General features: G+C 60.6%; 52 protein-coding genes (2 of these 52 only partly in view). 34 read left to right on the top strand and 18 right to left on the bottom strand.

The window, feature by feature from the left end; all coding sequences use genetic code 11:
• On the top strand, positions 1 to 161 hold the 3' end of the coding sequence (locus ASG55_RS16405) for a purine-cytosine permease family protein (protein ID WP_056788276.1). 1,306 nt of this gene lie to the left of the window's left edge; 161 of the gene's 1,467 nt are visible here — the last part of the coding sequence; its start codon lies off the left edge, out of view; the stop codon is at positions 159 to 161.
• Positions 154 to 1,083 carry a PfkB family carbohydrate kinase gene (locus ASG55_RS16410; protein WP_056788279.1) on the top strand — a complete coding sequence of 310 codons (930 nt, stop codon included), beginning with the start codon at positions 154 to 156 and terminating at the stop codon, positions 1,081 to 1,083. The genes ASG55_RS16405 and ASG55_RS16410 overlap by 8 nt, the downstream gene beginning before the upstream one ends.
• Before the next feature lie 145 nt (positions 1,084 to 1,228).
• Here ASG55_RS16410 and ASG55_RS16415 read toward each other — a convergent pair whose 3' ends face one another.
• The 3 genes from ASG55_RS16415 to ASG55_RS16425 all read right to left on the bottom strand — a co-directional run bounded on the left by ASG55_RS16415 (position 1,229) and on the right by ASG55_RS16425 (position 2,357).
• Positions 1,229 to 1,609 carry a Rho termination factor N-terminal domain-containing protein gene (locus ASG55_RS16415; RefSeq protein WP_041479422.1) on the bottom strand — a complete coding sequence of 127 codons (381 nt, stop codon included), beginning with the start codon at positions 1,607 to 1,609 and terminating at the stop codon, positions 1,229 to 1,231.
• A gap of 104 nt (positions 1,610 to 1,713) precedes the next feature.
• Positions 1,714 to 1,968, bottom strand: coding sequence for a hypothetical protein (locus ASG55_RS16420; RefSeq protein ID WP_041479421.1), 255 nt, complete (start codon positions 1,966 to 1,968; stop codon positions 1,714 to 1,716).
• Positions 1,969 to 2,012: 44 nt separating this feature from the next.
• Positions 2,013 to 2,357, bottom strand: a complete 345-nt coding sequence (locus ASG55_RS16425; RefSeq protein ID WP_056788280.1) for a hypothetical protein — start codon at positions 2,355 to 2,357, stop codon at positions 2,013 to 2,015.
• Positions 2,358 to 2,743: 386 nt separating this feature from the next.
• Here ASG55_RS16425 and ASG55_RS16430 point away from each other — a divergent pair, with 386 nt between their 5' ends.
• The 6 genes from ASG55_RS16430 to ASG55_RS16455 all read left to right on the top strand — a co-directional run bounded on the left by ASG55_RS16430 (position 2,744) and on the right by ASG55_RS16455 (position 8,598).
• Positions 2,744 to 3,226: a GNAT family N-acetyltransferase gene (locus tag ASG55_RS16430; protein ID WP_056788283.1), complete on the top strand. Its 483-nt coding sequence runs from the start codon at positions 2,744 to 2,746 to the stop codon at positions 3,224 to 3,226.
• A gap of 178 nt (positions 3,227 to 3,404) precedes the next feature.
• Positions 3,405 to 4,394, top strand: coding sequence for a 2-dehydro-3-deoxygalactonokinase (locus ASG55_RS16435; RefSeq protein ID WP_056788285.1), 990 nt, complete (start codon positions 3,405 to 3,407; stop codon positions 4,392 to 4,394).
• Between the two features lie 19 nt (positions 4,395 to 4,413).
• Positions 4,414 to 5,034 carry a 2-dehydro-3-deoxy-6-phosphogalactonate aldolase gene (locus ASG55_RS16440; protein WP_056788288.1) on the top strand — a complete coding sequence of 207 codons (621 nt, stop codon included), beginning with the start codon at positions 4,414 to 4,416 and terminating at the stop codon, positions 5,032 to 5,034.
• A 61-nt stretch (positions 5,035 to 5,095) separates the two neighbouring features.
• Positions 5,096 to 6,244: a galactonate dehydratase gene (gene dgoD, locus ASG55_RS16445; RefSeq protein ID WP_016770960.1), complete on the top strand. Its 1,149-nt coding sequence runs from the start codon at positions 5,096 to 5,098 to the stop codon at positions 6,242 to 6,244.
• Positions 6,245 to 6,421: 177 nt separating this feature from the next.
• Positions 6,422 to 7,732: an MFS transporter gene (locus tag ASG55_RS16450; protein WP_056788291.1), complete on the top strand. Its 1,311-nt coding sequence runs from the start codon at positions 6,422 to 6,424 to the stop codon at positions 7,730 to 7,732.
• Positions 7,733 to 7,794: 62 nt separating this feature from the next.
• Positions 7,795 to 8,598, top strand: a complete 804-nt coding sequence (locus ASG55_RS16455) for an IclR family transcriptional regulator (RefSeq protein ID WP_016770958.1) — start codon at positions 7,795 to 7,797, stop codon at positions 8,596 to 8,598.
• A gap of 9 nt (positions 8,599 to 8,607) precedes the next feature.
• Here the strand turns inward: ASG55_RS16455 and ASG55_RS16460 are convergent, their stop codons facing one another.
• On the bottom strand, positions 8,608 to 9,660 hold the full coding sequence (locus ASG55_RS16460) for an NAD(P)-dependent alcohol dehydrogenase (protein ID WP_016770957.1): 1,053 nt from the start codon (positions 9,658 to 9,660) through the stop codon (positions 8,608 to 8,610).
• Positions 9,661 to 9,850: 190 nt separating this feature from the next.
• On the opposite strand from ASG55_RS16460, the gene ASG55_RS16465 reads away from it, so the two are divergent.
• On the top strand, positions 9,851 to 10,741 hold the full coding sequence (locus ASG55_RS16465) for an AraC family transcriptional regulator (RefSeq protein WP_016770956.1): 891 nt from the start codon (positions 9,851 to 9,853) through the stop codon (positions 10,739 to 10,741).
• A gap of 183 nt (positions 10,742 to 10,924) precedes the next feature.
• Here ASG55_RS16465 and ASG55_RS16470 read toward each other — a convergent pair whose 3' ends face one another.
• Complete coding sequence (locus ASG55_RS16470; protein ID WP_056788294.1) at positions 10,925 to 12,589, bottom strand: electron transfer flavoprotein-ubiquinone oxidoreductase; 1,665 nt, start codon at positions 12,587 to 12,589, stop codon at positions 10,925 to 10,927.
• Between the two features lie 550 nt (positions 12,590 to 13,139).
• Between ASG55_RS16470 and ASG55_RS16475 the strand changes: the two genes are divergently transcribed.
• From ASG55_RS16475 to ASG55_RS16520, 10 genes are all read left to right on the top strand, one after another.
• Positions 13,140 to 13,889, top strand: a complete 750-nt coding sequence (locus ASG55_RS16475) for an electron transfer flavoprotein subunit beta/FixA family protein (protein ID WP_007908338.1) — start codon at positions 13,140 to 13,142, stop codon at positions 13,887 to 13,889.
• Positions 13,890 to 14,819 carry an electron transfer flavoprotein subunit alpha/FixB family protein gene (locus ASG55_RS16480; RefSeq protein ID WP_056788298.1) on the top strand — a complete coding sequence of 310 codons (930 nt, stop codon included), beginning with the start codon at positions 13,890 to 13,892 and terminating at the stop codon, positions 14,817 to 14,819. It abuts the gene before it with no gap.
• Between the two features lie 82 nt (positions 14,820 to 14,901).
• On the top strand, positions 14,902 to 15,723 hold the full coding sequence (locus ASG55_RS16485; RefSeq protein ID WP_056788301.1) for a substrate-binding periplasmic protein: 822 nt from the start codon (positions 14,902 to 14,904) through the stop codon (positions 15,721 to 15,723).
• A gap of 9 nt (positions 15,724 to 15,732) precedes the next feature.
• Positions 15,733 to 16,095, top strand: a complete 363-nt coding sequence (locus ASG55_RS16490) for a DUF4398 domain-containing protein (RefSeq protein ID WP_038860459.1) — start codon at positions 15,733 to 15,735, stop codon at positions 16,093 to 16,095.
• Positions 16,092 to 16,904: an OmpA family protein gene (locus ASG55_RS16495; protein ID WP_056788304.1), complete on the top strand. Its 813-nt coding sequence runs from the start codon at positions 16,092 to 16,094 to the stop codon at positions 16,902 to 16,904. Before ASG55_RS16490 ends, ASG55_RS16495 begins: the two co-directional genes overlap by 4 nt.
• A gap of 201 nt (positions 16,905 to 17,105) precedes the next feature.
• Positions 17,106 to 18,545 (top strand): aminotransferase-like domain-containing protein, encoded by a 1,440-nt coding sequence (locus ASG55_RS16500; protein ID WP_041478242.1) that lies wholly within the window; start codon positions 17,106 to 17,108, stop codon positions 18,543 to 18,545.
• A 78-nt stretch (positions 18,546 to 18,623) separates the two neighbouring features.
• Positions 18,624 to 19,097 (top strand): hypothetical protein, encoded by a 474-nt coding sequence (locus tag ASG55_RS16505; RefSeq protein ID WP_056788307.1) that lies wholly within the window; start codon positions 18,624 to 18,626, stop codon positions 19,095 to 19,097.
• A gap of 163 nt (positions 19,098 to 19,260) precedes the next feature.
• Positions 19,261 to 19,515 carry a YkgJ family cysteine cluster protein gene (locus tag ASG55_RS16510; RefSeq protein WP_016770949.1) on the top strand — a complete coding sequence of 85 codons (255 nt, stop codon included), beginning with the start codon at positions 19,261 to 19,263 and terminating at the stop codon, positions 19,513 to 19,515.
• 40 nt (positions 19,516 to 19,555) lie between these two features.
• Positions 19,556 to 20,161, top strand: coding sequence for an START domain-containing protein (locus tag ASG55_RS16515; RefSeq protein ID WP_056788309.1), 606 nt, complete (start codon positions 19,556 to 19,558; stop codon positions 20,159 to 20,161).
• Between the two features lie 314 nt (positions 20,162 to 20,475).
• Positions 20,476 to 22,569, top strand: a complete 2,094-nt coding sequence (locus ASG55_RS16520; RefSeq protein ID WP_056788312.1) for an LTA synthase family protein — start codon at positions 20,476 to 20,478, stop codon at positions 22,567 to 22,569.
• A gap of 72 nt (positions 22,570 to 22,641) precedes the next feature.
• Here the strand turns inward: ASG55_RS16520 and ASG55_RS26415 are convergent, their stop codons facing one another.
• Positions 22,642 to 22,794: a DUF3309 family protein gene (locus ASG55_RS26415; RefSeq protein ID WP_003183939.1), complete on the bottom strand. Its 153-nt coding sequence runs from the start codon at positions 22,792 to 22,794 to the stop codon at positions 22,642 to 22,644.
• A gap of 330 nt (positions 22,795 to 23,124) precedes the next feature.
• Here ASG55_RS26415 and ASG55_RS16525 point away from each other — a divergent pair, with 330 nt between their 5' ends.
• The 3 genes from ASG55_RS16525 to csrA all read left to right on the top strand — a co-directional run bounded on the left by ASG55_RS16525 (position 23,125) and on the right by csrA (position 24,655).
• On the top strand, positions 23,125 to 23,940 hold the full coding sequence (locus ASG55_RS16525; RefSeq protein WP_016770947.1) for an SDR family oxidoreductase: 816 nt from the start codon (positions 23,125 to 23,127) through the stop codon (positions 23,938 to 23,940).
• Positions 23,941 to 24,003: 63 nt separating this feature from the next.
• A complete protein-coding gene (locus ASG55_RS16530) occupies positions 24,004 to 24,336 on the top strand; it encodes a YnfA family protein (protein WP_016770946.1) in 333 nt (110 codons plus the stop codon).
• A gap of 133 nt (positions 24,337 to 24,469) precedes the next feature.
• On the top strand, positions 24,470 to 24,655 hold the full coding sequence (csrA, locus tag ASG55_RS16535; RefSeq protein ID WP_024013891.1) for a carbon storage regulator CsrA: 186 nt from the start codon (positions 24,470 to 24,472) through the stop codon (positions 24,653 to 24,655).
• Positions 24,656 to 24,660: 5 nt separating this feature from the next.
• On the opposite strand, the gene ASG55_RS16540 is transcribed toward csrA, so the two are convergent.
• The 4 genes from ASG55_RS16540 to ASG55_RS16555 all read right to left on the bottom strand — a co-directional run bounded on the left by ASG55_RS16540 (position 24,661) and on the right by ASG55_RS16555 (position 29,939).
• Positions 24,661 to 24,888, bottom strand: coding sequence for a YheU family protein (locus tag ASG55_RS16540; protein WP_003172962.1), 228 nt, complete (start codon positions 24,886 to 24,888; stop codon positions 24,661 to 24,663).
• Positions 24,889 to 25,057: 169 nt separating this feature from the next.
• Positions 25,058 to 26,248, bottom strand: a complete 1,191-nt coding sequence (locus tag ASG55_RS16545; protein ID WP_024013890.1) for an osmoprotectant NAGGN system M42 family peptidase — start codon at positions 26,246 to 26,248, stop codon at positions 25,058 to 25,060.
• Between the two features lie 166 nt (positions 26,249 to 26,414).
• Positions 26,415 to 28,163 carry an N-acetylglutaminylglutamine synthetase gene (gene ngg / locus ASG55_RS16550; RefSeq protein ID WP_041478249.1) on the bottom strand — a complete coding sequence of 583 codons (1,749 nt, stop codon included), beginning with the start codon at positions 28,161 to 28,163 and terminating at the stop codon, positions 26,415 to 26,417.
• A gap of 3 nt (positions 28,164 to 28,166) precedes the next feature.
• A complete protein-coding gene (locus tag ASG55_RS16555; RefSeq protein ID WP_056788315.1) occupies positions 28,167 to 29,939 on the bottom strand; it encodes an N-acetylglutaminylglutamine amidotransferase in 1,773 nt (590 codons plus the stop codon).
• Positions 29,940 to 30,303: 364 nt separating this feature from the next.
• Between ASG55_RS16555 and ASG55_RS16560 the strand changes: the two genes are divergently transcribed.
• On the top strand, positions 30,304 to 35,130 hold the full coding sequence (locus ASG55_RS16560; RefSeq protein ID WP_056788318.1) for an NEL-type E3 ubiquitin ligase domain-containing protein: 4,827 nt from the start codon (positions 30,304 to 30,306) through the stop codon (positions 35,128 to 35,130).
• 3 nt (positions 35,131 to 35,133) lie between these two features.
• Here the strand turns inward: ASG55_RS16560 and mnmC are convergent, their stop codons facing one another.
• On the bottom strand, positions 35,134 to 37,113 hold the full coding sequence (gene mnmC, locus ASG55_RS16565) for a bifunctional tRNA (5-methylaminomethyl-2-thiouridine)(34)-methyltransferase MnmD/FAD-dependent 5-carboxymethylaminomethyl-2-thiouridine(34) oxidoreductase MnmC (protein ID WP_056788319.1): 1,980 nt from the start codon (positions 37,111 to 37,113) through the stop codon (positions 35,134 to 35,136).
• 313 nt (positions 37,114 to 37,426) lie between these two features.
• Between mnmC and pap the strand changes: the two genes are divergently transcribed.
• Entirely contained in the window at positions 37,427 to 38,941 is a 1,515-nt protein-coding gene (gene pap / locus ASG55_RS16570) for a polyphosphate:AMP phosphotransferase (protein WP_041478254.1), read from the top strand.
• Positions 38,942 to 39,044: 103 nt separating this feature from the next.
• Positions 39,045 to 40,229, top strand: a complete 1,185-nt coding sequence (locus ASG55_RS16575; protein ID WP_016770940.1) for a thiolase family protein — start codon at positions 39,045 to 39,047, stop codon at positions 40,227 to 40,229.
• Between the two features lie 103 nt (positions 40,230 to 40,332).
• On the opposite strand, the gene ASG55_RS16580 is transcribed toward ASG55_RS16575, so the two are convergent.
• Complete coding sequence (locus ASG55_RS16580) at positions 40,333 to 40,524, bottom strand: DUF6316 family protein (protein WP_056788322.1); 192 nt, start codon at positions 40,522 to 40,524, stop codon at positions 40,333 to 40,335.
• 208 nt (positions 40,525 to 40,732) lie between these two features.
• Here ASG55_RS16580 and ASG55_RS16585 point away from each other — a divergent pair, with 208 nt between their 5' ends.
• Positions 40,733 to 41,692, top strand: a complete 960-nt coding sequence (locus tag ASG55_RS16585) for a DMT family transporter (protein WP_056788325.1) — start codon at positions 40,733 to 40,735, stop codon at positions 41,690 to 41,692.
• Positions 41,693 to 41,800: 108 nt separating this feature from the next.
• On the opposite strand, the gene ASG55_RS16590 is transcribed toward ASG55_RS16585, so the two are convergent.
• Positions 41,801 to 43,195 carry a class II fumarate hydratase gene (locus tag ASG55_RS16590; RefSeq protein WP_056788329.1) on the bottom strand — a complete coding sequence of 465 codons (1,395 nt, stop codon included), beginning with the start codon at positions 43,193 to 43,195 and terminating at the stop codon, positions 41,801 to 41,803.
• Positions 43,196 to 43,386: 191 nt separating this feature from the next.
• On the opposite strand from ASG55_RS16590, the gene ASG55_RS16595 reads away from it, so the two are divergent.
• The 7 genes from ASG55_RS16595 to ASG55_RS16625 all read left to right on the top strand — a co-directional run bounded on the left by ASG55_RS16595 (position 43,387) and on the right by ASG55_RS16625 (position 51,194).
• Positions 43,387 to 43,902, top strand: a complete 516-nt coding sequence (locus ASG55_RS16595; protein ID WP_016770936.1) for a DUF2059 domain-containing protein — start codon at positions 43,387 to 43,389, stop codon at positions 43,900 to 43,902.
• 12 nt (positions 43,903 to 43,914) lie between these two features.
• Positions 43,915 to 44,214 carry a BolA family protein gene (locus tag ASG55_RS16600; protein ID WP_016770935.1) on the top strand — a complete coding sequence of 100 codons (300 nt, stop codon included), beginning with the start codon at positions 43,915 to 43,917 and terminating at the stop codon, positions 44,212 to 44,214.
• Between the two features lie 152 nt (positions 44,215 to 44,366).
• A complete protein-coding gene (gene trhO / locus ASG55_RS16605; RefSeq protein ID WP_041478261.1) occupies positions 44,367 to 45,308 on the top strand; it encodes an oxygen-dependent tRNA uridine(34) hydroxylase TrhO in 942 nt (313 codons plus the stop codon).
• Positions 45,309 to 45,343: 35 nt separating this feature from the next.
• On the top strand, positions 45,344 to 45,946 hold the full coding sequence (locus ASG55_RS16610; protein ID WP_177180902.1) for a DsbA family protein: 603 nt from the start codon (positions 45,344 to 45,346) through the stop codon (positions 45,944 to 45,946).
• Positions 45,939 to 47,756, top strand: coding sequence for an ABC transporter ATP-binding protein (locus ASG55_RS16615; protein WP_056788332.1), 1,818 nt, complete (start codon positions 45,939 to 45,941; stop codon positions 47,754 to 47,756). Before ASG55_RS16610 ends, ASG55_RS16615 begins: the two co-directional genes overlap by 8 nt.
• Before the next feature lie 137 nt (positions 47,757 to 47,893).
• Entirely contained in the window at positions 47,894 to 50,353 is a 2,460-nt protein-coding gene (locus ASG55_RS16620) for an EAL domain-containing protein (RefSeq protein WP_056788335.1), read from the top strand.
• 79 nt (positions 50,354 to 50,432) lie between these two features.
• The gene (locus ASG55_RS16625) at positions 50,433 to 51,194 is read left to right on the top strand and encodes a TenA family transcriptional regulator (RefSeq protein WP_406226932.1); all 762 of its coding nucleotides are present in this window, start codon (positions 50,433 to 50,435) and stop codon (positions 51,192 to 51,194) included.
• Positions 51,195 to 51,296: 102 nt separating this feature from the next.
• Here ASG55_RS16625 and ASG55_RS16630 read toward each other — a convergent pair whose 3' ends face one another.
• Positions 51,297 to 52,223, bottom strand: a complete 927-nt coding sequence (locus ASG55_RS16630; protein ID WP_041478268.1) for a GGDEF domain-containing protein — start codon at positions 52,221 to 52,223, stop codon at positions 51,297 to 51,299.
• Between the two features lie 157 nt (positions 52,224 to 52,380).
• Between ASG55_RS16630 and ASG55_RS26855 the strand changes: the two genes are divergently transcribed.
• Complete coding sequence (locus tag ASG55_RS26855; RefSeq protein WP_156388199.1) at positions 52,381 to 52,599, top strand: hypothetical protein; 219 nt, start codon at positions 52,381 to 52,383, stop codon at positions 52,597 to 52,599.
• Here the strand turns inward: ASG55_RS26855 and ASG55_RS16635 are convergent.
• The 4 genes from ASG55_RS16635 to ASG55_RS16650 all read right to left on the bottom strand — a co-directional run.
• Entirely contained in the window at positions 52,586 to 53,326 is a 741-nt protein-coding gene (locus ASG55_RS16635) for a YciK family oxidoreductase (protein WP_024013876.1), read from the bottom strand. The genes ASG55_RS26855 and ASG55_RS16635 overlap by 14 nt on opposite strands.
• A gap of 182 nt (positions 53,327 to 53,508) precedes the next feature.
• Complete coding sequence (gene mupP / locus ASG55_RS16640) at positions 53,509 to 54,180, bottom strand: N-acetylmuramic acid 6-phosphate phosphatase MupP (RefSeq protein ID WP_056788340.1); 672 nt, start codon at positions 54,178 to 54,180, stop codon at positions 53,509 to 53,511.
• Between the two features lie 4 nt (positions 54,181 to 54,184).
• The gene (gene ubiG / locus ASG55_RS16645) at positions 54,185 to 54,883 is read right to left on the bottom strand and encodes a bifunctional 2-polyprenyl-6-hydroxyphenol methylase/3-demethylubiquinol 3-O-methyltransferase UbiG (RefSeq protein WP_007908399.1); all 699 of its coding nucleotides are present in this window, start codon (positions 54,881 to 54,883) and stop codon (positions 54,185 to 54,187) included.
• Between the two features lie 56 nt (positions 54,884 to 54,939).
• Positions 54,940 to 56,208 carry the 3' portion of a TRZ/ATZ family hydrolase gene (locus ASG55_RS16650; RefSeq protein WP_041478271.1) on the bottom strand. 66 nt of this gene lie beyond the right edge of the window, so only the last 1,269 of its 1,335 coding nucleotides appear in the window; the start codon falls outside the window, past its right edge; it ends in the stop codon at positions 54,940 to 54,942.

Below are 56,208 nucleotides of genomic sequence, written 5' to 3' on the forward strand. Positions count from 1 at the left end.
CGGCAGAAAACGTCTGGTTCAAGGGCTTTCTGTCCGACTCCTGGCTGGGCCACAACGGCCTCGGCTGGATCGTGACCTTCGTCGTCGCCGGTGGCATTTACCTGATACTTGGCGGTGCGAAAGATCGCCGCGCCGCGCAAACCGAGAATGCTCATGCCTAAGATGTTGCACACCGGCCAGGTCATCATCGACCTGGTCATGGCCGTGGATAAACTGCCGCAGATTGGCGGTGATGTGCTGGCGCAGTCGGCCGGTTTCGAAGCGGGCGGCGGTTTCAACGTGATGGCCGCTGCGGTGCGTAACGGTCTGCCGGTGGTTTACCTCGGTCGCCATGGCACGGGGCGTTTCGGTGACCTGGCGCGCCAAGCGATGCAGGCGGAAGGTATCTGCATCGGCATCCGCGAACCGGCCGAGCGCGACACCGGTCTGTGTGTGGCGCTGACCGATGCGTCGGCTGAACGCAGTTTCATTTCCTATATCGGCGCTGAAGGTGAGGTGACCGAAGACGATTTGAACAGTGTGGCTGCCGAGCCCGGCGATTACGTTTATCTCAGCGGTTACAGTCTGCTGCACGAGGGCAAGGCGCAGGCGTTGCTCGACTGGACGCTGGCGCTGCCGGCGTCGGTCAATGTGGTGTTCGACCCGGGGCCGTTGGTGGAGTCACCTGACGCGCCGATGATGCAGGCGTTGCTACCGCGCATCAATGTGTGGACCAGCAACAGTGTTGAGGCGCTGCGATTTACTGTGGCTGATGAAATTGGCGCGGCAATGGATCGGCTCGCGAAGCTCCTGCCGGAAAATGTGCTGATGGTGGTGCGCGACGGGCCGCAGGGTTGCTGGATTCAACAGCGTGGCGAGCGTCGACAAGTGCCGGGGTTTGCTGTCAATGCAGTGGACAGCAATGGCGCCGGTGATGCGCATGCCGGGGTGTTTGTGGCCGGATTGGCGCAGGGGTTGGAGGTTCCGGAAGCGGCGCGGCGGGCCAATGCAGCGGCGGCGCTGGCGGTGACTCGCTGGGGGCCGGCGACTTCACCGGGGGCGGGTGAGGTGGATGCGTTTATCTATCAGTACTGCGGCGATTGAGCCGAAGCCTTCGCGAGCAGGCTCGCTCCCACATTGGATCTACGTCGTACACAAATCTTCTGTAGGAGCTGCCGAAGGCTGCGATCTTTTGATCTTGAAAAGCAAAAGATCGCAGCCTTCGGCAGCTCCTACAGTGGGCGTCGTTCTAGCTCGCCTTGCGCAACGCCTCGATCAGCTCCTGCTTGCGCATCGAAGAGCGTCCCGGAATATTCTTCGCCCGGGCTTCCTTCATCAGGCTATCGACGGTCTGCGCATTCTTCGAAGTCTCGCTATTGCGCGAATGGCCCTTGCGGCTAGCCACCGCACGGCGCGATGACTCTTTGCGCTCTTCCGACTTGGCACTTGCAGGCTTCTTGCGCCCTGAGCCGCCGGACTTTTCGCCACCGCCGGATTGCTTGTTCACCGTCGCCCAGGCACGCGCCTCAGCTTCATCTTTCGACACGCCCTTTTTCTCGTAGCTGTCTTCGATGTGCTCGGCTTTGCGCTTCTGTTCGCTGGTGTATTTGTCTTTGCTTCCACGAGGCATGGGATTTCTCCTTGCGTCAGGATGTGCCGCGTTACGCCGAAGGCTGCGAATCACTCGAGACGAATCACCCGTTCGAAGTCGAAGATCCGCAGCCCCAACCAGCGTCAGCTATCGAGTTTCTTCGCCGCTTCAACGCCGGCTGAACTGAGCTTGATCGGCAGGTTCAGCGAGTGCTCACCGGCTTCGCTGCAGGTCACATGACCATGGTGAATCAGCCCGCGATCCTGCAGGGCGGCGAGGGCGCTGGCCACGACTTTCTCGCCCCGGTAATTGTCCAGCACCTCCTTGCCCAAGCCGTTGGGATGCGCGTGCAGCAGGCGGGTGAGAACTTCTTTTTCCAGGTCTTTGTCGACGTTCATGGTTACCTCTTCATGGGAGTGAATAGGGCGCTCGCGTCGGCGAACTACTGACCGGCACCTTCGGAACCGGAGCCACCGGTGGTGGTTTTCGAGCCGACACCGGGGCCGGCATTGTCAGGCGCAGTGGCAGGAGAGTCGGGCGTGTTCATGCCGCCCTGACGGCCTGGATCGCTGCCTTGAGTGCGCGGGTCGGTGCCGGTGGCGGGTGGCTGATTGATCAGCGGCACGCCGGAACCATCGGTGTTCATTCCGGGGGCACTGTTGATAGCAGGCGCGCGTGGCGGGGTCGGATCGGTAGGGCGAGTGCCCGCTGCCGTGGACGAGGCGGCGAACACCGCAGGGCAGAGCAGGGCGCTGAAGACTAAAGCGGTCAACCTTGACGGGATCATAGGGCTTCTCCAGTGATTGGAATCCTTACACTGGGTTGGTCAGCCCTGATGACGGATTGGTGCCTGATGATCGACGAACGGTCTTCTCCGGGGTCGCGTGTCTGCTGTTCAGACGATGCCGATCTTTAGTGTTTCCATCGGCGCAAAACAGTTAACGGTCATAAGCATCCTTTCAGAACGTGCGCTATCAACTGTGGGAGCGAGCCTGCTCGCGAAGGCATTCTGTCAGTTGACTCGAGGCTGACTGGAAGGACGCATTCGCGAGCAGGCTCGCTCCCACAGGGGCAACGGCGTTCGCCCGATCGGGCAGGTCAGTATGTTTGCCATGTGACGAGCGCCGCTGCGCGCCTTAGTATGGCGCTTTAATTTGCACACAAGGCCCGTCCATGACGATCGAAATCCGCCCGGCGACCCCCAGCGATGCGCCGCAAATCCTCGCCTTCATCACCGAACTGGCAGATTTCGAAAAGGCCCGTCACGAAGTCATCGCCAGCGTCGCCGACATCGAACGCAGCCTGTTCGGCGAAGGCGCCACCGCCCATGGCCTGATCTGCCTGCGCGACGGCTTGCCGATCGGCTTCGCGGTGTTCTTCTTCAGTTATTCAACCTGGCTGGGCAGCAACTGCCTGTACCTCGAAGACCTTTACATCACCCCCGAACAACGCGGTGGCGGCGCCGGCAAAACCCTGCTGCGCCACCTGGCGAAAATCGCCTGCGCCAACGACTGCGGCCGCTTCGAATGGAGCGTGCTGGAATGGAACACCCCAGCCATCGAATTCTATAAATCTCTCGGCGCACAACCGCAGGAGGAATGGGTGCGGTATCGCATGGATGGCAAGGTGTTGCGAGAGTTTGCTGAAGGAAATTGACGCCTGAAAGATCGCAGCCGTCGGCAGCTCCTGTTCACCTCTGTAGGAGTTGCCGAAGGCTGTGATCTTTTTTTGTTTATATCCCAAAATATGGGATTGATATTTATATATTGAGATTTTGGCCCGCCCGGGTTTATAGTCCGTCGCACTCACTGCCAAAAACAAAACAGGTGAAGCGATGCAGGCGCAATTGATCGCGCTCGATTGGGGGACGACCTCATTACGTGCTTACAAACTCGCGGCGGACGGTGTGGTGCTGGAGCAGCGTGCGCTGTCGTCCGGGATCATGCAGTTGCCCAAGACCCCGCGAATCATCCACGGCCGTGAATGCGCCGATGGTTTTGAACTGGCCTTCGACGAGGCCTGTGGTGACTGGCTCGATGCGCAGCCGGATCTGCCGGTGATCGCTTGCGGCATGGTCGGCAGTGCGCAGGGCTGGCGCGAAGCGGCTTACTGCGAGACGCCGGCGGACGTCGCCCATCTCGGAAATTCCCTACAAACCGTTGTCAGTCTGCGCGGTACGCCGGTGCATATCGTCCCGGGCGTGATCCAGCGTTCGCGTCTGCCGAATGTAATGCGCGGCGAAGAAACCCAAGTCCTCGGCGTGCTGCAAAGTCTGCCGGCCGAGGCAGGTAACGACCTGCTGATCGGCCTGCCCGGCAGCCATTCGAAGTGGGTGGAGGTGGTCGATGGCCGCATCACCCATTTCGACACGTTCATGACCGGCGAAGTGTTTGCCGTGCTCAGCGAGCACAGCATTCTCGGCCGTACCCAACAACCGAGCGCGACCTTCGATGCGCAGGCGTTCGATCGCGGCGTGCAAATCGCGCTGTCGACAGATGCCGAGTTAGGTGTGCTGTCGACCTTGTTCAGCGCCCGTACCCTCGGCCTGACCGGTGAACTGAGCCCGAGCGCTCAGGCGGATTATCTGTCCGGTCTGATGATCGGCCATGAGCTGGCCGCGCTCGCCAATGTGCAGCGGCGCCGGCGCAATCAAGCGAATCTTCCAGCGATCGTGCTCATCGGCAATGCGCTTCTGTGCGCACGCTATCAACGCGCGCTCGATGCCTGCGGCTTTGCTCGGGTAACGCTGGCCGAGCAGGCGACCGAGCGTGGCCTGTGGCAACTGGCGCGTGCCGCCGGACTGATCGATTCCTCATCCCGTTAACCCTGACTGGAGGCCTGACATGCTCAAGCAAGCACTGGCACAAAACGGTCTGATCGCGATTCTGCGTGGCCTGCAACCGCAGGAAGCGGCGGCTGTCGGAGAAGTCCTGTATTCCGCCGGATTTCGCGTCATCGAAGTACCGCTCAATTCCCCATCGCCGTACGAAAGCATCCGCATCCTGCGTGATGCGCTGCCCGCCGATTGCCTGATCGGTGCCGGCACGGTGCTCAGCCCCGAGCAGGTCGAGCAGGTCAAAGCGGCTGGCGGCCAAGTGATCGTCATGCCGCACAGCGATGCCAAGGTATTGCGCGCGGCGAAAGCGGCGGGGCTGTTCCTGTCGCCGGGTGTGGCCACGCCGACCGAAGCCTTCGCCGCACTGGCTGAGGGCGCGGACATTCTCAAGCTGTTTCCGGCCGAACAAATGAACCCGGCGGTCGTCAAGGCCTGGCTGGCGGTGTTGCCAGCCGGCACGGTGCTGGCGCCGGTCGGCGGCATTACGCCGGACAACATGCAGGCCTTTATCGACGCCGGTGTGAAAGGTTTCGGCCTCGGTTCCGGTCTGTTCAAACCGGGCATGACGCCCGAGCAGGTGGCGGTCAATGCCAAGGCCTACGTGGCTGCCTGGAAAGCCCTGAGTTAAGACTTTTTGGCGCTGTGTGCGCTGCATCTAATAAAAGCTGCATTTACAAAAGAGAGCAGAGATGAAAATCACCAAACTCACGACCTTCATCGTTCCGCCGCGCTGGTGCTTCCTCAAGGTCGAAACCGACGAGGGCGTGACCGGTTGGGGCGAGCCCGTGGTCGAAGGGCGCGCGCACACGGTTGCCGCGGCGGTGGAAGAATTGTCCGACTACCTGATCGGCAAAGACCCACGCAATATCGAAGACATCTGGACCGTGCTCTATCGCGGTGGCTTCTACCGTGGCGGCGCGATTCACATGAGCGCGCTGGCCGGTATCGATCAGGCGTTGTGGGACATCAAGGGCAAGGCCCTCGGCGTGTCGGTCAGCGATCTGCTCGGTGGCCAGGTGCGCGACAAGATTCGCGTGTATTCGTGGATCGGCGGCGACCGTCCGGCGGACACCGCGCGTGCGGCGAAAGAAGCAGTGAGCCGTGGTTTCACTGCGGTAAAAATGAACGGCACCGAAGAACTGCAGTTCCTCGACACTTTCGAGAAAGTCGACCTCGCCTTGGCCAACGTTGCCGCCGTGCGTGATGCGGTCGGGCCGAACGTCGGTATCGGCGTCGATTTCCACGGCCGCGTGCACAAGCCGATGGCCAAGGTGCTGATGAAGGAGCTCGACCCGTACAAGCTGATGTTCATCGAAGAGCCGGTGCTCAGCGAAAACTACGAAGCGCTGAAAGAACTGGCGCCGCTGACCAGCACGCCGATTGCCCTCGGCGAACGGTTGTTCTCGCGCTGGGACTTTAAACGGGTGTTGAGCGAAGGCTACGTCGACATTATCCAGCCGGATGCCTCCCACGCTGGCGGCATCACCGAAACCCGCAAGATCGCCAACATGGCCGAAGCCTACGACGTCGCGCTGGCGCTGCATTGCCCGCTGGGACCGATCGCGCTGGCTGCCTGTTTGCAACTCGACGCGGCTTGTTACAACGCGTTTATCCAAGAGCAGAGCCTGGGCATCCATTACAACGAGAGCAACGACTTGCTCGACTATGTGAAGGATCCGCGCGTGTTCGACTACGACCAAGGTTTCGTGAAGATTCCGAACGGCCCGGGGCTGGGCATCGAGATCAACGAGGAATACGTGATCGAACGCGCCGCCGTCGGCCACCGCTGGCGCAACCCGATCTGGCGCCATGCCGATGGCAGCTTTGCCGAGTGGTGATCTCCTGATTCAGCACTGATCCCTGTGGGAGCGAGCCTGCTCGCGAATGCAATGTCACATCCGCCATCCATGTGACTGACCCGACGCTTTCGCGAGCAGGCTCGCTCCCACAGTTTGATCTCCAGGGAGAGGAGATCTGCGTCATGACCTCAACAAACATAAAAAGAGGCTCTCCTCATGCAAACGCATACCCTCTCCGGGCAGGCGTCTTTAGTCACGCCTAGCCGCAAGCGATTTTTCATCATGGTGTTGCTGTTCATCACCGTGGTCATCAACTACCTGGACCGCAGCAACCTGTCGATTGCCGCGCCGGCGCTGACCAGTGAGCTGGGCATCGATCCGGTTCACGTCGGTCTGATCTTCTCCGCGTTCGGCTGGACCTACGCTGCCATGCAGATCCCCGGCGGCTGGCTGGTCGATCGCGTGCCGCCGCGCATCCTTTACAGTGTCGCGCTGCTGCTGTGGTCGCTGGCCACGGTGATGCTCGGTTTCGTCAGCAGCTTCATCGCCCTGTTCGTGCTGCGCATGGCCGTCGGTGCGCTGGAGGCGCCGGCCTATCCGATCAACAGCCGCGTGGTCACCACCTGGTTCCCTGAGCGCGAGCGCGCCACGGCGATCGGTTTCTACACTTCCGGACAGTTTGTCGGTCTGGCTTTCCTGACCCCGGTGCTGGCGTGGCTGCAACATGAATTCGGCTGGCACATGGTGTTCGTCGCCACCGGCGCGGTGGGCATTCTCTGGGCGCTGATCTGGTACGCGGTGTATCGCGAGCCGCGCGATTTCAAAGGCACTAACCAGGCGGAAATCGACCTGATCCGCGAAGGCGGCGGGCTGGTCGATATTCAGGCCGAAGCGGCCAAGGTCAAAGCCAAATTCAGCTGGACCGATCTGGGCATCGTCCTCAGCAAACGCAAGTTGTGGGGTATCTACCTCGGCCAGTTCTGTCTGAACTCGACGCTGTGGTTCTTCCTCACCTGGTTCCCGACCTATCTGGTGAAATACCGCGGCATGGACTTCATCAAGTCCGGCCTGCTTGCATCGCTGCCATTTCTTGCCGCTTTCGTCGGTGTGTTGTGCTCGGGATTCTTTTCCGACTTCCTGATCCGGCGCGGCTACACCGTGGGCTTCGCACGCAAGTTGCCGATCATTGGCGGGCTGCTGATTTCGACCTCGATCATCGGCGCCAATTTTGTCGAGTCGACGCCGCTGGTGATTGCCTTCCTCGCCCTGGCATTTTTCGGCAACGGGCTGGCGTCGATCACCTGGTCGCTGGTGTCGACGCTGGCGCCGGCGCGTTTGCTCGGTCTGACCGGTGGCGTGTTCAACTTCATCGGCAACCTGTCGGCGATTGCTACGCCGATTGTGATCGGCTTCCTTGCCAGTGGCGATTCGTTCGCTCCGGCGATCACCTACATCGCCGTGCTCGCGCTGGTCGGTGCCTTGTCCTACGTGCTGCTGGTGGGCAAGGTCGAGCGTATCGAGTTGTAGTGCTCAGCGTCGGGCGACCATAATGCCGCCCGTTCCTTCGCTCAACGGTAAAAAGGCTGGATATGCAGGAAGACGCCCCGGAAAAAACCAAGGACGCCGCGCCCACCGGCACCCAGACGCTGCTGCGCGGCCTCGGTGTGGTGCAGGCGGTGGCCAGTGGCGCGCGTGATCTCAAGGAGATTGCCCGGCTGATCGGTACCACGCGCAGCACTACCCATCGTCTGGCCAGCTGTCTGGTCGACGAGCGTTATCTGCGCGTGGTGCCGCAAATCGGTTATCTGCTCGGGCCGAAACTGATCGAACTGGGCTTCCAGGCCCGCGAAGAGTTGCCACTGGTGACCCTGGCCGGGCCGTATCTGGACGAGCTCTCGGCGCTGACCGGCGACACGGTGCATTTGGGGATCAGGGAAGGCGACGAAGTGCTGTACCTGCTGAAGAATCCAGGGCGCAACGGCCCGGAAATGCGCTCACGGGTTGGCCATCGCATGCCGCTGGTACGCACCGGGATCGGCAAGGCCTTGATGCTCGATGATTCGCCGCAGGATTGGCGGCGGCTGTACGACATCAGCCTGCCGGCGGGTGGCAAAAGTCAGTTCTGGCCGCAGCATCCGCAGCAATCGTGGGAGCAGCTGGAGCAGCGCATGGGCGAATACGTTGCCGGTGGCTACGCGTTCGATCTGGAAGACAACGAACCGTCGATCCGCTGTGTGGCGGCGCCAATTCGTGATGCGAGCAAGGGCATCGTCGCGGCGATCAGTATCGCCAGCACCGTGCCGTACATGCCGCTGGAAAAAATGGCCGAGTTGATCCCCCTGCTCAAAGGGGTCACAACCCGGCTGTCGGCGGAGCTTGGTTTGAAGGTATAGCCCTAAGGTTTAGGCCTTCAGCGTCGCCATGTCGATGACGAAGCGGTACTTGACGTCACCGGCAATCATCCGCGCGTAGGCTTCGTTGATCTGGCGGATGTCGAGCATTTCGATGTCGCAGGTGATGTTGTGTTCGGCGCAGAAATCCAGCACTTCCTGGGTTTCGGCGATACCGCCGATCAGGGAGCCGGCCAGTACGCGACGGCTCATCACCAGTTTGCCGGCGTGCACGGGCGGGTTCACTGGCTCGATCAGGCCGACCAGAATGTGCACGCCGTCGAAACGCAGGGTGTCGAGGTACGGGTTCAAATCGTGTTGCACCGGAATGGTATCGAGCAGGAAGTCGAAGTAGCCGGCCGCGGCCTTCATCTGCTCGGCATCGGTGGAGACGATGACGTGATCGGCGCCCTGACGGCGACCTTCTTCAGCCTTGCTCGCCGAACGGGTGAACAGCGTGACTTCCGCGCCCATGGCCTTGGCGAACTTGATGCCCATGTGGCCGAGGCCACCCATGCCAAGAATGCCGACCTTGTCACCGGCCTTGACGCCGTAGTGCTTGAGCGGCGAGTAAGTGGTGATGCCGGCGCAGAGAATCGGTGCGGCGCTGGCCAGTGCGAGTTTCTCGGGGATGCGCACAACGAAGTGTTCGCTGACCACGATGCTGTCGGAGTAACCGCCCATGGTGTTGCTGCCATCAACCCGATCCGGGGTGGCGTAGGTCATGGTCGGGCCTTCGAGGCAATATTGCTCGAGGTTCGCCTGGCAGGCTTCGCAGCTGCGGCAGGAGTCGACCATGCAGCCGACGCCAACCAGATCGCCTACCTTGTGACGGGTGACATTCGCACCGACTGCGGTGACTTTTCCGACGATCTCATGGCCAGGCATCAGCGGATAAACGGCGATGCCCCATTCGTTGCGTGCCTGATGGATGTCGGAATGGCAGACGCCGCAGTAGAGAATTTCGATCGCCACGTCGTCGGCGCGCGGGCTGCGGCGTTCGAATTTCATCGGGGCGAGGGGGGTGGTGGCCGATTGGGCGGCATAGCCGATGGCGGTGTACATGAAGGACCTCGCAAAAACAGTGACAAGTGAGGCGGTGAATTCTGGCCGTCAGACGCGGGTGCGGCCATGACGATTTCTCCGGGTCTCATGCCTAATCCTCCGGCATGCGGGTTTCGGCGATCGCATTGGTCAGCGGATCTGCGATGATGTTTTCATCCCCTTTTCCGTGAATTTTACGAAGACCTATTCGATGCAGTTGACCCGTCATCTTGATGCCAATGCCCGGCTGGTTTCGCTGATCGAACCGCTGGCGCTGCGCGATGGCTACAGCCAGACCGGCCTGCCCGGTGTGCAGATCCTGCGCGCCAGTTGCGACGTCGCCCGTGGCCCGCACATTTACGAGCCGAGCCTGATGATCATCGCCCAGGGCAGTAAACTGGCGTTCCTCGGCCCACGAACCATGGAATACGGCGCCGGGCATTACCTGATCCAGGCGCTGCCGGTGCCGTTCGAATGTGAAACCTTTGCCTTGCCCGATGCGCCATTGCTCGGTGTGTCGGTGGCGATTGATCGCGTCCTGCTCGGCGAATTGGTGCTGGCCATGGGGCTGGCGCCGGGTCGGCATATTCCGGCGCAGACGCCGGAGTCGATGACCTCGGTGGTGCTCGACGATGGCATGCGCGGTTGTGTCGAACGGCTGCTCAGCTGTCTGCACGATCCGCTGGAATGCCAGATTCTCGGCCCGGCGCGGGTCCGCGAGTTGTTGTTCGTTGCGTTGCGCGGGCCGCAGGCGGATGTATTGCGTGCGTTGGTCGAGCAACAAGGGCAATTCGCCCGGGTGGCGGCGTCGATCAGCCATCTGCATGCGCATTACACCGAGCCGCTCAATGTCGAGACACTGGCCGGTTGCGCGAACATGAGCGTGTCGACGTTTCATGAGCATTTCAAGCGCAGCACACTATTGTCGCCGGTGCAGTATCTCAAGCGTTTGCGCTTGTTGAAGGCGCAGACGCTGCTGGTGGCGGAGGGGCTGGGTGTCGCGCAGGTGGCGCATCGGGTGGGGTATCAGAGCACGTCGCAGTTCAGCCGCGAGTACAAGCGTTACTTCGAACGCAGTCCGGGGGATGAGCGCGCTGCCTGATCCGCCGATATTCCCTGTGGGAGCGAGCCTGCTCGCGAAGGCGCTGGATCAGTCGACATCATCTTCATATGACACACCGCTTTCGCAAGCAGGCTCGCTCCCACAGTTGTTTTGTGGTGTCAGGGGAATTTTGGGCAACAAAAAGGCCCCCATTTCGGGAGCCTTGTTGTTCAGCGTTTCGTCTTACATGTTCGGGTAAGTCGGGCCGCCGGCACCTTCCGGCGCCACCCAGGTGATGTTCTGCGCAGGGTCCTTGATGTCACAGGTCTTGCAGTGCACGCAGTTCTGGGCGTTGATCTGGAAGCGCTTCTCGCCATCTTCCTTGGTGATCACTTCGTATACGCCGGCCGGGCAGTAACGCTGCGCCGGTTCGTCGTACAACGGCAGGTTTTTGCTGATCGGGATGCTCGGATCGGTCAGCTTCAAGTGGCACGGCTGCTCTTCTTCGTGGTTGGTACCAGAGATGAACACCGAGCTGAGTTTGTCGAAACTCAGTTTGCCGTCGGGTTTCGGATAGTCGATCTTCTTGCAGTCGGCCGCGAGCTTGAGGCAGGCGTAATCCGGCTTGGTGTCGCGCAGGGTGAACGGCAGTTTGCCGCCGAAGATGTTCTGGTCCAGCCAGTTGAAACCACCGCCGATGATCGCGCCGTACTTGTGGATCGCCGGGCCGAAGTTACGGCTGGCGAACAGTTCTTCATGCAGCCAGCTGTTCTTGAATGCGTCGACGTAAGTGGTCAGTTCGACGGTGCAATCCTGCTCGGCAAACAGCGCATCGGCTACCGATTCCGCCGCGAGCATGCCGGACTTCATCGCGGTGTGGCTGCCTTTGATCTTGGCGAAGTTCAGGGTGCCGAGGTCGCAACCGATCAGCGCGCCGCCCTTGAAGACCATTTTCGGCAGCGAGTTCAGGCCACCCTTGGCGATGGCGCGGGCGCCATAGCTGACGCGCTTGCCGCCTTCCAGATATTGCTTGAGCACCGGGTGATGCTTGAGGCGCTGGAACTCATCGAACGGCGACAGGTAAGTGTTGCTGTAGGACAGGTCGACGATCAGACCGACCACCACCTGATTGTTTTCCAGGTGATAGAGGAACGAGCCGCCGGTGTTCTCGGTGCCCATGATGTCCAGCGGCCAACCGGCGGTGTGCACCACGAGGCCCGGCTGATGCTTGGCCGGGTCGATTTCCCAGATCTCTTTCAGACCAATGCCGTAATGCTGCACGTCGGCATCGCTGTCGAGGTTGTAGCGCTTGATCAGTTGCTTGCCGATGTGGCCACGGCAGCCTTCGGCGAACAGCGTGTATTTGCCACGCAGTTCCATGCCAGGGGTGTACAGGCCTTCTTTCGGGCTGCCTTCACGGTCGACGCCCAGATCACCGGTGATGATCCCGCGCACTACGCCGTTTTCATCGATCAGCGCTTCCTGAGCGGCGAAGCCCGGATAGATTTCCACACCCAGGTTCTCGGCCTGCTGAGCCAGCCAGCGGCACAGGTTGCCCAGGGAGATGATGTAGTTGCCTTCGTTGTGCATGGTCTTGGGCACAAAGAAGTCGGGAATCTTCTGCGCGCTGTCGGCGTTTTTCAGTACGAAAATGTCATCGCGCGTGACTGGCGTGTTCAGCGGTGCGCCGAGTTCTTTCCAGTCCGGGAACAGTTCGTTCAGGGCGCGGGGTTCGAACACCGCACCGGAGAGGATGTGTGCGCCGACTTCGGAGCCTTTTTCGACCACGCAGACGCTGATTTCCTTACCGGCGTCAGCGGCCTTCTGCTTCAAGCGGCAGGCGGCGGACAGACCAGCGGGGCCGGCACCGACGATGACGACGTCGAATTCCATGTATTCGCGTTCCACAGGCTATCTCCTACTCAAGGCTCAACAGTTTTTTTTCTAATATGGAGGTTTGATCTCGCATCCGTATTGCCTTTACGTTAACGTCAAAGGGAATATTGGCGAATCCACCTTTCTCTCTAGGCGGCGCATTATATCTACACCACTCCTAGCGTCCAATACAAACGTTTGTTTGAATCGCCTCCAGCCCTGATAAATCAAAGAAGCGCGGCTTATGACAGGGCATTTTGGCGTATTGACCAGAATGGGCGTTCCGGTCAAGATACGGGCGGTTTTGCGCTCGCCGTAGGCAGACTGGCGGTTTCAAGAGCACCTCTAAAGACAGGGCACAGGCAGTAGACGGTGATGCGCAGCGCAAGTCCGGCGCGCAGTTTACACAGCGTGAGAATGAATGACCCGACAGTCACCCCTGACGAACGGTCACCGCTCTTCGCGAAGTGAATCACCTCACATTCAAGCCGGCGTTTTTAGAGGTGCCCTTGTCGCCCGATGAGCATCATCCGCCAGGTTCGCCTAGGCGACTTTCTTTTCACCGGAGAGTAACGAGGAATCCATGAAGGTTCTTGTAGCTGTCAAACGCGTTGTGGATTACAACGTCAAGGTCCGCGTCAAGGCGGACAATTCCGGCGTCGACCTCGCCAACGTCAAGATGTCGATGAACCCGTTCTGCGAAATCGCCGTGGAAGAAGCCGTACGCCTGAAAGAGAAGGGCGTTGCGACTGAAATCGTCGTCGTCTCGATCGGCCCGACCACCGCTCAGGAGCAGCTGCGTACCGCACTGGCTCTGGGTGCCGACCGCGCCATCCTCGTCGAATCCGCTGAAGACCTGACCTCGCTGGCCGTGGCCAAGCTGCTCAAGGCCGTTGTCGACAAGGAGCAGCCTCAGCTGGTGATCCTTGGCAAACAGGCGATCGACAGCGACAACAACCAGACCGGCCAGATGCTCGCGGCACTGAGCGGCTACGGTCAGGGCACCTTCGCTTCGAAAGTCGAAGTCTCCGGCGACAGCGTTGCCGTGACTCGCGAAATCGACGGCGGCGCGCAGACCGTTTCGCTGAAACTGCCGGCCATCGTCACCACCGACCTGCGTTTGAACGAGCCGCGCTATGCGTCCCTGCCAAACATCATGAAAGCCAAGAAGAAGCCTCTCGAAGTGCTGACTCCGGACGCTTTGGGCGTTTCCACCGCCTCCACCAACAAGACCCTGAAAGTCGAAGCGCCGGCTGCACGCAGCGCGGGCATCAAGGTCAAGTCGGTGGCTGAACTGGTTGAAAAACTCAAGAACGAAGCGAAGGTAATCTAAATGACTATCTTGGTTATTGCTGAACACGACAACAAAGTGCTGGCCCCGGCCACACTGAACACCGTGGCTGCTGCGGCCAAAATCGGCGGCGACATCCACGTTCTGGTAGCAGGTCAGGGCGCAGGCCCGGTGGCCGAAGCCGCAGCGAAAATCGCTGGCGTGAGCAAAGTCCTGAATGCTGACAACGCCGCTTACGCGCATCAGCTGCCGGAAAACGTTGCTCCGCTGGTTGCAGAGTTGGGCAAGAATTACAGCCACATTCTGGCTGCCGCCACTTCCAACGGCAAAAACATCCTGCCGCGCGTTGCCGCTGCGCTGGACGTTGACCAGATCTCCGAGATCATTTCGGTAGAAAGCGCTGACACTTTCAAGCGTCCGATCTACGCCGGTAACGCCATCGCCACCGTGCAATCGACCGCCGCGATCAAAGTGATCACCGTGCGTGCCACCGGTTTCGATCCGGTTGCTGCTGAAGGTGGTTCGGCTGCCGTTGAAGCTGTTGGCGCTGCGCACGACGCCGGTACCTCGAGCTTCGTCAGCGAAGAGCTGGCCAAGTCCGATCGTCCTGAGCTGACCGCTGCCAAGATCGTCGTCTCTGGCGGCCGCGGCATGCAGAACGGTGACAACTTCAAACACCTGTACGCCCTGGCCGACAAGCTTGGCGCTGCTGTTGGCGCTTCGCGCGCTGCGGTCGACGCAGGTTTCGTACCGAACGACATGCAGGTCGGTCAGACCGGCAAGATCGTTGCGCCACAGCTGTACATTGCCGTCGGTATCTCCGGCGCGATCCAGCATCTGGCCGGTATGAAAGACTCCAAGGTGATCGTTGCGATCAACAAGGACGAAGAAGCGCCGATCTTCCAGGTGGCCGATTACGGCCTCGTGGCGGATCTGTTCGAAGCAGTACCTGAGCTGGAGAAGCTGGTCTAATCCTGCGGCTTCACTTATAAAGAGCCCGGCCTGTTGGTCGGGCTTTTTTTTTGTCTCGAATTTCAAGCGGGAGCGTTTAGCCATGGATCTGCGCTGCGGATGGTTGTTGGGATGGGTGCTGTTGCCAGGTCTGGCCACGGCCGCTGGCAAGTGCGAGCGCCTGGTTGTCACCGGCAGCCCGGATGCGCCGCCCTATCTGTGGCAGGACCCGCAAAATCCCAAACGCCTGATCGGCGCTAGCGCCGATTTGCTGCAGCAAGTGGCCAAGGATCTGGGCATCAAAGTTGACCTGCTCTACGCCGGCAAACGCTCGCAGGCCCTCGATGAAGTGCGCAGCGGGCGCATGGACATGCTGGCCGACGCGCCGTTGACCGTGAATGAGCTGGAAAACCTCGACTACATCCATCCGCCACTGCTGGAAAACGACTATCTGGTGTGGACGCGCAAAGGCTCGACGCTGACCTACGGCGAGGCCAGCGACCTGAAAGGCCATGCCGGGGCGGTGTCGGAAAAGTCGCGGATGACCCAGGCATTCGGCACTTTCGCCGAACAGAATCTGACCCTGACCCGCACAGCAAACCTTACCGAGGCATTACAGAAACTGCTGTTGGGCGAGGTGGAATATGTCCTCGCCGGACGTTACTCAGGCCTGGCCGCCGCGCAGACATTGGGCATGACCAGCGATCTGTTGGCGTTCGAACAACCCATCGACCGGCCGGGTCTGTTCCTCGCGGTTTCGCATAACTCGGCCTGCAACGATCCGTGGTTGCGCGGACAGCTCGCCAAAAAGATGACAGAATTGCCCGCGTCCGGACTGACGGAAGCCGCGCTGCAACGCAACATCGAGCGCTGGAAGGCGCAACAGCAACAGCCGCCACAACCTGTCAGTGCCCCAAAACAGTAGGGATTCTTAGTGAGTATTCGACCTCTTTTCGCGGCTGTGGCCGTTCTGGCCCTGGCCGGGTGCGCATCCGATCCGGCACCCAGTGAACAAATGCGTTTGACCGAACAAGCCATCGTGCAGGCCAAGGCAGTCGGCGCCACCGCTGACGAAGTGCCGGAAATGCAACTGGCCGAAACCAAGTACAACCGCGCCAAAGGCAGCATGGCCGACGAGTCCTATCGCAATGCGCGCATGCGTGCCGAGCAGGCCGAACTGGATGCACGTCTGGCCGAAGCCAAGGTGCTGACGAAAAAAAGTGAAGAGCAACTCAATGTGCTCAATACCCGCATTGTCCGCCTGCGCAAGCAGCTGCAACTGGGGGAAGCGCAATGAGCCTCAAGTCCAACGCTTTGGGCATTCTGCTCCTCGCCGGTTGCGCCAGCCTGTACGGCTGCGCTGGCCAGCACAGCGAGGCGGCGCTGCAACAGGCCGGCGCTGATTTCCAGAAGGTCAAGGAAGATTCCAACGTCCTGCGCATTGCGCCGAAAGACGTGATCCGCGCCGGCGAATCCCTGGCCCGTGCCGATCGGCTGTCGACCTATTGGGGCAGCGGTGCCGACGTGGTGCATTACGCCTACTTGAGCCAGCGCTACAGCGAAATCGCCCGCGAGCACACCAACCAGGCGCTCAACGAGGAACGCGCAGCCAAGCTCGAGCTTGAGCGTCAGCGTCTGCAACTGGCTCTGCGCGAGTCGAAGCTGCTCAGTGTGCAGCAGCAGGGCAAGTGGCTGGAGGAACAGATCGAGGCGCTGGCCACCACACAGACCGACCGGGGGCTGGTCATGACCCTCGGCGACGTGTTGTTCGACACCGGCCAGGCGGAACTGAAAAACTCGGCCAACCGTGTCGTGCTGAAGATCGTGCAGTTTCTGCAACTCAACCCCAAGCGCGTGGTGCGCATCGAGGGCTACACCGACAGCACCGGTGGCAAACAGGAAAACCTCAAACTGTCCCGCGATCGTGCGCAGTCGGTAGCTGACGTGCTGGTCGATCTGGGCATCGATGAAAAACGCATTCAGGTCGAAGGTTATGGCGACCAGTTCCCGGTTGACGCCAACGCCTCCGAGCGCGGCAGGGCGCAGAACCGCCGGGTGGAAATCGTGTTCTCCGACGAAAAAGGCCAGCTCGGCGCCGCCCGCTGAGGGCTGCGTCTCTGGAAAGCCCGGACTGTCATGCAGTGCCGGGCTTTTTTATGTCTGTCGATTGCTGCGCAAAACCGTACAGATGGGGCAGACACCCCACTGTACGGTCGAGTAATCTGGCAACTGTCCCAGTACACTTCTAAACTGTTCCGGTATTGTTTCAGACAAGAATAAAACGCCCGTGAAATCGAGTGCTGCGTCATGACCAATCTCTTGCTCTACCAACGTATTGCTCAGCAACTGGCCGAAGACATCCGCCGTGGTGTCTATCAACCGGGGGAGCGCGTGCCTTCGGTGCGCAAGATGAGTTCGCAGCTCAACGTCAGCCATGCGACGGTGTTGCAGGCTTACGCCAACCTTGAAGATCAGGGCCTGATCCGCGCTCGGCCGCAGTCGGGTTACTACGTGCACCAGACCCCAGCGCTGACCGCGCCGACGCCGGATATTGCCCGGGTCGAACGGCCGGGGCTGGTGACGCGCAGCAGCATCATTCAGCAGGTATTGGTCGAATCCCGCCGCGAAGGCGTGTTTCCGCTGGGCGCTGCGGTGCCGAGCGTCGATTATCTGCCGGTGCGCGCGCTGCATCAGCAACTGGCCAAAGTCACCCGGTTTCACAGCCCACGGGCGTTCAGCTACATGTTCAGCCCCGGCTTCGAACCGCTGCGTCGGCAAGTGGCGATCCGCATGCGTGACGCCGGCGTGGTGGTCGATCCGTCGGAAGTGGTGATTACCCACGGCTGTGTCGACGCCTTGCAGATGTCATTGCGTGTGCTGACCCGGCCGGGGGATCTGATCGCTGCCGAATCACCGACCTATTACGGCCTGCTGCAACTGGCCGATCTGCTTGGCCTGAAGGTCATCGAAATCCCCAGCGACCCCGCCACCGGCATGAGCCTGGAAGCCTTGCAACTGGCCGCCAACCAATGGTCGATCAAGGCGCTGGTGCTCACCACGCGCCTGAGCAATCCCCTCGGCGGGACCATGCCGGAAGAGCGGCAGAAACAGTTGTTGCGTCTGGCCTCGGATTTCGACATTCAGATTGTCGAAGACGATATCTACGGCGAACTGATGTTCGAGCAGGGCCGTACCAAGGCGCTGAAGGCTTACGACAGGCTGGATCGGGTGATCTACTGCTCGAGCTTCTCCAAAACCTTGTCGCCAGGTGTGCGTATCGGCTGGATGATCGCCGGCAAATACCAACAGGAAATCCAGCGCCTGCAAACCTTCAGCACCCATTCGGCGTGCAGCGTCACGCAGATGGCGATTGCCGCCTATCTGGAAAACGGCGGTTATGACCGGCATTTACGCTACATCCGCCAGGAATACCGGAAAAACCTCAGCGCGTTCCAGCTGGCGGTTCAACAGCATTTCCCTGAAGGCACGCAGATGTCCCGGCCAACGGGCGGTTTCATCCTTTGGGTGAGCTTGCCGGGGCGGGTCAACACCCAGGAATTGCATGTCCGCGCACTGCAACAAGGCATCAGCATCGCGCCGGGTCTGATCTTCAGCAACACCGAGCAGTTCAACCACTGTATCCGGCTCAATTGCGGTATTCCGTGGAATCGCGAGGCGGAGCGCGCGCTGATGACGCTGGGTCTGTTGGCCACCCAACTGTGTCAGGAAATGGCTGGCGGATTCTGAACGAGGAGGGCGCTGAGGCTTGTCATGTGACGCACAACAAGCGAGCATGTGGCCCTCTGCCGTTAGTTCGTTGGGTCCATGAAAGCGATTGTTCCTGCCGCGTGGGTATTGCTGGGTTTGTTGATGATCGGTCAGGCACCGGGTGTCCTGGCGGCCGCAGCCCAGGAAAAACCGGCAGCGACCAGTACCACGAAGAAAGCCGTCAAAACCATGGTTCCGGCAAAAAAAGCCCAGGCCAAAAAAAACGCCACGGTGAAGAAGCGTCGCCCGGTTGCCTCGAAGTCGAAATCCGCCAGCGAGGTGGCCAAGACCAAATTGCCGCCGGCAAAACTCGATCTCAGCCTGCCCAAGGATATGGTTGAAGACCTGAAGCCACAGGGCACCGTAGAACTGCCCAAACGCGAGGCGATCCTGCCGCAGATGTTTGGCGAAAAAGATAACGGCTTCCAGCTCAACGGCCGCTTGCTCAGCAATGAAATGGAGTTGCAATTGCGCAACGAAGCGCGACGCGATGTGGAAGGTGCGGCGCTGGATTTCGAATTCAAGCAATAGATGCTGCCCTCTGCGACGCGCAGAGCAGACGCTTCGTCGGAGACTGCCCGGTCACTTTTACTTATCGTTGAAAAGCCGCTTGCAGCAATTTGAAACAGCTGTTTTAGCGGTTACTCTGTTCCCCGTCTCTTTACACATCGCCCGTCGCGAGGATCTGTTCGTCATGAAATGCCGTGAAGGCTGTGGCGCTTGCTGCATTGCCCCCTCCATCAGTTCGCCGATCCCCGGCATGCCCGATGGCAAGCCCGCCGGCGAACGTTGCGTGCAACTGTCGGTCGATAACCTGTGCAGCATTTTCGGCCGTCCGGAACGTCCGGCTGTGTGCTCGGGCTTCGCTGCGGATGTCGAGGTGTGCGGCAGCAGTTCAGAAGAAGCGATCAGATTGATCGGCTGGTGGGAGCAGATGACGGCGGCGTGATGTGTTCACCAACGGAACTTCAACAATAAGGAATAACACTATGGGTTCGCTGCACCGTATCGCTGTGTTGTGTGGTCTGACTGCCGTACTTGCCACTTCGGTCGCCCACGCGGAAGACTGGAAAGTGGCCAAGAACGAAGACGGCATCAAGGTTTCCCTGAGCGAAATACCCGGTTCGGACTACAAGTCCTACCAAGGCGTCGCGCTGATGAAAACCACCGTCGCCAAACTGCGCGCCTTGCAGGAAGACGTCTCCGGCGCCTGCGCGTGGATTCACGAATGCAAGAGCCAGAAACTGCTCAAGCACGAAGGCGATCTGAGCTGGACCTATTCGCAATTCAACACGCCATGGCCGGTGACACCGCGTGATTCGGTGCTGAAGATCACCACCGTTGAGGGCGCCGATGGCAGCCTGACCCGTAATCTTGAAGGCGTACCGACCTATCTGCCGGAAGAAAAAGGCTTCGTGCGGGTCCAGCAAGTCAAAGGCTTCTGGAAGTTCGTGCCTAAAGGCGATCAGGTTGAAGTGACCTACCAGGTGCACACCGAGCCGGGCGGTAGCGTGCCGGCCATGGTCGCCAACAAGTTTGTGGTCGATGCGCCATTCAATACCCTGAAAGCGCTGAAAGAGCGCGCCGAGAAATAATCAATTGGCTGTAAGCAAAACGCCCCGACCGGTTCGGGGCGTTTTGTTTTGTCTCTAAATTGTATTTCCAGATATGCGTTGCACGAAATTTTCACAAAGTCTCCAAGACAATTCGCCCGCACTTGTTGCCTGCCATTGCGCTGTCAGCCCTTTGAATGAAAGTCTCGAAGGGCAGGGCAGTAATCAATGGCAATGGTGTGAACGATCGTGCAACATTTGCGCACCGCGCACGCCCCGGGGTCTGGACTGACCAATAGAGGGCCTGGCGCCGCTGTATTTTTGCAACTTCAACTTCCAATGGGTCCTAAAACGACATGGCAAACCCGGACGCCCTGAATCAGCAGCGATCTTCTGCTCGCCTGCTGCAACCGACCGTCAAATCGCATCTGGCCTACACGCTGCTGTGCGCACTGGTCATGATGGTGATGTTTTCCGCGCTGCGCCTTGCGCTGCTGGTCTACAACCGCGAGATGATCCTCGACACCCCGGCCGCGACCTTCCTTGAAGCGTTCGTCAACGGTCTGCGTTTCGACCTGCGCCTGGTGGTCTACCTGTGCATTCCGCTGGTGCTGGCACTGTTCAGTGCCCGGGCCATGGCCGCGCGCGGTTTCTTCCGTCTGTGGCTGACCGTCGCCTCGAGCATCGCGCTGTTCCTCGGCCTGATGGAGATGGACTTCTACCGCGAATTTCACCAGCGCCTCAATGGTCTGGTGTTCCAGTACGTGAAGGAAGACCCGAAAACCGTAATGAGCATGCTCTGGTACGGTTTCCCGGTGGTGCGCTACGTGCTGGCGTGGGTGATCGGCACGGTCATTCTGACCCTGGCGTTCAAAGGCGCCGACCGCGCCACCCGCCCGCGCGGACCGTTCAGCGGCGGCAGCGTCAGCTCCCGTCAGGTTGCGCCGTGGTACACCCGCCTGGCGGTGTTCGTGGTCTGCCTGCTGATCTGCGTCGTCGCCGCTCGCGGCACCTTGCGTCAAGGCCCACCGATGCGTTGGGGTGACGTCTACACCACCGATTCCAACTTCGCCAACCAGCTCGGCCTCAATGGCACGCTGTCGCTGGTCGCCGCAGCCAAGGCGCGCATGGGCGAAGACCGCGACAACATCTGGAAAGCCACGCTTCCGCAGGAACAGGCGCAGCAAGTGGTGCGCGACATGTTGCTGATGCCGGACGACAAACTGGTCGATGCCGACATCGCCGCTGTACGCCGTGATTACATGCCGCCGGCCGACAAGACCCTGCCGATCAAGAACGTCGTGGTGATCCTGATGGAAAGCATGGCCGGTCACTCGGTCGGTGCTTTGGGCGCGCCGGGCAATATCACCCCGTACCTGGACAAGCTGTCGAAGGAAGGTCTGCTGTTCGACCGTTTCTTCTCCAACGGCACCCACACCCACCAGGGCATGTTCGCGACCATGGCCTGCTTCCCCAACCTGCCAGGTTTCGAATACCTGATGCAGACCCCGGAAGGCAGCCACAAACTGTCCGGCCTGCCGCAGCTGCTCAGCGCCCGCGACTATGACGACGTCTACGTTTATAACGGCGACTTCGCCTGGGATAACCAGTCGGGCTTCTTCAGCAACCAGGGCATGACCAATTTCGTTGGCCGCAACGACTTCGTCAATCCGGTGTTCTCCGATCCGACCTGGGGCGTTTCCGACCAGGACATGTTTGATCGTGGCCTGCAGGAACTGAAAGCGCGGGAAAACGGCAAGCCGTTCTACGCACTGCTGCAAACCCTGTCCAACCACACGCCGTACGCCTTGCCGACGCCATTGCCGGTCGAACGCGTCACTGACCGTGGCAGCCTCAACGAACACCTGACCGCCATGCGCTACTCCGATTGGGCGCTCGGCCAGTTCTTCGAGAAGGCGCGCAAAGAGAAGTACTTCAACGAAACCCTGTTCGTCATCGTCGGCGACCACGGCTTCGGCAACGAGCGCCAGATCACCGAAATGGACCTGGGTCGCTTCAACGTGCCGATGCTGATGATTGCCCCGGGCATCCAGCAGAAGTTCGGAACCCGCGACCACACCGTGGGCACGCAGATCGACATCGTGCCGACCATCATGGGCCGTCTCGGTGGCGAAGTACGTCACCAGTGCTGGGGTCGCGACCTGCTCAACCTGCCGCAGGGCGACACCGGTTTCGGTGTGATCAAGCCTTCGGGCAGCGAGCAGACCACCGCCATTGTCACCGCCGATGAGATTCTGGTGCTGCCGCGTGACAAGGACATGGGCCCGAAAATCTGGAAATATCAACTTGGCGCCAACCCGCACGCCGAAGTTGTACCGGACGCGCCGCGCACTGCCGAACTCAAACTCAAACTTGAGGCGTTCCTGCAAACCGCGACCAAGAGCTTGCTCGATAACACCGCCGGTGTCATTCACGGCAAGCCGGACTGATCACTCCTTGAAGTCCACGCAATAAAAAAGAGGCCCTTGAACAAGGGCCTCTTTTTTTACAGCTTCAAATCGTCATATCTTGCCGAGTAACAACAGCACCAGCAGCACGACCAACACCACGCCGATAATGCCCGACGGGCCATAACCCCAACTTCTGGAGTGCGGGAAGACCGGCAGACCACCGATCAGCAACAGGATCAGGATGATGATTAGAATTGTGCCCATGGGTGATTTCCTTGTTCAGAGTCTGGAAGAGTCTTGATGCTCAGTGGGCAGCTGGAGAGCAACTAAATTCCAGCCGGCTTATATGTTCCGACTTGCGCCGATGAAAAATAATTCAATGTTTTTTTAATGTATTTGGATTGGCTGGTTATTTCCTTTAAAGCAAAAAAGCAAAAGATCGCAGCCTTCGGCAGCTCCTACAGGAGACCATCCCCAAAACGATGACGGCTGGAATCTTTTGATCCTCCATTCAGCAACTGGATGGAGCGTGGGTGAACGAAGTTCCTTCGCTACACTCGGCTCATCTTTCCCGGAACAACAAGGCTGTCCGCTATGCAAAATCGCATGATGATCACTGGTGCAGGCTCAGGCCTGGGTCGCGAAATCGCCCTGCGCTGGGCCCGTGAAGGCTGGCGGCTGGCCTTGTCCGATGTCAGTGAACCCGGCCTGCAGGAAACCCTGAAACTGGTGCGCGAGGCGGGCGGTGACGGCTTCATCCAGCGCTGTGACGTGCGCGATTACAGCCAGCTCACCGCCTTCGCCCAGGCCTGCGAAGAGAAGCTCGGCGGCATCGACATCATCGTCAACAATGCCGGCGTCGCATCGGGCGGATTCTTCAGCGAATTGTCGCTGGAAGACTGGGACTGGCAGATCGCGATCAACCTGATGGGTGTGGTCAAGGGCTGCAAGGCGTTCCTGCCGCTGCTGGAACAGAGCAAGGGCAAGATCATCAACATCGCCTCCATGGCCGCGTTGATGCAAGGCCCGGCAATGAGTAACTACAACGTGGCCAAGGCCGGCGTAGTGGCGTTGTCGGAAAGTCTGCTGATCGAACTGGCGCAGCAGGAAGTGGCGGTGCATGTGGTTTGCCCATCGTTCTTCCAGACCAACTTGCTCGATTCTTTCCGTGGCCCGACCCCGGCCATGAAAGCCCAGGTCGGCAAGTTGCTGGAAAGTTCGCCGATCAGTGCCGCCGACATCGCTGACTACATCTACCAGCAAGTCGCCGCCGGCGAATTCCTGATTCTGCCCCACGAACAAGGGCGCATGGCCTGGGCAATCAAGCAAAAGAATCCGCAACTGCTCTACAACGAGATGACTTCCATGGCCGAGAAAATGCGCGCCAAGGCCAAACAAAACAACGCTTGATCTTGTTCGATTCCCGCCGCGTCGTTAGGGTGGCCGCCACGGTCACCCTGTCGAGACGCCTCCATGCTCAATTACTTGTGGTTCTTCCTTGCGGCGCTGTTTGAAATCGCCGGCTGTTTTGCCTTCTACATGTGGCTGCGCCAGGGCAAGAGTGCGTTGTGGGTGATTCCCGCGTTGCTCAGCCTGACCCTGTTCGCGCTGTTGCTGACCCGTGTTGAAGCGGCCTACGCCGGGCGCGCCTATGCCGCGTATGGCGGGATCTACATCGTTGCTTCGATTGGCTGGCTGGCGGTGGTCGAGCGGGTGCGTCCGCTTGGCTCGGACTGGATCGGCATGGCGCTGTGCGTGGTCGGTGCCAGCATCATTCTGTTCGGGCCGCGCTTTTCCGCCGCCTGAGGCTTTTGTGCGAAGCGTCTGACAGCTGCGGGCGTGGGCAGCTGTAGGGCAAGACTGATTTGCTCGTCGTGGATTGTGAAGACGCTGTAAGCCGCGCATCTTCAGGGTTTGCCAGTCCTGAAGGATGAATCCCATGCTTGTACTCAGCCGTGTGGTCGGTGAGTTGATTTCAATCGGAGACGACATCACCCTGCGTGTTCTGTCGGTCAACGGCTCCAGCGTGCGCTTCGGCGTCGAGGCGCCGAAAAAGGTCCATGTACACCGCGCCGAGGTCTATGACCGGATCAAGCGCAAGGAAGCCGCGGCGAAGGCTGGCTGACGGTTTCAGTCGAACAGATGCTTGGGTACGTCGTGCTTGAGCATCAGCTGGCACTGCTCGCTTTCCGGGTCGAACACGATCAATGCCTGGCCTTTGGTCAACGCCTGGCGCACACGCAGGACGCGGGTCTCCAGCGGGGTGTCATCGCCGTTGTCGGTACCGTCGCGGGTGACGAAATCCTCGATCAGGCGGGTGAGGGTGTCGACTTCAAGCGCGTCGTGGGGAATGAGCATGGGCACCTCGGTCAAATCAATGTCGGGATGCTACGGGGATTGGGTTTTGCGTGCCAGTTTTGTATCGGTCTTGCCTGCCAATTCGCGAGCAGGCTCGCTCCCACCTTTGAAATGCGATCCCTGTGGGAGCGCGCCTGCTCGCGAAAGCGGTTATCTGTTCACCGAAGGTTCAACTGTCAGAACGCTGCCCCACCAGACTGTCCACCGGCGGCACGCGGGTTTCGCTTTCCATTTGGGTGTCATGCTCAATCTGATGGCTGAAGCGATCCAGTGAAGCATTGGCTGGCGCCGCATCGCTGGCGAAGACCGGCGGGCTGAGAATGTACGCGCCGAGCAAACGGCTGAGCGCCGCCAGGCTGTCGATGTGCGTGCGTTCGTAGCCATGCGTGGCATCGCAGCCGAAAGCGAGCAGGGCAGTACGAATGTCGTGGCCGGCGGTGACCGCCGAGTGCGCATCGCTGAAGTAATAGCGGAACATGTCACGGCGCACCGGCAATTCGTGTTCATCGGCCAGACGCAACAGATGCCGCGACAGGTGATAGTCATACGGCCCGCCGGAGTCCTGCATCGCCACGCTCACCGCGTGTTCGCTGGAGTGCTGGCCGGGGGCGACCGGTGCGATGTCGATGCCGACAAATTCGCTGACGTCCCACGGCAATGCCGCCGCTGCACCGCTGCCGGTTTCCTCGGTGATGGTGAACAGTGGATGGCAATCGATGTTCAGTTCCTGGCCACTGTCGACAATCGCCTTGAGCGCAGCGAGCAATGCGGCAACACCGGCCTTGTCGTCGAGGTGGCGGGCGCTGATATGGCCGCTTTCAGTGAACTCCGGCAGCGGATCGAAGGCCACCACGTCGCCGACATGGATGCCCAGCGATTCGCAATCGGCTTTGGTCGTGCAGTAGGCGTCCAGACGCAGCTCGACATGGTCCCAACTGATCGGCATTTCATCGACCTGGGTGTTGAAGGCGTGCCCGGACGCCATCAGCGGCAACACGCTGCCGCGAATCACGCCGGTGTCAGTAAACAGGCTGACCCGGCTGCCCTCGGCAAAACGGCTCGACCAGCAACCGACCGGGGCGAGGGTCAGGCGACCGTTGTCTTTCACCGCACGCACAGCAGCGCCGATGGTGTCCAGGTGCGCAGACACCGCGCGGTCAGGGCTGCTTTTTTTGCCCTTCAACGTCGCGCGGATGGTCCCGCGCCGGGTCATTTCAAACGGAATGCCCAGCTCTTCGAGACGCTCGGCGACGTAGCGCACGATGGTGTCGGTGAAACCGGTAGGGCTGGGAATGGCGAGCATTTCCAGCAGGACTTTTTGCAGGTAAGCCAGATCCGGTTCAGGGATTTGTGTGGTCATGGTCATGGAAACTCCTGATGGGTTGAGCACATCGATGGTTTCGATGAGGAAAATTGGTGGTGACGTTCAGGGCCTCTTCGCGAGCAGGCTCGCTCCCACATTTGGAATGCATTCACCCTGTGGGAGCGAGCCTGCTCGCGAAGGCGTCAGTAGAGGCGCTTCATAATCACGAAACAGCCGGCTGACTATGCGGAAACAACAGATCGACAAAGCGTTCCGCCGTCGGCTGCGGTTCATGGTTGGCCAGGCCGGCGCGTTCGTTGGCTTCGATGAACACGTACTCGGGCTGATCCGCCGCCGGCACCATCAGATCGAGCCCGACCATCGGAATGTCCAGCGCCCGCGCCGCGCGCACTGCCGCGTCGACCAGGGTCGGATGAAGAATGTCGGTCACGTCTTCCAGCGTACCGCCAGTGTGCAGATTGGCCGTGCGCCGCACGAACAGATGCTCGCCGGCCGGCAGGATGCTGCTGTAGTCGTAACCGGCAGCGTGCAGCGTGCGTTGGGTTTCGTGGTCCAGCGGGATCTTGCTTTCGCCACTGGTGGCGGCTTGCCGACGGCGGCTCTGCGCTTCGATCAGCGCACCGATCGAATGCTGACCATCGCCAACCACTTCCGCCGGACGGCGAATCGCCGCCGCCACCACTTCAAAACCGATCACCACGATGCGCAGATCAAGGCCTTCGTGGAAGCTTTCCAGCAGCACGCGACTGTCGAACCGCTTGGCGGTTTCGATGGCTTTCTGCACTTCTTCGATGGTGCGCAGATCCACCGCGACGCCGTGGCCCTGTTCGCCATCGAGAGGTTTGACCACCACCCGTTGGTGTTCATCGAGGAAGGCCAGGTTGTCGTCGGCGTTGCCCGCCAGTTGCTGCGCGGGCAGTTTCAGACCTGCGCCTTTCAGCACCTTGTGGGTCAGGCTTTTGTCCTGGCACAAGGTCATGCTGATCGCACTGGTCAGGTCGCTCAGCGACTCGCGGCAACGCACGCGACGGCCGCCGTGGCTGAGGGTGAACAGCCCGGCGTCGGCGTCATCCACTTGCACGTCGATACCGCGCCGATGCGCTTCTTCGACGATGATCCGCGCGTAAGGATTGAAATTCGCCTCCGGGCCCGGGCCGAGAAACAGCGGCTGGTTGATGCCGTTCTTGCGCTTGATGGCGAACGTCGGCAGGTTGCGGAAACCCAGTTTGGCGTAAAGGTTTTTCGCCTGGCGGTTGTCGTGCAGCACCGACAGATCCAGATAAGCCAGACCACGACTCATGAAGTGCTCGACCAGATGTCGCACCAGCACTTCGCCGACGCCGGGGCGCGAGCAATGCGGGTCGACCGCCAGGCACCACAGGCTGCTGCCGTGTTCCGGGTCGTTGAAGGCTTTTTCATGATTGAGACCCATGACACTGCCGATCACCGCGCCGCTGTCCTCGTCTTCCGCCAGCCAGTACACCGGGCCGCCCTGATGATGTGGGGTGAGCAGCTCCTGATCGATCGGCAACATGCCGCGCGCCTGGTACAAACGGTTGATGCCCTGCCAGTCGGTTTCGCTTTGCGCACGACGAATGCGGAAGCCGCGAAACACCCGCGTGGCCTGCCGGTAATCGCTGAACCATAAACGCAGGGTGTCGGATGGATCGAGAAACAGCTGCGTCGGCTCGAGGCCGAGAATCTGCTGCGGTGCGGCAACATACAGGGCGATATCGCGTTCGCCGGGCTGCTCGTTGAGCAGCTCCTGCGCGAGCGATGCCGGGTCGGGAAAGGTATGGCCGATCAGCAGCCGGCCCCAGCCGCAATGCACGGCAATCGGGGCGGTGGCAGGCTCGCTGCCGTCTTCGGCCAGGCGCGCCTGCAAACGTTCATACGACGGGGCCTGACCACGCAACAGGCGCTGGTTGATGGACGTGGCATGGGGTTTCATCAATCAGATTCCTTGTTCACTGAGCCACAGGTTCAGGGCCGCCAGTTGCCACAGTTTCGAACCGCGCAACGGGGTCAGTTGGCCTTGCGGATCAGTCAAAAGCTTGTCGAGCATGGTCGGGTTGAACAGGCCGCGATCCTGGCTCGGATCCAGCAGCAGTTCGCGCACCCAGTTGAGCGTGTCGCCCTGCAAGTGCTTGAGACCCGGCACCGGGAAATAGCCTTTCTTGCGGTCGATCACTTCGCTTGGAATGACCCGGCGCGCAGCTTCTTTCAGCACTTGCTTGCCGCCATCGGGCAGCTTGAATTGACCCGGCACCCGCGCCGACAGTTCGACCAGTCGATAGTCAAGAAACGGCGTACGCGCTTCCAGGCCCCAGGCCATGGTCATGTTATCGACGCGTTTGACCGGGTCATCGACCAGCATCACCGTGCTGTCCAGGCGCAGCGCCTTGTCCACGGCAGCCTCGGCGCCGGGCTGGGCAAAGTGCTGTTTGACGAAATCGCCCGCCGCATCGTGGTCGACAAGCCATTTCGGCTGCACAGTCGCCGCGTAGTCGTCGTAGCTGCGATCGAAGAACGCATCGCGGTAGGCCGCGTATGGGTCCGCCGCGCCGTCGACCTGCGGATACCAGTGGTAACCGGCAAACAGTTCGTCTGCGCCTTGGCCGCTTTGCACCACTTTGCAGTGCTTGGCCACTTCACGGGACAACAGATAAAAAGCGATGCAGTCATGGCTGACCATCGGTTCGCTCATCGCCCGGAAGGCGGCGGGCAGTTGCTCGATGATTTCTTTCTCGTCGATGCGCAACTGATGGTGGCGCGTGCCGTAGTGCTTGGCGATCAGGTCCGAGTACTGGAACTCATCGCCGCGCTCGCCGCCGGCATCCTGGAAACCGATGGAGAAGGTCGACAGATTCTCTACACCGACTTCGCGCAACAGGCCGACGAGCATGCTCGAGTCGACACCGCCGGACAGCAACACACCGACATCCACCGCCGCACGCTGACGAATCGCCACCGCTTCGCGGGTGCTGTCGAGGACGCGATCGACCCAGTCTTCGAGGTTGAGGTTTTTCTCGTCCTCATGCGGGCCGTAGGGCAGGGTCCACCAGGTTTTCTGCTCGGTGCGGCCATCAGCTTCAATGCGCATCCAGGTGGCGGGCGGCAGTTTTTCGATACCGGCCAGCAAGGTGCGCGGCGCGGGTACGACCGCGTGGAAATTCAGATAGTGATTGAGCGCCACCGGATCGAGGATCGGGTTGATGTCGCCGCCCTTGAGCAGCGCCGGCAGTGCTGAGGCAAAACGCAAGCGTTGGCCAGTGCGCGACAGGTACAACGGCTTTACGCCGAGACGGTCACGAGCGATGAACAGGCGCTGGGCATCGCGCTCCCAGATAGCGAAAGCAAACATGCCATTGAGCTTCGGCAGCAGCGCCTCGCCCCAGGCGTGATAACCCTTGAGCAGCACTTCGGTGTCGCCGCCGGAATAGAAGGCATAACCCAGCGCTTCAAGCTCTGCGCGCAATTCCGGGAAGTTGTAGATCGCACCGTTGAACGCCAGGGACAGACCCAACTGGCTGTCGATCATCGGCTGCGCCGAGCCGTCCGACAGGTCCATGATTTTCAGGCGTCGATGGCCCAGGGCAATCGGCCCTTGGGCATGGAAGCCCCACGCGTCAGGGCCGCGAGGGGCCAGGTGATGGGTGATTCTCTCGATCGCTGCAAGGTCTGCAGGTTGTTGATCAAAACGTAACTCGCCAGCTAATCCGCACATAAAGTCCTTACCGGTTTTTCCGTTGGGGAAGGTCAAGCCGTACCGCGCGAAAAGTGCGGGTACTCAGAAACTGACCTGTCTCGGTAGGTGGAGTTTTAGATCGATAAGTTATAAGGCGGCCACGCTGGCTCCGGCCGTAACGCTATCGGTGCGGATCGAGTCTCGGGATGTACCCCTGCGCCGTTACGCTTTTTTTGCATAAGCCCACACGTGCACGGACGTCCCGGGTGGGGTGGTGCAGGGCTGTTTTTTCCATACAAAAAAGCGTTTGATCTGCGTGGATTTTGTCCAGCATTTTGAACTGTTATCGGCTGCCCGGCAGCGCTAGGGTCAAGGCTTCAAATCGCAATAAAGGACTATTGCCATGCCCACCCAAGACAAGACGAATCCACAGATTCAGGCCTCGGTCCTGAGCACCTTGTACGACGCGACTGGTGATCTCGATACCGCTGAAAGCCTGAAAAAAAGCCTGCCGGCGCATCTGCTCACGGCTTCTGCGGCCACGCTGAACAAGCTGGACGAAATCACTCGTGAACTGCACACCCTGCAAGTCAAAGTCGACAAGGATCTGACCCGGCTCAAACCATTGCACAGCTTCTGCATCAGCGAACTCAACGCGGCGCTGAGCGAGAAATGGCCAGCGGTCTATGACGTGAGCGAGGATCTGCTCAGCCTGCCCGGCGTCGATTGTGGCTGCGATGTGAAGGCGACGGTTCAGGCCGATGTCGGCTTGGTCAGACACGCGACGCAAAGCCTGTTGCAGGCAGCCATGCAAAACTTCACCGCAGACGAGGAGCAGGCCGACGGTTTCCCCGCCGGCAGCCTGGTGCGCGTCAAGAGTGTGCCCGCTGGCGTGAAGGATCTGACGCCGGCAGCGTTTGCAGCGATGTGCCGCAAGCTGGATCTGGGCAAGAAATACCAGGAGCATCTGCAGCAAGTGTTCGGTCTGCGTGAGGAGTGCGGCAAAGTCGTGGCGACCAGTGCCATGACCCGCAATATCGCCGCATTGAAGCAATCGCTGCTGGAGCTGGACGCTCATCTTGCGGAGCTCAAGGGCGATATCACCGCAGCTGGTTTGCGCATGCTGCAGGATCTGATGCTGGCCGAAGGCGTCGCTTCGGCGCAGCACCTGCGCTACGGCAAAGACCCGATGATCATGCAGGGCATCAGAATTCTCGACAGCTGCGTTTGGGGCGTGGTGGTATTTTCCAAACGCTCCGTGGAACAACATCCTGAGGACGGATGCATGGTGTATATGCCCGGCGAGCCCGAGCGCGCCGTGTATGAGTACCCGAGTTTCAATGCGTTCAAGCGCTACCTCGCGCAACAACTCAAGAGCACGGAATATCAGGGGTATTTCGCCGGCAGCCTCGATGAAGATGACAAGGCTGACTTCTTCAAGGCGTTGGCTGAGAAACCCGATCTGGGCGTCGTCGAACAATGGCCGATCAATGTGGCGCTTTTTGATTTCATGGTGCAAAGCCATGTCGGCAAGTTGCAGATCGACGCGCGCAAACTGGCGGTGCCAACCGCTGATATCGATGAAGAGATCCGACAGAAACGCCTGTTGGATTTCGTTCAGCGCGGGGTGACTGTGGCATCGGTGGCGGGGTTGTTCGTGCCGGTCCTGGGGCAATTGATGATGGGCGTCGCGGTCGGGCAATTGCTCGGTGAAGTGTATGACGGCGTCGCGGACTGGCGCCGCGGTGATCATCAGGAAGCACTGTCACATCTGCTCAGTGTGGTAGAGAACATCGCATTGATGGGCGTTTTCGCCGGCGGTCAGAAGGTGCTGGGAACTGTGGGCAAAAAACTGCTGCGCACGCATCCGGAGTTCTTCGCGCAGTTCACCGCGATACTCGATCGGGCCGGCAAGCCACGCCTGTGGAAGTCCGATTTGAGCCCGTACGAGCATGCTTTGCCGGCCGGATTCACCATCGGTGCCGGTTCAAAGGAGTTCTACCAGATCGGCAACAAGACCATCGCCCGCTTCGAGCACCGCCTGTTGGCGGGCAACTTTGATATCGACACTCAGCACTGGCGCCTGGAACACCCCGTACGCGCACAAGCCTATGCTCCGGAACTGATCCGCCACGTCGAGGGCGGCTGGCGGTTCCCCGCTGAACAGCCCGAAGAATGGGGCAGCAGCGCCTACACGCTCAAGCGCATCGATCCGCAGTTGAGCGAATTTGCCGACAGCGACCTGGACATCCTTCGCCGGCTGAGCAACACCTCGCAGCAGACCTTGCTGGAGACCTTCAACGACAATCTGAGCCTGCCGGTACGCCTGCGCGATACCGTCGAGCGCGTGCGCATCGAGCGCCAGCTGCGTGAGTTGACCATGGAACTGGAAAACGGCGAGATCCACTCCGAGCAACCTCTGGAAGAACAGATGCACGCCTTGACGCAACTGCCGGGCTGGCCGACTGACCGATACCTTGAGGTCATCGGTCATGAAGGAGACGTCGAAACCACTTATCCTGCAAACAGCACGCTCGACGAAACCCTGGGAGTGCCGGTCACCCAAGGCCAGTTGGCACTCGGGCGCTTGCTGCAAACCGTCATCGATGGCCTCTACGAGCATGAAGTCGAGGCCTTGCTCGGCGGCAAAGTCGCGAAAAGCACGCAAGCCACCGGGCTGGCAAGAAAACTGGGTGCTGCGCTCAAATCCGATTACCGCGCGGCGTTCGAGCGGATGTACAAGCGCTATGACCACAGTGACGCGCAGGATCTGGGCAAATTACGCCAGGTTTTCGCCGACATTTCGGCGCGCCATGGTCAAAGGCTGATCGACCGCGCTTCGACTGTCGAGCGCCTGCACTTGCGCTCGACCGGGAGCGCGCCCTTGCGGTTGGGACAGCGGGCTCGGGCCGGTATTGCCGAGGTGCGGCTTGACCGGGCGCTGAGCGGGTTGCACTGGTCGTGGCTGGCCAATGCCGACACCGACAGGCTGGCCATGAAATTACTGCCGCGCCTCAGCGGCTGGAACGCACAGCTGCGTCTGCAAGTACGCGACAAGGCCTTGACCGGACCGATACTCGAAGACATCGGCGATGGGTCGGCGACCTCGGAAAATACCGGCTATCTGGTGAAGTCCACGCAGGGCTATGAGGCGTTTGGCGGCGACAAAAAATCCTTGGGCAAGGTGGCATCCGGCCCAGACGCTTTGTACATGGCCATCCTCAAGGCATTGCCGCCACGTCAGCGGACCGCACTCGGGTTTGCCGATGCCGGACAGCTCAGTACGCAACAGTTACGCAAAAAGCTGCTCAACGTTGCCCTCGACGAACGCGAGGTCACTGCGCGGGCATTGCGCGGCGGCAGTACGGAATCACTTCCCGTCGAGCCGGCCTGTGTGCAAGGTGATCAGGTCCCCGCGACAGCTCATTCACGCATACTGCTGCGCAAAGCGCGCAGGCTTTATCCGCGTCTGAGCGAGCCGCAGCTCAATCAATTGCTCAACGAACTGGGTGATGATCCGTTGAGCCGTGCGACCCGCATCAAAGCCCTGCGTCAGGATCTGCAAACCCTGCGTGACGCGCTGTTTGTCTGGAGTGAAGATGCCGCCGCGCTGCAAGCCATGGGGGGCGATCTGGCTGAAGCGCGGCACAGTCGGAAAATGGCCGCCGAGCTGATCGAAGAAGCGTTTCGACGCTTTCATTGGGCCACCAACGAAGAGGGAAAAAACCTTTGTACCCTTGACCTTGACGGCATGCGCATCGGTAAGGTGCCGACGTTACCGTCGTCGGTGAGCTTCGACCATGTCGAGCAATTGTCGATGCGGAACATGGCGCTGGGTGATGATGTGGCGTACTTCCTCAAGTCCTTCAAACAGCTCGACTCGCTGGAACTGGGCAGCAATGCGATCACCCGGCTGCCTGAAATGTTGTCGCACATGCCGCGTCTGCAACGGCTGAGCCTGGCAAACAATCAGCTCAAGCTCACCGAGCAGACCCTGGCGAAGCTGAACAGGCTGAGCACTTTACGCTACCTGAATCTGGACAAGAATCCGTTGGGTGCCACCCCTGATTTCAGCCGAATGTCGCAACTGCGTCGCTTGTCGCTGAACGATACCGGCATCACCGAACTGCCAGAAGGCCTCGACCATTCTGCGCACATTGAACTGATGGATCTGACCGCCAACAGCATCACGGAGCTGCCCGAGTGGTTATTCGAGAAATCACGACGTTTCACCGGCGCACTCAAGCTTGGGCTGAACCCCTTTTCGGAAACGGCCAAAACGCATCTGGAGAACTATCGCGATAATTTCGGCGTTGGGATGGACTATGTCGCCGATGACATCGCACGGCTGAACGAGCAAACGGCGCGCTCGCTCTGGTTGACCAAGGTCAGTGGCGAAGAGTGGGCAGAGCAGTCGCGCATCTGGGCGGCATTGCGCAGCGAGCGGACGGCCGATGGCTTGTTCACTTTGCTGGCGCAACTGGGCGATACCGCAGACGGCAAACAGGGCAGCGCTGACATGCAGCGACGCGTCTGGGCGGTACTGAAGGCGGCGGAAGCTGACGAGCCGCTGGGTCGTCAACTGCTCGACATCGCGGCCGATCCGCTGCACTGCACCGATAACGCGGCGCTGGTTTTCAGTCGCCTTGAAGTCGCAGTGGAAGTCGAGCGGGTGAACAGGGCTGCAAGCGGGAGCAGGGGCACTGCCAAGGCGCTGTTGGAACTCGGCCGCAGCCTGTTCCGGCTGGACAGGCTGGAAGAAATCGCCCGGGAGCATTCGCTCCGGGCGCCAAAGGTCGATGCGCTGGAAATGAACCTCGCTTACCGCATCGGTCTCACCGATGCGCTGGGGCTGCGCGGTCAACCGAAAGATATGCTGTTCAGTGCCCAGAGTGGCGTGACGGCCGCTGATCTTGAGGTCGCAAAAAATCGCGTCTTCACCGCTGAACTCTCCCCGCAATGGCTGGAATACATGCAGGGGCGAACGTTCTGGCGTGACTATCTGCGACGCATATTTGTCCGCAAGTTTGCGCTGATCGATGACCTGTACGACCCGCAAATGAGCGCACTGTTCGACAAGAAGGACACGCTGCCCTCTGGCGATTATTTGAGTCAGAACCAGGCACTCAAGCTTGAAAAGGACCAGGCTGAAGACGTGCTGTTCAAGAGCCTGACCGAAGACGCGATACGGCTGATGGATCTGGGCATCTGCGAAATGCCCGATACGTGAAATTCACTTGCCGCGAATCAACTGCCGTAAGGCGAAACGATTGGGATGGCAGGCTTCGGCCACGCTGCGTGGCAACGGCAGCGGTTCGTTGTCCAGCCACGCGGCAAGCAGCTCGCCGGACAGCGGCGCGGTGATCAGCCCGCGAGAACCGTGGCCGCTGTTGACGTACAGACCATCGAGCCACGGGCAGGCGATGTCCGGCACCTGTCGGGCGTCTTTGCTCAACGCAGCGTAGGTCTGATTGAAGGTTTGCAGATCAGCGAGCGGGCCGACAATCGGCAGGTAATCGGGGCTGGTGCAGCGGAAAGCTGCCCGGCCCTCAAGGTTCGCAAGTGGCTGCTCGCTGATGTTGAGGCGTGTCAGCAGGTCGCTGGAAATTTCTTCGAGCATCGCCAGATTGCCTTGGTGCTCGGCAGTCGTGGGTGTCAGATCGTCATTGTTGAAGTCGAAACTGGCGCCCAGGGTGTGCTCGCCCAGACGCGCCGGGGCGACGTAGCCCTCGGCGCACACCACGGTGGCCAGCGCATGACTCTCTGCGTTTTCAGGCAGGCGCGTGATCTGCCCGCGAATGCGCTTGAGCGGCAATTCGGCACTCTGGGCAAAACGTTTGATTTCGGCGGCACCGGCCAGGATCACTGCCGGCGCACTGGCGAGCAAACGTTCGCCGTCGAAGGCTTGCCACAGGTCTGCGACTTTGCGCAGTTCCAAAGCTTCGTGATGGCTGAGCAACTCAATGTTGGTGTGGGTCGCCTGGGCCTGACACAGCGCCGGCGGATGCACCCAGCCGCCTTCGGGGTAGAACAAGCCGCCGTGGGCCACGCCGACACCGGCGCGAGCCTGGGCTTCAGGTTGCTCCAGCCACTGCAAGAGATCTTCCGGGAATGCCGCCGCCAGTTGCGCGTGGCGCTCGGCTTCCTTGGCATTGAACGCCAGTTGCAGCACGCCGCAGTCATCCCAGTCGCTGCCGCGTTGCAGGCTTTCCAGCAGGCGCCGGGTGTAACCGAAGCCGCTGACGATCAACTGCGACAACGCAGTGCCATGGGCAGACAGCTTGAGATAGAGCACGCCTTGCGGGTTGCCCGAGGCTTCTTGCGCGACGGCCGCGTGACGCTCCAGCAGACTCACTTGCCAGCCGCGCGCCGCCAGGCTCGACGCTGTCGCGCAGCCAGCCAGGCCGGCGCCGATCACGATCGCCCGGCGTTCACCACACAACGGAGCAGGGCGGGCGAACCAGGGTTTCGCCGGTAGCGGCGCCGCCACCTCGGCGGGCCAGCCGAGAAACTCGCCACGCAGGATTTCCCATTTGTGGCCGATGCCTGGCGTGCGCTTCATCTTGAACCCGGCAGCATTGAGCAGACGGCGGACCCAACCGGTGCTGGTGAAAGTGCTGATGGTCGAGCCCGGCGCAGCCAGCCGCGCCAGTTCGACGAACAGTTCAGCAGTCCACATGTCCGGATTTTTCGCCGGGGCGAAACCGTCGAGAAACCACGCGTCGATCTGTGCATCGAGTTGCGGCAGTTGCTCCAGCGCATCGCCGATCAGCAAGGTCAGCGTCACGCGGCCGTTGGCCAGAGTGATGCGTTGAAAGCCTTGATGAATCGCCACGTAATGCCTGAGCAACTGATCCGCCAACGGCAGGAGTTCTGGCCACAGTGCCAAGACCCGGCGCAGATCCGCAGGCGCCAGCGGGTACTTCTCGACGCTGACAAAATGCAAGCGCGCGCCGGCCACCGCGTGCTGTTCGAACAACTGCCAGGCACAGAGAAAATTCAACCCGGTGCCGAAACCGGTTTCGCCAATGACCAGGCGTCCATCCGCCGGCAGCGCAGCGAAACGCTCGGCCAGACGGTTCTGTTCGAGAAACACGTAACGGGTTTCCTCCAGCCCCGACTGGTCGGAAAAATACACGTCATCGAACACCCGTGAACGTGGGCGTCCCTGGTCGTCCCAGTCGAGTTGGGCGTGGGGCATTTCGGCTTTCATGGCAGGCTCGGCAAACACAAGGCGGCCATTCTAGCCGATCGCGCCGATACTACCGATCCAGCACAAGACTCGCGGTGAAAAGAACCCTGTGGCGAGGGGATTTATCCCCGCTGGACTGCGAAGCAGTCCCAGAACCAACCACCCCGTTTTCCCGAGTTAAACCGTGCTTCCGGGATTTACGACTGCTGCGCAGCCGGTCGGGGATAAATCCCCTCACCACAAAGTTCTCATCCCGTCCTGAGTTCGTGGGAATTTCTGCCCTGCGCCCGTGCCCAATCCGCTAGTCTTGCTGAACCCTGGAAGGAGCCGTCCCATGTTTGAATCCGCTGAAATCGGTCACGCCATCGACAAAGACACTTACGAGGCGGCCGTCCCTGCGCTGCGTGAAGCCTTGCTGGAAGCGCAGTTCGAGTTGCAGCAGCAGAAGCGCTTTCCGGTGATCATCCTGATCAACGGCATCGAAGGGGCGGGCAAGGGCGAGACGGTCAAACTGCTCAATGAATGGATGGACCCGCGCCTGATCGAAGTGCGCACCTTCGACCAGCAGACCGATGAAGAACTCGCGCGGCCACCGGCCTGGCGCTACTGGCGGATGCTGCCGGCCAAGGGGCGGATGGGTGTTTTCTTCGGCAACTGGTACAGCCAGATGCTCCAGGGCCGGGTGCACGGACTGTTCAAGGATCCGCGTCTGGACCAGGCCATCGCCGGCGCAGAGCGTCTGGAAAAGATGCTCTGCGATGAAGGCGCGTTGATCTTCAAGTTCTGGTTTCACCTGTCCAAGAAGCAGATGAAAGCGCGGCTCAAATCACTGGCCGACGACCCGTTGCACAGTTGGCGCATCAGTCCGCTGGACTGGCAGCAATCACAGACTTACGACAAATTCGTCAAATACGGCGAGCGGGTGCTGCGCCGCACCAGCCGCGATTACGCGCCGTGGCATGTCATCGAAGGCGTCGATGCCAATTACCGCAGCCTGGCGGTGGGCAAGATTCTCCTCGAAGGTCTGCAAAACGCGCTCAAGCGTGCCGACGTCAATCCACACGAAGTCAGTGCCGCGCCGCTGGGTACGCCGGTCGATCAGTTGAACCTGCTCGACAGCCTCGACCTGACGCAGCGTCTGGACAAGAAAGACTATGAAGAGCAACTGATCACCGAGCAGGCGCGCCTGTCCGGGCTGATGCGCGACAAACGCATGCGTCGCCATGCGCTGATCGCGGTGTTCGAGGGTAACGACGCGGCGGGCAAGGGCGGGGCGATTCGCCGCGTGGCAGCGGCGCTCGATCCGCGTCAGTACAGCATCGTCCCGATTGCCGCACCGACCGAAGAAGAGCGCGCACAACCGTATCTGTGGCGGTTCTGGCGACACCTCCCGGCGCGGGGCAAATTCACCGTGTTCGACCGCTCCTGGTACGGACGGGTGCTGGTCGAGCGGATCGAGGGCTTCTGCACCCCGGCCGACTGGCTGCGCGCCTACGGCGAAATCAATGACTTCGAAGAGCAACTGGCCGATGCCGGCGTCATCGTGGTCAAGTTCTGGCTGGCGATCGACAAGGACACGCAGATGGAGCGCTTTCAGGAGCGCGAGGAGATTTCCTTCAAGCGTTTCAAGATCACCGAGGACGACTGGCGCAATCGGGAAAAATGGGACGACTATCGCCGGGCGGTCGGCGACATGGTCGATCGCACCAGCACCGAGATCGCGCCATGGACGCTGGTCGAAGCCAACGATAAACGCTGGGCACGGGTGAAAGTGTTGCGCACGATCAACCGCGCGCTGGAAGACGCGTTCGAGAAATCCGACAAGAAGGCCAAGAAGCACAAGGACTGAAGCGATGGCCGCGCATACGCCGGGTGAATGATCCTCGCGGTCGGCAAGAAGGTGGACTTATGCTCAAGTCCACTTTCAACCGACAACAACAATGAGGTATGCCATGCGTGAAGTGGTGATCGTCGACAGCGTGCGGACCGGCCTGGCCAAATCCTTTCGCGGCAAGTTCAACCAGACCCGCCCCGATGACATGGCGGCCCACTGCGTCAATGCGCTGCTGACCCGCAACGATATCGACCCGGCCAGCGTTGAGGACTGCATCGTCGGCGCCGGCTCCAACGAGGGCGCGCAGGGCTACAACATCGGCCGCAACGTCGCGGTACTGTCGCGCCTGGGCACCGGCACTGCCGGCATGACCCTCAACCGTTTCTGCTCGTCGGGTTTGCAGGCGATCGCGATTGCCGCCAACCAGATCGCCTCCGGTTGCAGCGACATCATCGTCGCCGGCGGCGTCGAGTCGATCAGCCTGACCCTGAAGAGCGTCAACACCGATCACCTGATCAACCCGCTGCTCAAGCAACAGACTCCCGGCATCTACTACACCATGGGCCAGACCGCCGAAGTGGTGGCACGACGTTATGGTGTCAGTCGTGAGGCGCAGGATCGCTATGCGCTGCAAAGCCAGATCCGTACCGCTCAGGCCCAGGCTGCCGGTCTGTTCGACGATGAAATCGTGCCGATGGCGGTGAAATATCGGGTCGAGGACAAGAACAGCGGTGAAGTGCAGATTGTCGACGGCGTCGTCGAGCGCGACGACTGCAACCGCCCGGACACCACCTACGAAAGCCTTGCCGGACTGAAACCGGTGTTCGCCGACGACGGTTCGGTGACGGCGGGCAATTCCTCGCAGCTGTCCGACGGTGCGTCGATGACACTGGTGATGAGTCTGGACAAAGCGCTGGAGCTGGGGCTCAAGCCGAAGGCGTTTTTCCGTGGCTTCACCGTCGCCGGTTGCGAGCCGGACGAAATGGGCATCGGCCCGGTGTTCTCGGTGCCGAAACTGCTCAAGGCCAAGGGCCTGCAAGTGGCGGATATCGATCTGTGGGAGTTGAACGAGGCATTCGCTTCGCAGTGCCTGTACAGCCGCGACCGGCTGGAGATCGACAACGACAAATACAACGTCAATGGCGGCTCGATTTCCATCGGCCACCCGTTCGGCATGACCGGCTCGCGCCAGGTCGGGCATCTGATCCGGGAACTGCAGCGGCGCAACCTGCGTTACGGCATCGTCACCATGTGCGTGGGCGGCGGCATGGGGGCGAGCGGGTTGTTTGAGGCGGTGCGCTAAAGGATTGGTTGCCCGTTCAGGCCCCTTCGCGAGCAGGCTCGCTCCCACAGGTGATCGCATTCCCCTGTGGGAGCGAGCCTGCTCGCGAAGGCAGCGCCACGGTTCAGCGGCTGGAATCCCGCCGCTGCATCCGCGCTATATAAGCCTGAATCTCCCGCTCGATCACCTGACTGTCATACGGCCCTTCGAGGGTATTTTCCCGGGTGCTGAAATACAGCTCGCCATTGACCCGGCACACGCGGTCGCTGCGAAAACGGGTGGCGGGGGCGCTGTCCTCGGCGCGCATGGCGTACATGTCGGTCTCCCTGATATGTGTTGAAAAGTCTGCAATCAGCTTATGCCTGAAGCACTTGGCGCGCCTGCCCGGCCGATCAACGGCGGCGCGCCGGTTTACTGCTGCGACCTGCACAGTTTCATTCGCGGCCTGGCGGCAACTGTCCCTGTGTTGCACGGGACAGGGCGCCTAGAATGCAGGCTCTTGTCAGCAGGCTTTTGGGGTTCGCATGCACATTTCATCGGGGCGCTGGGTGTACGGATTGTTCCTGGCGCTGCTGACCGCGTTTCTGTGGGGCATCCTGCCGATCAAGCTCAAACAGGTGTTGCTGGTGATGGACCCGGTCACGGTGACCTGGTTTCGTCTGATGGTTTCCGGCGGCTGCCTGTTCATTTATCTGGCTTCGGTCAAGCGCCTGCCAAGTCGCAAGGTGCTCGGGCCGAAGGGCGGCTTGCTGGTGCTGATGGCGGTACTGGGGCTGGTCGGCAATTACGTGCTGTACCTGATGGGCCTCAACCTGCTCAGCCCCGGCACCGCGCAATTGGTGGTGCAAATGGGTCCGATCATGCTGCTGATCGCCAGTCTGTTCGTGTTCAAGGAGCGCTTCAGCATTGGCCAGGGCATCGGCTTGCTGGTGTTGCTGATCGGCTTCGGCCTGTTCTTCAATCAGCGCCTGGCCGAGCTGCTGACTTCGCTGTCCGATTACACCGCCGGCGTGTTGTTGGTGCTACTGGCGTCGACGGTGTGGACCTTTTATGCGCTGGGCCAGAAGCAATTGCTCACGGTGTGGAATTCGTTGCAGGTGATGATGGTGATCTACCTGTTCTGCGCGCTGTTGCTGACGCCGTGGGTACATCCGCTGGAAGCGCTCAACCTGAGCCCGTGGCAGGGCTGGCTGTTGCTGGCGTGCTGCATGAACACCTTGATCGCTTACGGCGCATTCGCCGAAGCGCTGGCGCACTGGGAAGCCTCGCGAGTCAGTGCGACGCTGGCGATCACGCCGCTGGTGACATTTGTTGCGGTGGCGATTGCGGCGCGGATCTGGCCGGACTACGTGCATGCCGAGCAGATCAATGCGCTGGGCTATGGCGGGGCGGTGCTGGTGGTGCTGGGTTCGGCGCTGGTGGCGTTGGGGCCATCGTTGATTGCCGGGCTCAGGGCGCGGCGGGCCAGGGTTGTGCCAGGCTGACGATCGGCGGCGCCTGTATTCGCGAGCAGGCTCGCTCCCACTTTGCAATGCAATTTTCCTGTGGGAGCGAGCCTGCTCGCGAAGACGGACTTTCAGGCGCTACATGACTCAGCCCTTGGCCCCGGCCTCGATCATGTTCTCCGGGCGCACCCAGGCATCGAACTCTTCATCAGTCAGATAACCCAGCTGCAACGCAGCCTCACGCAAAGTCAGCCCTTCGCTGTAGGCCTTCTTGGCGATCTCCGCCGACTTGTCATAACCGATGTGCGGGTTCAGCGCAGTCACCAGCATCAGCCCACGTTCCAGATGCCTGGCCATGACCTCCGCATCCGGTTCGAGCCCGGCGATGCAGTGCTGCTGGAAGTTGCTGCAGCCATCGCCGAGCAGACGGATCGATTGCAGCAGATTGTGAATGATCACCGGTTTGAACACGTTCAACTGCAAGTGCCCCTGACTGGCGGCAAATCCGATCGCCACGTCGTTGCCGAGCACCTGGCAGGCGAGCATCGACAGCGCTTCGCACTGGGTCGGGTTGACCTTGCCGGGCATGATCGAACTGCCCGGTTCGTTGGCCGGCAGCTTCACTTCAGCAAAACCTGCGCGAGGACCTGAGCCCAGCAGGCGCAGGTCGTTGGCGATCTTCATCAAGGCCACAGCGAGGGTTTTCAGCGCACCTGAAAGCGTTACCAGCGGTTCATGACCGGCCAGTGCAGCGAACTTGTTCGGCGCGGTGACGAACGGCAAGCCGGACAGCGCGGCCAGCTCGGCGGCAATCGCCTCGCCGAAGCCGTGCGGCGAATTCAGCCCGGTGCCGACCGCAGTGCCGCCCTGCGCCAGTTCGCAGACCGCCGGCAGCGCGGCGCGGATGGCGCGCTCGGCATAATCCAGTTGCGCGATGAAGCCGGACAATTCCTGACCGAAGGTGATCGGCGTCGCGTCCATCATGTGCGTGCGCCCGGTCTTCACCAGTTTCATGTGCCGTGCCGCCAGTTCAGCGAGGCCGCCGGACAGCTCGGCAATCGCCGGCAGCAGTTGTTCCTGCACCGCTTTGGCGGTGGCGATGCTCATGGCGGTGGGGAAGCAGTCGTTGGAACTTTGCGAGCGATTGACGTGATCGTTCGGGTGCACCGGCGACTTGCCGCCGCGCGGGTTGCCGGCCAGTTCGTTGGCGCGACCGGCGATCACTTCGTTGACGTTCATGTTGCTCTGGGTACCGCTGCCGGTCTGCCAGACCACCAGCGGGAACTGCTCGTCATGCTCGCCGGCGAGCACTTCATCGGCGGCCTGTTCGATCAGGCGAGCGATGTCGGCGGGCAGGTCGCCGTTGCGGTCGTTGACCCGTGCGGCGGCTTTCTTGATCAGCGCCAGGGCGTGCAGCACCGGTAGCGGCATGCGTTCCTGACCGATTGCGAAGTTGATCAGCGAGCGTTGCGTCTGAGCACCCCAGTAAGCGTCGTCCGGGACCTCGATCTGGCCCAGGCTGTCGGTTTCGATACGGCTCATCGTGCACACTCCTGTTGGTCTGTTGGCGCAATTTAGGCCGGCATCGGCCCGGGTGGTTCCATCGGCTCGATTGTTGACCGCAAAACCCCGCCAATCAAGCGCGGCAAGGGCCGGGGGTTGAGCCATAGCGATTGTTAGGCGCAGAATGGTCGCCCTTGGGGTTCGACCTCGCTTTGCTTAAAGGAAACTCGATGACTCGTCTTCGCGCCATCTGTACCGCGGTTGCACTGGTTTGCGCCAGCGGCCAGGTGCTTGCCGATACCGCCAGCCACAACGCCAGTGCCGAAGCTTTCCTGACGCTGGCTCACGCTGACAAGCTGGGTACCCCGGTGTACATGCAAGTGCAGCAAATGTTCGCCCAGCGCTTTGAACAGACCAAAGCCCCTGAGTCGAAGAAAGCCGTGCTCGAAACCTACCAGGCCAAGGCCAACGCCGCGCTGGACCAGGCCATCGGCTGGAACAAGCTCAAGCCCGACATGGTCAAGCTCTACACCAGCAACTTCAGCGAATCCGAGCTGAAAGATCTGGTTGCCTTCTACCAGTCGCCACTGGGCAAGAAAGTCCTGGAAAAAATGCCGCAGCTGACCCAGCAGTCGGCGCAGATGACCCAGGGCAAACTGGAAAGCGCGGTGCCAGTGGTCAACAAGCTGCTCGACGACATGACCAAAGAGCTGACCCCGGCCGCGGCGCCAGCCAAGAAGAAGTAAGCGGAGTTCGTGATGACCATGCAACAACGCATCGAATCGACGCTGGCTCTGTTACAGCCTGAGCACCTGCAAGTGCTGGACGAAAGCCACATGCACAGTCGCGGGTCACAGACCCACTACAAGGCGGTGGTGGTCAGCGCGCAGTTCGAAGGCCTGAACCGGGTCAAGCGCCACCAGAAAGTCTACGGCACGCTCGGCGAGCTGATGGGCGAGTTCCATGCGTTGGCGCTGCACACCTACACCCCGCAGGAATGGGCAGAGATCGACGGCGCTCCGGCGTCGCCGACCTGTGCCGGCGGTAGCAAACATTAAGATCAAAAGATCGCAGCCTTCGGCAGCTCCTACAGGGCACAGCCGCAGGCGGTGATGTTTTTTGCTAGAATCCGCAACGCGCCGCTTAGCCGGCGCGTTTTTTATTGAATCCGGTTCACCCTTTGCGAGGGTAGCCACCTGGAGAAATACCCATGACACAACCGATTGTCGTGGCGGCACTGTACAAGTTCGTCACCCTCGAAGATTACGTTGACCTGCGCGAGCCACTGCTGCAAGCGATGGTCGACAACGGCATCAAAGGCACTCTGCTGATCGCCGAAGAAGGCATCAACGGCACGGTTTCCGGCAGCCGCGAAGGCATTGACGGTCTGCTCGCCTGGCTCAAGAACGATCCGCGCATGGTCGACATTGACCACAAGGAATCGTACTGCGACGAACAGCCGTTCTATCGCACCAAGGTCAAGCTGAAGAAAGAGATCGTCACCCTCGGCGTCGAGGGCGTTGACCCGAACAAAAAGGTCGGCACTTACGTCGAGCCGCAAGACTGGAACGCGCTGATCAGCGACCCGGAAGTGCTGCTGATCGACACGCGCAACGATTACGAAGTGTCGATCGGCACTTTCGAAGGTGCCATCGATCCGAAAACCACCAGTTTTCGCGAATTTCCCGACTACATCAAAGAACACTTCGACCCGGCCGTGCACAAGAAGGTCGCGATGTTCTGCACCGGCGGCATTCGCTGCGAGAAAGCCTCGAGCTACATGCTCGGCGAGGGCTTCGAAGAGGTCTACCACCTCAAGGGCGGCATCCTGAAGTACCTCGAAGAGGTGCCGCAGGAAGAAACCAAATGGCGCGGCGACTGCTTCGTCTTCGACAACCGCGTCACCGTGCGTCACGACCTGACGGAAGGCGACTACGATCAATGTCATGCCTGCCGCACGCCGGTCAGCGTTGAAGATCGCGCCTCCGAGCACTACGTCGCCGGCATCAGTTGCCCGCATTGCTGGGACAAGCTCAGCGAGAAAACCCGGCGCAGCGCCATCGATCGGCAAAAGCAGATCGAACTGGCCAAGGCACGCAATCAGCCGCACCCGATCGGCTACAACTATAAGCAAGCATCTTCCGAGGCTTAATCATGTCTGCGCGCCTGCTCTATGTGATGGATCCGATGTGTTCATGGTGCTGGGGGTTTGCTCCGGTGGCCAAGGCACTGGTCGAGCAGGCGCAGGCAGCCGGGGTCGAGCTGCATCTGGTGGTCGGCGGTCTGCGCACCGGCAGCGGTTCGGCGCTGGAGCCGACCACGCGCCGCTACATTCTCGAGCACTGGCAAGCGGTCACCGAGGCCACCGGCCAGCCGTTCAAGTTCGACGGCGCGTTGCCTGACGGTTTTGTCTACGACACCGAGCCTGCCTGTCGCGCCATTGTCACCGCGCGCAGTCTGGCGCCGGATTGCGCGTGGACATTGGTCGGGCTGATCCAGCAGGCGTTTTACGCCGAAGGTCGCGATGTCACCCAGGCCAGCGTGCTGGTCGAGTTGGCGGAGCAGGCCGGTGTGCCGCGTATCGAATTCGCGGCGTTGTTCGATCATGCCGATCAGCACAAGGCGACCCAGGCCGATTTCACTTGGGTGCAGGACTTGGGCATCGCCGGTTTTCCGACCCTGCTGGCCGAGCGCAACGGGCAACTGGCGCTGCTGACCAACGGCTATCAACCGCTCAGCGAGCTGTCGCCGTTGCTCGGCCGCTGGCTGGAGCGCGCGGCCTGTGTATGACCGCGCCGATGACACGCCAGCCGTAGAGCGTGTCGACCGGCTGAGCTGGGCTGAAGTCCGGCGTCTGGCACTGCATCACAAGAAATCCCTGTGGATCGCCAACGGCGTGGCCGTGCTGGCGACGCTGTGCAGCGTGCCGATCCCGTTGCTGCTGCCGTTGCTGGTCGACGAAGTGCTGCTCGGCCACGGCGATGCCGCACTGAAAGTCATGAATCATTTTCTGCCAAGCATGTGGCAGCAGGCGGCGGGTTATATCGGCCTGATGCTAGTGGTGACCCTGACCTTGCGTTGCAGCGCCCTGTGTTTTGGCGTGTTGCAGTCGCGGCTGTTTGCGCGCCTGGCCAAGGACATCGTCTACCGCATTCGCGTACGCCTGATCGAGCGGCTCAAGCGCATTTCCCTTGGTGAATACGAAAGCCTCGGCAGCGGCACAGTGACCACGCACCTGGTCACCGATCTGGATACCCTCGATAAATTCGTCGGCGAAACCCTCAGCCGCTTCCTCGTCGCGATGCTGACCCTGGTCGGCACCGCCAGCATCCTCATGTGGATGCACTGGAAGCTGGCGCTGCTGATTCTGCTGTTCAACCCGTTGGTGATCTACGCCACGGTGCAGCTCGGCAAACGCGTCAAACACCTGAAAAAACTCGAGAACGACAGCACCTCGCGCTTCACTCAGGCGCTGAGCGAAACTCTCGATGCGATTCAGGAAGTGCGCGCCGGCAATCGTCAGGGCTATTTCCTCGGACGCCTCGGTGTGCGCGCGCAGGAAGTGCGCAACTACGCAGTCAACTCGCAGTGGAAAACCGACGCCTCGAACCGCGCCAGTGGTTTGCTGTTCCAGTTCGGCATCGACATCTTCCGCGCGGCGGCGATGCTCACCGTACTGTTTTCCGATCTTTCGATCGGGCAGATGCTCGCGGTGTTCAGCTACTTGTGGTTCATGATCGGCCCGGTTGAACAGCTGCTCAATCTGCAATACGCCTACTACGCAGCGGGCGGTGCGCTGACGCGGATCAATGAACTGCTGGCGCGTGCCGACGAGCCGCAGTATCCCGGCGGCGTCGATCCGTTCAAGGGTCGCGACACCGTCGGCATCGAGGTGCAAGGCCTGAGCTTCGGTTATGGCGACGAGCTGGTGCTGGATCAGATGAACCTGTCGATCCTGCCCGGCGAAAAAGTCGCGATTGTCGGGGCGAGCGGCGGCGGCAAAAGCACCTTGGTGCAGTTGCTGCTGGGTCTGTACACGCCAGCGGCCGGGACCATCCGCTTCGGCGGATCGACCCAGCAGGAGATTGGCCTGGAGACGGTACGCGAGAACGTCGCGGTGGTGCTGCAGCATCCGGCGCTGTTCAACGACAGCGTGCGCGCCAACCTGACCATGGGCCGCATGCGTAGCGACGAAGCCTGCTGGCAGGCGCTGGAAATCGCGCAAATGGCCGCGACCATCCGCGCGCTGCCCGATGGCCTCGACAGCATCGTCGGGCGTTCCGGCGTGCGTTTGTCCGGCGGCCAGCGCCAGCGTCTGGCGATTGCGCGGATGATTCTCGCCGAGCCGAAAGTGGTGATTCTCGACGAAGCCACCTCGGCCCTCGACGCTGCCACCGAGTACAACCTGCACCAGGCGATGGCGAAGTTTCTCCATGGCCGCACCACGCTGATCATTGCCCATCGCCTGTCGGCGGTGAAGCAGGCCGACCGCGTACTGGTGTTCGACGGCGGGCAGATCGCCGAGGACGGCGACCATCGCCAACTGATCGCCGACGGCGGTCTGTACGCCAAGCTCTACGGCAACTTGCAACAGCACTGATCGAAACCCTTGCCGACCTGTCAGAGGTTCTGCGCGCGGTGTAACGCCGCGCCTTGCCTTGAACGAGAACCCCACCTAGTCTCGTCATAGCGAATTCGCCCGGAAGGCGAGCGGGCAGTGCTCATGCAAGGAATCTCATGAAGCAAAAGCAGACTCTGGGAACACCACGGTTGTTGGGTATCGTCTGGCCCTTTATTGCTGTCGTGGTGTTCCAGGCATTACTGGGGGGCGTGAGCCTTTACGTGCTTTCGGCCGTGCGAGGCTACGTCGCTGGCGAAAGCCTGTGGTCCAAGGGCCAGAAAGACGCCATCTATTACCTGAACCTCTACGCCGATAGCCGTGACGAGGCGATCTACCGCAAATACCTGACGGCGATCGCCGTGCCCCAGGGCGGGCACCAATTGCGCTTGGCACTGGATCGTGAGCCGCCGGATCTGCAAGCGGCGCGCGAAGGTATTCTCAAGGGCGGTAATCATCCGGACGATGTCTCCAGCGTCATCTGGCTGTACCTCAATTTTCGCCACTATAGTTATCTGGAAACCGCGATCGATCGCTGGACGATTGGCGATGCCTATCTCGACCGATTGCACGAAGTCGCGCAGGAGATGCACCAGGGCATTGCGCAGAACCTGGCCAGCCCGGGCGATGTGCAGCGCTGGAAGTTACAGATCTTCGCCATCAACGATGCAGTCACCCCAGCGGCCAGGGCTTTCAGCGATGCCTTGGGCGAAGGCTCGCGGGTGATCATGCGCCTGCTGTTGTTCACCAACCTGGCCACCGCGCTGGGTCTGATCGCGCTGGCGCTGTGGCGCACGCACAAACTGCTCAGGCAACGGCATGAATTTGCCCAGGCGCTGCAACTGGAAAAGGATCGCGCGCACATCACCTTGCAATCGATTGGCGATGGCGTGATCACCACCGACGTCAACGGCGCGATCGATTACATGAACCCCGCCGCCGAGGCCATGACGCACTGGAAGGCCGAGCAGGCGGCGGGGCTGCCGTTGTCGGCGCTGTTCAACCTGCTCGACGATAACGCCCAGACCGAAGGGCTGACGTTGATCGAGCACATTCTCAGTGGCCAGCTCAGCGGCGGCAGCGAACATTCCAAGCTGATCCAGCGGCTGGACGGCAGCACCCTGTCGGTGACCCTGGTCGGAGCGCCGATCCGCAATGCCGGCAACGTCAGCGGCACAGTGCTGGTGCTGCACGACATGACTCAGGAGCGGCAATACATCGCCAACCTGTCCTGGCAGGCGACCCACGATGCGCTGACCGGTCTGGCGAACCGCCGCGAATTCGAATATCGCCTCGAACAGGCCTTGCACAACCTGACGCGCCAGCCCGGCCGGCATGCCCTGATGTTCCTCGATCTGGACCAGTTCAAACTGGTCAACGACACCTGTGGTCATGCGGCGGGCGATGAGTTGCTGCGGCATATCTGCACGCTGCTGCAATCAGACCTGCGCGAGGGCGACACCCTGGCGCGACTGGGCGGCGACGAATTCGGGATTTTGCTCGAGAACTGCCCGCCGGACATCGCGGAGAAGATTGCCGAAAGCCTGCGTCAGACCGTGCAGAATCTGCATTTTGTCTGGAAAGGACGGCCGTTCCTGACCACCGTCAGTATTGGCCTGGTGCATGTCGCGCAGAATCCGACCACTCTCGAAGCCTCCCTGCGTGCGGCGGACATGGCTTGCTACATGGCCAAGGAAAAGGGCCGCAACCGCGTGCAGGTCTATCATGCGGACGACTCCGAACTGTCCATGCGCTTCGGTGAAATGGCTTGGGTGCAACGGCTGCACATGGCGCTGGAAGAAAACCGCTTTTGCCTTTATGCCCAGCAGATCGCGCCGCTCAAGCCGCAACCCGGCCAGGCCGGACACATCGAAATTCTCCTGCGCCTGCATGATGAATCCGGGCGGATGATTTTGCCTGACAGCTTTATTCCGGCAGCGGAGCGTTATGGTTTGATGACCCAGTTAGATCGCTGGGTAGTTCAAAACGTTTTCAAGGTTATTGCCCAGTGTATTGAACAGGAACATGAACTTCCTTTGGCAATGTGTGCGATTAATCTGTCAGGCATTACTATAGGAGATGACGCGTTTTTGCACTTCCTGCGGGAACAGTTTGTTAACTACGCTATACCGCCTGAAATGATTTGTTTTGAAATTACCGAAACCAGTGCAATTGCAAATCTTGGTAGTGCAATTCGTTTTATCAATGAACTCAAAGGCTTAGGTTGTCACTTTTCTCTGGATGACTTTTGTGCCGGAATGTCTTCATTCGCTTACTTGAAACATTTGCCTGTAGACTTCCTGAAGATCGACGGGAGTTTCGTAAAGGATATGCTGGACGACCCGATTAATCGGGCAATGGTCGAAGTGATCAATCACATCGGTCATGTTATGGGTAAGCAGACAATTGCCGAGTTTGTTGAAACTAACCAGATCGAACAGGCGTTGCTTGAAATAGGTGTGGATTACGCTCAGGGGTATGTCATCGAGCGTCCGCAGTTGTTTACCTGTGACAGTTTGCAAAGTCGTCCTGCCAGACCGCAGCCGTTGTTGTTCAAAGCGCCTGGCACGTTCCGTTGAAGTCTCTCGCCGATCCTTGCCATCACAACTCAAAAGGAGCCGAACAGTGATCGACACATTCAACCGAACCGGACCCCTCATGGAAGCTGCAAGTTATCCTGCCTGGGCGCAACAGCTCATCAAGGATTGCAGCGAGAGCAAGCGCCGGGTTGTCGAACATGAACTTTATCAGCGCATGCGTGACAACAGACTCAGCGCGAAAACCATGCGCCAGTACCTCATCGGCGGCTGGCCGGTGGTCGAGCAGTTTGCCTTGTACATGGCGCAGAACCTCACCAAGACCCGCTTTGCCCGCCATCCCGGCGAAGACATGGCGCGGCGCTGGCTGATGCGCAACATCCGCGTCGAACTCAATCACGCCGACTACTGGATGCACTGGAGTCGCGCCCATGGCGTCAGTCTCGAAGATCTCCAGGCCCAGCAAGTGCCGCCGGAGCTGCATGCTCTGAGTCACTGGTGCTGGCACACCAGCTCGGCGGATTCGCTGATCGTGGCGATTGCCGCGACCAATTATGCGATCGAGGGGGCGACCGGGGAGTGGTCAGCGGTGGTCTGCTCGACCGGGGTCTACGCCGCGGCGTTTCCGGAAGAAGATCGCAAGCGCGCGATGAAGTGGTTGAAGATGCATGCCCAGTACGACGATGCCCATCCGTGGGAAGCGCTGGAAATCATCTGCACCCTGGCCGGCATGAACCCGAGCAAGGCGTTGCAGGCCGAGCTGCGGCAGGCGATCTGCAAGAGTTATGACTACATGTACCTGTTTCTGGAGCGGTGCATGCAGCTGGAGACTTCGGAACGCTTGCTGGTCAACCGCGAGCGCAGGACCGTAGCCGAAAGCTGATCGAACTGTGGGAGCGAGCCTGCTCGCGAAAGCGGTGGGTCATGCAACGAATCGTTGTCTGACCCTCCCTCTTCGCGAGCAGGCTCGCTCCCACAATGATTTTTAGCCGGCCATCGCCAGCCGGTTCCGCCCCTCGCGCTTTGCGACATATAACGCACTGTCGGCGCGGCGCAATAAGCTGTCTGCCGACTCGCCCGGCAACAACGTCGAGCATCCCAGGCTCACGGTGATCTCGATCAACTGGCCATCGGCAAAATATTCCTCTGACTGCGTCGCCTGGCGCAAACGCTCGCCAACCATCGCCGCTGCTTCGCGACCGGTGTTGGACAGCAGGATCAGAAACTCTTCGCCGCCATAACGGAACACCATGTCGACATTGCGCAGTTGCGCCTTGATCGACGCGGCAATGGCTCTGAGCACGTCATCACCGGCGCCATGCCCGTGGTCATCATTGACCCGTTTGAAGTGGTCGATATCGAGCATCAGCACCGACAGCGGTTGCGCATGGCGGCGCGACATGTCGATCTCGCGCTGCAAGGTCTGCTCCATGGCTACCCGGTTGCCAGCACCGGTCAACGGGTCGCGCAAGGCGCTCTGGGTCGCGGCGCGATAGAGCAGGGCGTTGCGCATCGGGTACAGCAGGCAGGACAGCAGCGACTCGAGGTCGCCCTGTTCCTTGTCGTTGAAACGCTGATTGCGGCGAAAGACCAGCTCGCCCATGTGCTCGCCTTCGTGGCTCAGGGTGTAGCTGACCGAGTGGTGGCCGCGTGTGCCGAACTCCAGGCGCAAGTCACTGGCCTGATGCACATAGCTGAGCGCGTCCAGCGGCACCAGGCGTTGAATTTCGCGAAAGAACAGGCCAAGGATGCGCTGTGGCTCAAGGCTGGTTTGCAGTTGCAGGCTCATTTGCTGACGCAGTTGCGCCAGGCTGGTCGGGCGCTCGATCAGCGCCGGTAGTTGACCGAAGCCCAGGCGCTGCAATTTGGCACTGTCAAAGTCAATTGCATGGGTCTGGGAAGGAGATTTCATATGGCGTGAGCCCCTAAGCAGTAAGTCTGTCTTACAGGCTGGGTGAGAGCGGCTATGGGCTGCGCGTCGTACTGATCCATCAGTCCCGTAGGACGTTTGGCGTAAGTTTAGTCTGCCGCAAGACGATCAGTCAGCTATCGAAATCGGCGTTTGCCCCATGGCCATCACACGGCATGTTTTGAGGGAATTTAGAGCGAAAGGCGTGCCATTCGGTTCGATTTTATTTAAAGCTTTTCGAATCAATGACTTGCTGGCGAATGCCAAGCAGCCGCGCTGGGTTTTTGGCGGCTGTGTGACGGTTATGAGCGGCAATGGCTTGCCGCGACAGCATTCTGCCGCGGCAACAAATGCGACGTATGGCGTTATTGGGCGTTGAACGCCTGGCCATTAACGCCTGCGCTGTCGGGGCCCATCAGGTACAGATACACAGGCATGATCTCTTCCGGTGTCGGGTTGTTCAGCGGATTTTCCCCCGGATACGCCTGTGCGCGCATGCTGGTGCGCGTGCCGCCCGGGTTGATGCTGTTGGAGCGTACCGGCGCAACGCCTTCCACTTCATCGGCCAGGGTTTGCATCAGGCCCTCGGTGGCAAATTTCGACACACCGTAAGCGCCCCAGTATGCGCGACCCTTGCGCCCGACGCTGCTGGAGGTGAACACCACCGAAGCATCCTGGGACAGCTTGAGCAACGGCAGCAGGGTGCTGGTCAACATGAACATCGCGTTGACGTTGACCTGCATGACACGCATGAAGTTTTCGCCGGAGAGTTGCTCGATCGGCGTGCGCGGGCCGATGATCGAAGCGTTGTGCAGCAGGCCGTCGAGGTGGCCGAACTCGGTTTCGATCATCGCCGCCAGCTCATCGTACTGATGGGGCAGGGCGGTCTCGAGGTTGAACGGGATCACCGCTGGTTGCGGATGACCGGCAGCCTCGATTTCGTCGTAGACCTCCGTCAAATTGGCTTCGGTCTTGCCCAGCAGCAGCACAGTGGCGCCGTGTGCGGCATAGGTCTTCGCCGCAGCCGCGCCGATGCCACGCCCGGCACCGGTGACCAGAATGACCCGATCCTTGAGCAATTCAGGGCGAGCGGTGTAATCAAACATAAAAACCTCATAGTCCATTTCATGAAGACCTGCTTCACCCAGTGGCGAGGGGATTTATCCCCGTTCGGCGGCGAAGCCGTCGCAAAACCTGTGTGTCACATCGCCTGGATAAAAGCGGGGGCCGCTTCGCAGCCCAGCGGGGATAAATCCCTTCGCCACACAGGGAATTTGCAACAGTCAGGTCAGCAGCTGCACAGCGCGCTGTCGAGCACCTTGCGCAACTCCAGCGGGTGGTCCACTACCACGTCCGCACCCCAATGCCGTGGGTTGTCGTCCGGGTGGATGTAGCCGTAGGTCACCGCAGCGGTTTTGGTGCCGGCATCGCGGCCCGATTCGATATCGCGCAGATCATCGCCGATAAACAGCACGGTCGACGGATCCAGATCAAGCATCTTGCAGGCGAGGATCAGCGGCTCCGGATCCGGCTTGCTGTTCTTCACATGATCCGGGCAGATCAGCAGCGCCGAACGCTCGGCCAGCCCCAGACGCTGCATGATCGGCTCGGCGAAACGCAACGGTTTGTTGGTGACCACACCCCAGATCAGGTTGGCCTTTTCGATGTCAGCTAGCAGTTCGCCCATGCCGTCGAACAGCTTGCTGTGCACTGCGCAGCCGACCAGATAGCGCTCGAGAAACTCCAGACGCAGCTCCTCAAAGCCCGGCGATTCCGGATCCATCGAGAACGTCACCGCGACCATGGCCTTGGCGCCGCCGGAAATTTCGTCGCGGATGTGCTTGTCGTTGATCGGCGGCAGACCGCGATCGACGCGCATCGCCTGGCAGATGGCGATGAAGTCCGGCGCGGTGTCGAGCAGGGTGCCGTCCATGTCGAAAAGTACCGCTCTGATGGCCATCGGCTTATTCCTCGCGCAGGGTCTGGATCATGTAGTTGACGTCAACGTCGTTGGCCAGCTTGTAGTGCTTGGTCAGCGGGTTGTAGGTCAGGCCGATGATGTCCTTGACGGTCAGGCCAGCCATGCGGCTCCACGCGCCGAGCTCGGAGGGGCGGATGAATTTCTTGAAGTCGTGGGTGCCGCGCGGCAGCAGCTTCATGATGTATTCGGCGCCGATGATCGCGAACAGATACGCCTTCGGGTTGCGGTTGATGGTCGAGAAGAACACCTGGCCGCCCGGCTTGACCATACGGAAACAGGCGCGGATCACCGACGATGGATCCGGCACGTGCTCGAGCATTTCCAGGCAGGTGACCACATCAAACTGCTCGGGCATTTCCTCGGCAAGGGCTTCGGCGGTGATCTGCCGGTATTCGACGCTGACCCCGGATTCCAGCTGATGCAGTTGTGCAACCGCCAGCGGCGCTTCGCCCATGTCGATGCCCATCACGGTGGCGCCGCGCTGAGCCATGGCTTCGCTGAGGATGCCGCCGCCGCAACCGACGTCGAGGACTTTCTTGCCGGCCAGATTGACTCGTTCGTCGATCCAGTTGACCCGCAGCGGGTTGATGTCGTGCAGCGGCTTGAATTCGCTTTCACGGTCCCACCAGCGATGGGCAAGGGCCTCGAATTTGGCGATTTCGGCGTGGTCGACGTTGCTCATGTTAAATCCTCTAAAACTTGAAAAAGGCTGTAGCCGCGGATATTGCGCCGCGGTGTTTACGATTCGGTGTGGCCGCTGATGCGCTGGCCCCAGTGGCGGGCGGTCTCGCCCAGCTGTTGTTCGTCCATGCGGGTCAGGCGCCGGTCGTCGAGCAGTTGCTTGCCGGCAACCCACAGGTGTTTCACGCAATCACGCCCGGTCGCATAGATCAGCTGCGACACCGGGTCATACACCGGTTGCTGCGCCAGACCGGACAGGTCGAAAGCGACGATGTCTGCGGCTTTGCCGATCTCCAGCGAGCCGACCTGCGCCTCGATCCCCAGCGCACGGGCGCCATTGAGGGTGGCCATGCGCAAGGCGCGATGGGCGTCCAGCGCCGTGGCAGAACCGGCGACGGCTTTGGCCAGCAGGGCGGCGGTGCGGGTTTCGCCGAGCAGGTCCAGATCATTGTTGCTCGCCGCGCCATCGGTGCCGACGGCAACGTTCACCCCAGCCTGCCACAAACGTTCGACCGGGCAGAAGCCGCTGGCCAGTTTGAGGTTGGATTCCGGGCAGTGGATCACGCTGCTGTTGCTTTCTACCAGCAGCGCGAGGTCGTCATCGCTGATCTGGGTCATGTGCACGGCCTGGAAACGTGGGCCGAGCAGGCCCAGGCGACCGAGGCGGGCCAGCGGGCGTTCGCCGGTCTGCTCGACCGCCTGCTGCACTTCGAACGCGGTTTCATGCACATGCATGTGGATCGAGGCGTCAAGCTCCTCGGCGATCACCCTGATTTTCTCCAGGTTCTCATCACCGACGGTGTAGGGTGCGTGAGGGCCGAAAGTAATCTTGATGCGTTCGTGATGCTTGAGATCGCCGAACAATTCGACGCCCTGACGAATGGCTTCGTCGGCACTGCTGGCGCCGGGGATCGGGAAATCGAGGATCGGAATGGCGATCTGCGCACGGATACCGCTGTTGTGTACGCGCTCGCTGGCGACTTTCGGGAAGAAATACATGTCAGAGAAGCAGGTGATGCCGCCCTTGATCTGCTCGGCGATGGCCAGATCGGTGCCGTCGCGGACGAAATCCTCATCGACCCATTTGCCTTCGGCCGGCCAGATGTGGTTTTCCAGCCAGGTCATCAGCGGCAGATCGTCAGCCAGGCCACGGAACAGCGTCATCGCCGCGTGGCCGTGGGCATTGATCAGTCCCGGCGCCAACAGAACATCCGGCAGTTCACGGATTTCTGTCGCGTTACACTTCAACGCTTCGGCCCGTGGGCCGATAAATACGATGCAACCGTCACGGATGCCCAGGCCGTGCTCCTTGAGCACCACGCCTGC

Origin of the sequence: Pseudomonas sp. Leaf434 (assembly GCF_001425545.1) — a bacterium.
GTDB lineage: Bacteria > Pseudomonadota > Gammaproteobacteria > Pseudomonadales > Pseudomonadaceae > Aquipseudomonas > Aquipseudomonas siliginis.

Excerpts from the sequence above, each read along its gene's own strand:
- ASG55_RS16625 (WP_406226932.1), top strand. The coding sequence starts at position 50,433 with ATGGAAGCTGCAAGTTATCCTGCCTGGGCGCAACAGCTCATCAAGGAT.
- pap (WP_041478254.1), top strand. The coding sequence starts at position 37,427 with ATGTTTGAATCCGCTGAAATCGGTCACGCCATCGACAAAGACACTTAC.
- ASG55_RS16505 (WP_056788307.1), top strand. The coding sequence starts at position 18,624 with ATGAAAGCGATTGTTCCTGCCGCGTGGGTATTGCTGGGTTTGTTGATG.
- ASG55_RS16435 (WP_056788285.1), top strand. The coding sequence starts at position 3,405 with ATGCAGGCGCAATTGATCGCGCTCGATTGGGGGACGACCTCATTACGT.
- ASG55_RS16635 (WP_024013876.1), bottom strand. The coding sequence starts at position 53,326 with ATGTTTGATTACACCGCTCGCCCTGAATTGCTCAAGGATCGGGTCATT.
- ASG55_RS16515 (WP_056788309.1), top strand. The coding sequence starts at position 19,556 with ATGGGTTCGCTGCACCGTATCGCTGTGTTGTGTGGTCTGACTGCCGTA.
- ASG55_RS16465 (WP_016770956.1), top strand. The coding sequence starts at position 9,851 with ATGCAGTTGACCCGTCATCTTGATGCCAATGCCCGGCTGGTTTCGCTG.
- ASG55_RS16540 (WP_003172962.1), bottom strand. The coding sequence starts at position 24,888 with ATGCTCATTCCCCACGACGCGCTTGAAGTCGACACCCTCACCCGCCTG.
- ASG55_RS16595 (WP_016770936.1), top strand. The coding sequence starts at position 43,387 with ATGACTCGTCTTCGCGCCATCTGTACCGCGGTTGCACTGGTTTGCGCC.
- ASG55_RS16530 (WP_016770946.1), top strand. The coding sequence starts at position 24,004 with ATGCTCAATTACTTGTGGTTCTTCCTTGCGGCGCTGTTTGAAATCGCC.
- mnmC (WP_056788319.1), bottom strand. The coding sequence starts at position 37,113 with ATGAAAGCCGAAATGCCCCACGCCCAACTCGACTGGGACGACCAGGGA.
- ASG55_RS16500 (WP_041478242.1), top strand. The coding sequence starts at position 17,106 with ATGACCAATCTCTTGCTCTACCAACGTATTGCTCAGCAACTGGCCGAA.
- ASG55_RS16415 (WP_041479422.1), bottom strand. The coding sequence starts at position 1,609 with ATGCCTCGTGGAAGCAAAGACAAATACACCAGCGAACAGAAGCGCAAA.
- ASG55_RS16425 (WP_056788280.1), bottom strand. The coding sequence starts at position 2,357 with ATGATCCCGTCAAGGTTGACCGCTTTAGTCTTCAGCGCCCTGCTCTGC.
- trhO (WP_041478261.1), top strand. The coding sequence starts at position 44,367 with ATGACACAACCGATTGTCGTGGCGGCACTGTACAAGTTCGTCACCCTC.
- ASG55_RS16475 (WP_007908338.1), top strand. The coding sequence starts at position 13,140 with ATGAAGGTTCTTGTAGCTGTCAAACGCGTTGTGGATTACAACGTCAAG.
- dgoD (WP_016770960.1), top strand. The coding sequence starts at position 5,096 with ATGAAAATCACCAAACTCACGACCTTCATCGTTCCGCCGCGCTGGTGC.
- ASG55_RS16545 (WP_024013890.1), bottom strand. The coding sequence starts at position 26,248 with ATGACCACACAAATCCCTGAACCGGATCTGGCTTACCTGCAAAAAGTC.
- ngg (WP_041478249.1), bottom strand. The coding sequence starts at position 28,163 with ATGAAACCCCATGCCACGTCCATCAACCAGCGCCTGTTGCGTGGTCAG.
- ASG55_RS16510 (WP_016770949.1), top strand. The coding sequence starts at position 19,261 with ATGAAATGCCGTGAAGGCTGTGGCGCTTGCTGCATTGCCCCCTCCATC.
- mupP (WP_056788340.1), bottom strand. The coding sequence starts at position 54,180 with ATGGCCATCAGAGCGGTACTTTTCGACATGGACGGCACCCTGCTCGAC.
- ASG55_RS16585 (WP_056788325.1), top strand. The coding sequence starts at position 40,733 with ATGCACATTTCATCGGGGCGCTGGGTGTACGGATTGTTCCTGGCGCTG.
- ASG55_RS16610 (WP_177180902.1), top strand. The coding sequence starts at position 45,344 with ATGTGTTCATGGTGCTGGGGGTTTGCTCCGGTGGCCAAGGCACTGGTC.
- ASG55_RS16440 (WP_056788288.1), top strand. The coding sequence starts at position 4,414 with ATGCTCAAGCAAGCACTGGCACAAAACGGTCTGATCGCGATTCTGCGT.
- ASG55_RS26855 (WP_156388199.1), top strand. The coding sequence starts at position 52,381 with ATGGCCATCACACGGCATGTTTTGAGGGAATTTAGAGCGAAAGGCGTG.
- ASG55_RS16525 (WP_016770947.1), top strand. The coding sequence starts at position 23,125 with ATGCAAAATCGCATGATGATCACTGGTGCAGGCTCAGGCCTGGGTCGC.
- ASG55_RS16455 (WP_016770958.1), top strand. The coding sequence starts at position 7,795 with ATGCAGGAAGACGCCCCGGAAAAAACCAAGGACGCCGCGCCCACCGGC.
- ASG55_RS16560 (WP_056788318.1), top strand. The coding sequence starts at position 30,304 with ATGCCCACCCAAGACAAGACGAATCCACAGATTCAGGCCTCGGTCCTG.
- ASG55_RS26415 (WP_003183939.1), bottom strand. The coding sequence starts at position 22,794 with ATGGGCACAATTCTAATCATCATCCTGATCCTGTTGCTGATCGGTGGT.
- ASG55_RS16590 (WP_056788329.1), bottom strand. The coding sequence starts at position 43,195 with ATGAGCCGTATCGAAACCGACAGCCTGGGCCAGATCGAGGTCCCGGAC.
- ASG55_RS16450 (WP_056788291.1), top strand. The coding sequence starts at position 6,422 with ATGCAAACGCATACCCTCTCCGGGCAGGCGTCTTTAGTCACGCCTAGC.
- ASG55_RS16420 (WP_041479421.1), bottom strand. The coding sequence starts at position 1,968 with ATGAACGTCGACAAAGACCTGGAAAAAGAAGTTCTCACCCGCCTGCTG.
- ASG55_RS16430 (WP_056788283.1), top strand. The coding sequence starts at position 2,744 with ATGACGATCGAAATCCGCCCGGCGACCCCCAGCGATGCGCCGCAAATC.
- ASG55_RS16555 (WP_056788315.1), bottom strand. The coding sequence starts at position 29,939 with ATGTGCGGATTAGCTGGCGAGTTACGTTTTGATCAACAACCTGCAGAC.
- ASG55_RS16480 (WP_056788298.1), top strand. The coding sequence starts at position 13,890 with ATGACTATCTTGGTTATTGCTGAACACGACAACAAAGTGCTGGCCCCG.
- ASG55_RS16630 (WP_041478268.1), bottom strand. The coding sequence starts at position 52,223 with ATGAAATCTCCTTCCCAGACCCATGCAATTGACTTTGACAGTGCCAAA.
- ASG55_RS16410 (WP_056788279.1), top strand. The coding sequence starts at position 154 with ATGCCTAAGATGTTGCACACCGGCCAGGTCATCATCGACCTGGTCATG.
- ASG55_RS16575 (WP_016770940.1), top strand. The coding sequence starts at position 39,045 with ATGCGTGAAGTGGTGATCGTCGACAGCGTGCGGACCGGCCTGGCCAAA.
- ASG55_RS16580 (WP_056788322.1), bottom strand. The coding sequence starts at position 40,524 with ATGTACGCCATGCGCGCCGAGGACAGCGCCCCCGCCACCCGTTTTCGC.
- ASG55_RS16485 (WP_056788301.1), top strand. The coding sequence starts at position 14,902 with ATGGATCTGCGCTGCGGATGGTTGTTGGGATGGGTGCTGTTGCCAGGT.
- ASG55_RS16520 (WP_056788312.1), top strand. The coding sequence starts at position 20,476 with ATGGCAAACCCGGACGCCCTGAATCAGCAGCGATCTTCTGCTCGCCTG.
- ASG55_RS16495 (WP_056788304.1), top strand. The coding sequence starts at position 16,092 with ATGAGCCTCAAGTCCAACGCTTTGGGCATTCTGCTCCTCGCCGGTTGC.
- ASG55_RS16600 (WP_016770935.1), top strand. The coding sequence starts at position 43,915 with ATGACCATGCAACAACGCATCGAATCGACGCTGGCTCTGTTACAGCCT.
- ubiG (WP_007908399.1), bottom strand. The coding sequence starts at position 54,883 with ATGAGCAACGTCGACCACGCCGAAATCGCCAAATTCGAGGCCCTTGCC.
- ASG55_RS16620 (WP_056788335.1), top strand. The coding sequence starts at position 47,894 with ATGAAGCAAAAGCAGACTCTGGGAACACCACGGTTGTTGGGTATCGTC.
- csrA (WP_024013891.1), top strand. The coding sequence starts at position 24,470 with ATGCTTGTACTCAGCCGTGTGGTCGGTGAGTTGATTTCAATCGGAGAC.
- ASG55_RS16460 (WP_016770957.1), bottom strand. The coding sequence starts at position 9,660 with ATGTACACCGCCATCGGCTATGCCGCCCAATCGGCCACCACCCCCCTC.